This window comes from Oceanicaulis sp. (assembly GCF_965284345.1).
In the GTDB taxonomy this organism is placed as follows: domain Bacteria; phylum Pseudomonadota; class Alphaproteobacteria; order Caulobacterales; family Maricaulaceae; genus Oceanicaulis; species Oceanicaulis alexandrii_A.
Genome location: NZ_OZ260073.1, coordinates 1955879 through 2013549, shown reverse-complemented (window position 1 = coordinate 2013549; position 57671 = coordinate 1955879). Strand labels below are relative to the sequence as shown.

General features: G+C 62.3%; 43 protein-coding genes (2 of these 43 running past the window's edge). 13 read left to right on the top strand and 30 right to left on the bottom strand.

The window, feature by feature from the left end; all coding sequences use genetic code 11:
* A protein-coding gene (locus tag ACQ66J_RS09755) for a type III PLP-dependent enzyme (protein WP_430431475.1) crosses the window boundary here: on the bottom strand, positions 1 to 465 show its 5' end (the start). Its footprint begins 789 nt before the window's first position; 465 of the gene's 1254 nt are visible here — the first part of the coding sequence; it begins with the start codon at positions 463 to 465; the stop codon falls past the left edge of the window.
* A gap of 339 nt (positions 466 to 804) precedes the next feature.
* On the opposite strand from ACQ66J_RS09755, the gene ACQ66J_RS09750 reads away from it, so the two are divergent.
* The 3 genes from ACQ66J_RS09750 to ACQ66J_RS09740 all read left to right on the top strand — a co-directional run bounded on the left by ACQ66J_RS09750 (position 805) and on the right by ACQ66J_RS09740 (position 3062).
* Positions 805 to 2025 (top strand): substrate-binding domain-containing protein, encoded by a 1221-nt coding sequence (locus ACQ66J_RS09750; RefSeq protein ID WP_430431474.1) that lies wholly within the window; start codon positions 805 to 807, stop codon positions 2023 to 2025.
* 132 nt (positions 2026 to 2157) lie between these two features.
* On the top strand, positions 2158 to 2811 hold the full coding sequence (locus tag ACQ66J_RS09745; RefSeq protein WP_430431473.1) for a MarC family protein: 654 nt from the start codon (positions 2158 to 2160) through the stop codon (positions 2809 to 2811).
* 74 nt (positions 2812 to 2885) lie between these two features.
* Positions 2886 to 3062, top strand: a complete 177-nt coding sequence (locus tag ACQ66J_RS09740; protein ID WP_375549955.1) for a hypothetical protein — start codon at positions 2886 to 2888, stop codon at positions 3060 to 3062.
* A 15-nt stretch (positions 3063 to 3077) separates the two neighbouring features.
* Here ACQ66J_RS09740 and ACQ66J_RS09735 read toward each other — a convergent pair whose 3' ends face one another.
* The 6 genes from ACQ66J_RS09735 to ACQ66J_RS09710 all read right to left on the bottom strand — a co-directional run bounded on the left by ACQ66J_RS09735 (position 3078) and on the right by ACQ66J_RS09710 (position 12877).
* Entirely contained in the window at positions 3078 to 4622 is a 1545-nt protein-coding gene (locus ACQ66J_RS09735; RefSeq protein ID WP_375549956.1) for a GNAT family N-acetyltransferase, read from the bottom strand.
* Between the two features lie 145 nt (positions 4623 to 4767).
* Complete coding sequence (gene aguB / locus ACQ66J_RS09730) at positions 4768 to 5601, bottom strand: N-carbamoylputrescine amidase (RefSeq protein ID WP_430431472.1); 834 nt, start codon at positions 5599 to 5601, stop codon at positions 4768 to 4770.
* On the bottom strand, positions 5601 to 6785 hold the full coding sequence (locus ACQ66J_RS09725; RefSeq protein ID WP_430431471.1) for a serine hydrolase domain-containing protein: 1185 nt from the start codon (positions 6783 to 6785) through the stop codon (positions 5601 to 5603). Before ACQ66J_RS09725 ends, aguB begins: the two co-directional genes overlap by 1 nt.
* 4 nt (positions 6786 to 6789) lie before the next feature.
* Positions 6790 to 7806, bottom strand: a complete 1017-nt coding sequence (locus ACQ66J_RS09720) for an agmatine deiminase family protein (RefSeq protein WP_430431470.1) — start codon at positions 7804 to 7806, stop codon at positions 6790 to 6792.
* 53 nt (positions 7807 to 7859) lie between these two features.
* A complete protein-coding gene (locus ACQ66J_RS09715; RefSeq protein ID WP_430431469.1) occupies positions 7860 to 9455 on the bottom strand; it encodes an alkaline phosphatase D family protein in 1596 nt (531 codons plus the stop codon).
* A gap of 164 nt (positions 9456 to 9619) precedes the next feature.
* Entirely contained in the window at positions 9620 to 12877 is a 3258-nt protein-coding gene (locus tag ACQ66J_RS09710; protein WP_430431468.1) for a TonB-dependent receptor, read from the bottom strand.
* A 367-nt stretch (positions 12878 to 13244) separates the two neighbouring features.
* On the opposite strand from ACQ66J_RS09710, the gene ACQ66J_RS09705 reads away from it, so the two are divergent.
* Positions 13245 to 14801: an ArnT family glycosyltransferase gene (locus tag ACQ66J_RS09705; protein ID WP_430431467.1), complete on the top strand. Its 1557-nt coding sequence runs from the start codon at positions 13245 to 13247 to the stop codon at positions 14799 to 14801.
* Between the two features lie 3 nt (positions 14802 to 14804).
* Here the strand turns inward: ACQ66J_RS09705 and msrA are convergent, their stop codons facing one another.
* The 10 genes from msrA to ACQ66J_RS09655 form a co-directional block, all read right to left on the bottom strand.
* Positions 14805 to 15440 (bottom strand): peptide-methionine (S)-S-oxide reductase MsrA, encoded by a 636-nt coding sequence (gene msrA / locus ACQ66J_RS09700; protein WP_430431466.1) that lies wholly within the window; start codon positions 15438 to 15440, stop codon positions 14805 to 14807.
* 69 nt (positions 15441 to 15509) lie between these two features.
* Positions 15510 to 16454 (bottom strand): N-acetyl-gamma-glutamyl-phosphate reductase, encoded by a 945-nt coding sequence (argC, locus tag ACQ66J_RS09695; RefSeq protein ID WP_430431465.1) that lies wholly within the window; start codon positions 16452 to 16454, stop codon positions 15510 to 15512.
* Positions 16451 to 17806, bottom strand: a complete 1356-nt coding sequence (locus ACQ66J_RS09690) for an acetylglutamate kinase (protein ID WP_430431464.1) — start codon at positions 17804 to 17806, stop codon at positions 16451 to 16453. The genes argC and ACQ66J_RS09690 overlap by 4 nt, the downstream gene beginning before the upstream one ends.
* Complete coding sequence (locus tag ACQ66J_RS09685; RefSeq protein ID WP_430431463.1) at positions 17803 to 18810, bottom strand: N-acetylornithine carbamoyltransferase; 1008 nt, start codon at positions 18808 to 18810, stop codon at positions 17803 to 17805. Before ACQ66J_RS09685 ends, ACQ66J_RS09690 begins: the two co-directional genes overlap by 4 nt.
* A gap of 89 nt (positions 18811 to 18899) precedes the next feature.
* Complete coding sequence (locus ACQ66J_RS09680) at positions 18900 to 20450, bottom strand: L,D-transpeptidase family protein (protein WP_430431462.1); 1551 nt, start codon at positions 20448 to 20450, stop codon at positions 18900 to 18902.
* A 138-nt stretch (positions 20451 to 20588) separates the two neighbouring features.
* Positions 20589 to 21713, bottom strand: a complete 1125-nt coding sequence (locus tag ACQ66J_RS09675) for a ferritin-like domain-containing protein (RefSeq protein ID WP_430431461.1) — start codon at positions 21711 to 21713, stop codon at positions 20589 to 20591.
* A 273-nt stretch (positions 21714 to 21986) separates the two neighbouring features.
* Positions 21987 to 22925: a sterol desaturase family protein gene (locus ACQ66J_RS09670; RefSeq protein ID WP_430431460.1), complete on the bottom strand. Its 939-nt coding sequence runs from the start codon at positions 22923 to 22925 to the stop codon at positions 21987 to 21989.
* Positions 22909 to 23382: a hypothetical protein gene (locus ACQ66J_RS09665; RefSeq protein WP_430431459.1), complete on the bottom strand. Its 474-nt coding sequence runs from the start codon at positions 23380 to 23382 to the stop codon at positions 22909 to 22911. The genes ACQ66J_RS09670 and ACQ66J_RS09665 overlap by 17 nt, the downstream gene beginning before the upstream one ends.
* A 109-nt stretch (positions 23383 to 23491) precedes the next feature.
* The gene (locus tag ACQ66J_RS09660; protein WP_430431458.1) at positions 23492 to 26224 is read right to left on the bottom strand and encodes a TonB-dependent receptor; all 2733 of its coding nucleotides are present in this window, start codon (positions 26222 to 26224) and stop codon (positions 23492 to 23494) included.
* Between the two features lie 335 nt (positions 26225 to 26559).
* Entirely contained in the window at positions 26560 to 27018 is a 459-nt protein-coding gene (locus tag ACQ66J_RS09655; RefSeq protein ID WP_375549972.1) for a hypothetical protein, read from the bottom strand.
* Positions 27019 to 27118: 100 nt separating this feature from the next.
* On the opposite strand from ACQ66J_RS09655, the gene ACQ66J_RS09650 reads away from it, so the two are divergent.
* From ACQ66J_RS09650 to ACQ66J_RS09635, 4 genes are all read left to right on the top strand, one after another.
* On the top strand, positions 27119 to 28267 hold the full coding sequence (locus ACQ66J_RS09650) for a PQQ-dependent sugar dehydrogenase (protein WP_430431457.1): 1149 nt from the start codon (positions 27119 to 27121) through the stop codon (positions 28265 to 28267).
* Between the two features lie 136 nt (positions 28268 to 28403).
* Positions 28404 to 29660 (top strand): serine hydrolase domain-containing protein, encoded by a 1257-nt coding sequence (locus ACQ66J_RS09645; protein ID WP_430431456.1) that lies wholly within the window; start codon positions 28404 to 28406, stop codon positions 29658 to 29660.
* Entirely contained in the window at positions 29657 to 31264 is a 1608-nt protein-coding gene (locus ACQ66J_RS09640) for a GMC family oxidoreductase (RefSeq protein ID WP_430431455.1), read from the top strand. The genes ACQ66J_RS09645 and ACQ66J_RS09640 overlap by 4 nt, the downstream gene beginning before the upstream one ends.
* 11 nt (positions 31265 to 31275) lie before the next feature.
* Positions 31276 to 32709 (top strand): coniferyl aldehyde dehydrogenase, encoded by a 1434-nt coding sequence (locus ACQ66J_RS09635; RefSeq protein WP_430431454.1) that lies wholly within the window; start codon positions 31276 to 31278, stop codon positions 32707 to 32709.
* Here the strand turns inward: ACQ66J_RS09635 and ACQ66J_RS09630 are convergent.
* The gene (locus ACQ66J_RS09630) at positions 32706 to 33491 is read right to left on the bottom strand and encodes an EAL domain-containing protein (RefSeq protein WP_430431453.1); all 786 of its coding nucleotides are present in this window, start codon (positions 33489 to 33491) and stop codon (positions 32706 to 32708) included. The genes ACQ66J_RS09635 and ACQ66J_RS09630 overlap by 4 nt on opposite strands.
* Before the next feature lie 124 nt (positions 33492 to 33615).
* On the opposite strand from ACQ66J_RS09630, the gene ACQ66J_RS09625 reads away from it, so the two are divergent.
* Positions 33616 to 35931, top strand: a complete 2316-nt coding sequence (locus tag ACQ66J_RS09625) for a penicillin acylase family protein (protein WP_430431452.1) — start codon at positions 33616 to 33618, stop codon at positions 35929 to 35931.
* Between the two features lie 8 nt (positions 35932 to 35939).
* A complete protein-coding gene (locus tag ACQ66J_RS09620; protein ID WP_430431451.1) occupies positions 35940 to 36698 on the top strand; it encodes an SDR family NAD(P)-dependent oxidoreductase in 759 nt (252 codons plus the stop codon).
* A 254-nt stretch (positions 36699 to 36952) separates the two neighbouring features.
* On the opposite strand, the gene ACQ66J_RS09615 is transcribed toward ACQ66J_RS09620, so the two are convergent.
* Together ACQ66J_RS09615 and ACQ66J_RS09610 are read right to left on the bottom strand one after the other, a co-directional pair.
* Positions 36953 to 38737, bottom strand: coding sequence for an N-acyl-D-amino-acid deacylase family protein (locus ACQ66J_RS09615; RefSeq protein ID WP_430431450.1), 1785 nt, complete (start codon positions 38735 to 38737; stop codon positions 36953 to 36955).
* A 26-nt stretch (positions 38738 to 38763) separates the two neighbouring features.
* Positions 38764 to 39699 (bottom strand): bile acid:sodium symporter family protein, encoded by a 936-nt coding sequence (locus ACQ66J_RS09610; protein ID WP_430431449.1) that lies wholly within the window; start codon positions 39697 to 39699, stop codon positions 38764 to 38766.
* Between the two features lie 192 nt (positions 39700 to 39891).
* On the opposite strand from ACQ66J_RS09610, the gene ACQ66J_RS09605 reads away from it, so the two are divergent.
* Positions 39892 to 41613 carry a M28 family metallopeptidase gene (locus tag ACQ66J_RS09605; RefSeq protein ID WP_430431448.1) on the top strand — a complete coding sequence of 574 codons (1722 nt, stop codon included), beginning with the start codon at positions 39892 to 39894 and terminating at the stop codon, positions 41611 to 41613.
* Positions 41614 to 41682: 69 nt separating this feature from the next.
* Here the strand turns inward: ACQ66J_RS09605 and ACQ66J_RS09600 are convergent, their stop codons facing one another.
* The 4 genes from ACQ66J_RS09600 to ACQ66J_RS09585 form a co-directional block, all read right to left on the bottom strand.
* Entirely contained in the window at positions 41683 to 43341 is a 1659-nt protein-coding gene (locus ACQ66J_RS09600) for an AbgT family transporter (RefSeq protein WP_430431447.1), read from the bottom strand.
* A gap of 104 nt (positions 43342 to 43445) precedes the next feature.
* Positions 43446 to 44795, bottom strand: coding sequence for a pilus assembly protein TadG-related protein (locus tag ACQ66J_RS09595; protein ID WP_430431446.1), 1350 nt, complete (start codon positions 44793 to 44795; stop codon positions 43446 to 43448).
* A 70-nt stretch (positions 44796 to 44865) separates the two neighbouring features.
* Positions 44866 to 46134, bottom strand: coding sequence for a pilus assembly protein TadG-related protein (locus ACQ66J_RS09590; protein ID WP_430431445.1), 1269 nt, complete (start codon positions 46132 to 46134; stop codon positions 44866 to 44868).
* 116 nt (positions 46135 to 46250) lie between these two features.
* A complete protein-coding gene (locus tag ACQ66J_RS09585; RefSeq protein WP_430431444.1) occupies positions 46251 to 47435 on the bottom strand; it encodes an LL-diaminopimelate aminotransferase in 1185 nt (394 codons plus the stop codon).
* Between the two features lie 236 nt (positions 47436 to 47671).
* On the opposite strand from ACQ66J_RS09585, the gene ACQ66J_RS09580 reads away from it, so the two are divergent.
* The gene (locus ACQ66J_RS09580) at positions 47672 to 48709 is read left to right on the top strand and encodes a serine hydrolase domain-containing protein (protein WP_430431443.1); all 1038 of its coding nucleotides are present in this window, start codon (positions 47672 to 47674) and stop codon (positions 48707 to 48709) included.
* Here ACQ66J_RS09580 and ACQ66J_RS09575 read toward each other — a convergent pair.
* The 4 genes from ACQ66J_RS09575 to ACQ66J_RS09560 all read right to left on the bottom strand — a co-directional run bounded on the left by ACQ66J_RS09575 (position 48706) and on the right by ACQ66J_RS09560 (position 51148).
* Positions 48706 to 49446 (bottom strand): M48 family metallopeptidase, encoded by a 741-nt coding sequence (locus ACQ66J_RS09575; RefSeq protein ID WP_430431442.1) that lies wholly within the window; start codon positions 49444 to 49446, stop codon positions 48706 to 48708. The genes ACQ66J_RS09580 and ACQ66J_RS09575 overlap by 4 nt on opposite strands.
* A gap of 12 nt (positions 49447 to 49458) precedes the next feature.
* Positions 49459 to 49824 carry a hypothetical protein gene (locus ACQ66J_RS09570; protein WP_430431441.1) on the bottom strand — a complete coding sequence of 122 codons (366 nt, stop codon included), beginning with the start codon at positions 49822 to 49824 and terminating at the stop codon, positions 49459 to 49461.
* 538 nt (positions 49825 to 50362) lie between these two features.
* A complete protein-coding gene (locus tag ACQ66J_RS09565) occupies positions 50363 to 50716 on the bottom strand; it encodes a hypothetical protein (protein WP_375549989.1) in 354 nt (117 codons plus the stop codon).
* A 9-nt stretch (positions 50717 to 50725) separates the two neighbouring features.
* Positions 50726 to 51148, bottom strand: coding sequence for a DUF4345 domain-containing protein (locus ACQ66J_RS09560; protein WP_430431440.1), 423 nt, complete (start codon positions 51146 to 51148; stop codon positions 50726 to 50728).
* Positions 51149 to 51249: 101 nt separating this feature from the next.
* Here ACQ66J_RS09560 and ACQ66J_RS09555 point away from each other — a divergent pair, with 101 nt between their 5' ends.
* Positions 51250 to 52209 (top strand): AraC family transcriptional regulator, encoded by a 960-nt coding sequence (locus tag ACQ66J_RS09555; RefSeq protein WP_430431439.1) that lies wholly within the window; start codon positions 51250 to 51252, stop codon positions 52207 to 52209.
* Here ACQ66J_RS09555 and gltB read toward each other — a convergent pair.
* Both gltB and ACQ66J_RS09545 read right to left on the bottom strand, forming a co-directional pair.
* On the bottom strand, positions 52206 to 56714 hold the full coding sequence (gene gltB, locus ACQ66J_RS09550; RefSeq protein WP_430431438.1) for a glutamate synthase large subunit: 4509 nt from the start codon (positions 56712 to 56714) through the stop codon (positions 52206 to 52208). The two genes, ACQ66J_RS09555 and gltB, sit on opposite strands and share 4 nt — an antisense overlap.
* Positions 56711 to 57671, bottom strand: partial view of an NAD(P)-dependent oxidoreductase gene (locus ACQ66J_RS09545; RefSeq protein WP_430431437.1) — the 3' portion only. Its footprint extends 545 nt past the window's final position; only the last 961 of its 1506 coding nucleotides appear in the window; the start codon falls outside the window, past its right edge — the gene reads right to left on this strand; its stop codon occupies positions 56711 to 56713. The genes gltB and ACQ66J_RS09545 overlap by 4 nt, the downstream gene beginning before the upstream one ends.

The following is a 57671-nucleotide window of genomic DNA, read 5'->3' as shown; positions in this document are numbered from 1 at the left end:
CGCACCGAATTTGCCCGCCAGCGGCAGAGTCGCGCCGTCATTGGAGACAGCGATGCGCACCACCAGGGTCAGATCCTTAGCGTAGCCGGTTTCGGCGAGAATCTTTTCAAGCTCGGCTTCACAATCGAGCACGAAAATGCGCACGCCATGTTCAAAATAGGCCGAGTTGATGGCTCGACGGCTTTTGACCGGGTGCATAAAGGCCATGGTCGCGTCCGGGCAGCGCGAGGCAATCAGCTCAACCTCGTTGAGCGACGCCACGTCGAACCAGCGCATGCCGGCGGCGTACAGCGTATCGATCACCCACGCGGACGGGTTTGATTTGACCGCGTAGAGCACTTCGCCGGGAAAATTGTTCTGGAACCAGGATGCCGCAATCGTCAGTCGATCGGGCCGCGCGCAGGCGACCGGGCCTTCGACAGGCCGAGAGCGGACCAGGTCCAGGGGCGTATGGTAATGAGACAACTCACGGAACCCCCTGCTTGTTGTTAACCCAATCCGGCATCGAGCGGATCGCCTCCGCCGGGACGGCGCGAATTAAATCCTGTGACCCTGCATGTAAAGTCGAAAATTTGTACGTCTTGATTTTTTTTCGCGGCGGCGAGGGTCGATTCATCCACATGCGTATCCATCAGCGTCACAAAGGGGTCACCTAATCAGACCCTTGGCGTTTTCAAGGATGGCATGCGCGTTCTCTGATACGGTGCAGTGAATATTTGCTTGCGCGCGTGTCATAAAACTGATGCGTCCTTCACGTTAGAAGAACCAACGCTGCATCCGATGATAAGTTCCAGGAGAGACGAGATGCCTCAACTCCGCGCTGATCACCTTCTTGTCGCATGCGCCGCGCTGGCGCTTATGGCCTGCGGCGAGCCGCGAGAAGACATTGTGCTGCTGGACGAGCCGGCCGCGCCGGCCGCGCCGTCTGACGCTGAGACACCTGTCCCAGGCGCTGGCGTCGGCGGACGAGACGGCTTGCGCATGGTGGGGTCCTCCACCGTCTTCCCCTTCGCAACAGCGGTCGCAGAGAGTTTCGGCGCCAAGAGCACGTTTCCGACCCCTGTTGTGGAAGCCACGGGCACGGGCGGCGGCATGAACCTGTTCTGCGCAGGCGTCGGCCTGGGCTATCCGGACCTGACGGGCGCGTCACGCCCCATCAAGGCGACCGAGTATCAGCTATGTCAGGACAATGGCGTCGTCGCCATCACCGAAATACCGATCGGCTATGACGGCATCGTGCTGGGCAACTCGATCAGTGCGGACGCGATGGATATTGAGCGTGTGCAGCTCTACCTGGCGCTGGCGGCGGAAACCCCCATGCCCATCACGGCCGAGGGCGAGTCGCTGTTTGACGAGCAGGGCGCGTTGCAGTCAGGCCGAAATTTTGGCGAGATCGCCGGGTTTTCATGTCACAGCTTCATCGCCAACCCCTTTGAGCGCTGGTCTGACATCTCGTCTGATCTGCCTGCACAGCGCATTGAAGTGTTTGGCCCGCCGCCCACGTCGGGGACGCGCGACGCCTTTGTCGAGCTCGACATGATCATGGGCGCACAGGAGGTGGACTGCCTGGCCGCTCTGTCTGAAAGCGACGAGCACGCCTTTGAACGTCTCGCTTCGCGCATCCGCGAGGACGGCGCTTGGGTGGACGCCGGCGAAAACGACAACACCATCGTCCAGACTCTCGCCAACTCCCCGGCCGCCTTCGGCATCTTTGGCTATTCCTTTCTGGAGCAGAACGGCGACCGCATTCAGGCCGCCAGGGTCGACGGGATCGCGCCGACTTACGAGAACATCTCAAACGGCGTCTATCCCGGATCGCGGTCCTTGTTCGTCTACGTCAAGAACCAACATGTGGGCGTCGCTCCGGGCCTGCTGCCCTTTGTGGAAGAGCTGACCAGCGAAGATGCTTGGGGTCCGTTCGGCTATCTGGCTGAACGCGGCCTGATCGCCCTTCCCGAAGCGCGCCGCCAGGACGCCGCACGCGACGCACGCGCCCTCAGACCCATGCAGACCCCAGCCCAATAATCAGTGTTTGCGATGACGGTTTGAGTACGCTCTGCTTATGACACAGATCGGACCTGCATGGACGCGGTCTCGCCAAGGCTGAGCGGGCGTGTTAGGCCGGATTGCAATGTACGGTTCGAACTGGGGACACCTATGGACGCGATGGATCTGAGTCTTTTGACCGCCTCTCTGGTCACTTTTTTCGTGGTGATCGACCCGATTGGCGTAGCTCCGATTTTCGCGAGCCTGACCGAAGGCTCCACCCCCACCCACCGCCGGGTGATGGCGATCAAATCGGTGCTGATCGCGACTGCGGTTCTGTTCGGCTTCGCCTATATGGGCGAATGGCTCCTGGGCGCTCTGCATGTGAGCCTGGACGCTTTCCGCGCCGCGGGCGGCGTGCTGTTGTTCATGCTGGCGCTCGACATGATTTTCGAGACCCGCTCCAAACGCCGCGAAGAACGCGCTGAAGCGCTCAACGAGGCGGATGAAGAGATCGCCGGCACCAACGAAGACATCTCCGTCTTTCCCATGGCCATTCCCATGCTGGCGGGCCCCGGCGCGATCGCCTCCATCATGCTGTTCATGAATGAAGCCGAAGGTCTGGGCGGCCAGCTCATGGTGTTCGCCGGCATGGGCGCAAACCTGCTGCTGTGTCTGGGTCTGTTCCTGGCGGTGGGCGCGATCATGAAACTGATCGGCGACACCTTGGCGGCGATGATCACCCGAATTCTGGGCGTCATCCTGGCGGCGCTGGCGGCGCAATTCCTGTTTGACGGCATCCGCGGCGCGCTGCTGGCGGGATAGTTTGCGGCCTCTTACCATTTATTAGGCGGCGGTGTGTAAGCTCTCACCCAAGTTGATGTGGGAGCCTGCATTCCGTGTCGTTTCGCCTGATCATCCTCGCCTTCGCGGCGATCACCGCCATTGGCGGCCTGCTGGCGGGCGCGCTGAGCCTGATGGGCGGCGCGCTGGATCAGGCTGTGGCCTTCACCTGGCCCGGACTTGCAGGCGCCGTGGCGCTGGCGCTGATGGCGCCAGGACGTCCCGCGAAATAAACGCGCCGCCTGGCGCTAGCCGCGGTCTTTCCAGACAATCCTGTACAGATCGAACCGGCGGTCGCGCAGATTGCGAACCGTGCCCGAGCGCCGCGCCTGCACCAGATCATCCAGGTGCAGATCGGCCACCGCGATCGTCTCCACGTTTTCACTGGTCTCCGCCGCGACGCCGTCCCGCGCAAATGGAAAATCGCACGGCGTCAGAATGGCGCTCTGGGCGTAGTTGATGTCCATGTTCTCAACGCCGGGCAGATTGCCCACATTGCCCGCCGTGACCACATAGAGCTGGTTCTCGATGGCCCGGGCATGGGCGCAATACCGCACCCGCAAATGGCCGCCCCGGTCATCGGTGGCGTAAGGCGCAAAGATGATCTTTGCGCCTTCATCGGCCAGACGCCGCGCCAGCTCTGGAAACTCGGTGTCATAACAGATCAGCACGCCCACCGGCCCGCAATCGGTGGGGATGGTGGCGACCGCGTCGCCGCCCTTGATGTTCCACCAATAGCGCTCGTTCGGCGTGGGGTGGATCTTCTCCTGCGCATGCACCGAACCGTCGCGCAGGAAGACATAGGCGACGTTCTGGATGTCGCCGTCATCGGTGCGCGTGGGGTGGGAGCCGCCGACAATGTTGATGTTGTAGCGCACCGCCAGCGTGCTCATCAGCTCAACGAAGCCCGGCGTATGGCGCGACAGGGCGGCGATGCTTTCCTCGGGCGTCAGCTTGCGCTTTTCGAGCGCCAGCAGCGCCACGGTGAACATTTCCGGGAAGACACAGAAATCCGCGCGATAGTCGGAACAGACCTCGACGAAATATTCGACGTTGCGTTCAAACTCCTTGAGCGTCTCCATGGAACGCATGGCCATCTGGATCGCCGCCACCCGCACGGTGTTGGGCGTGGGCCGGTTCACCGGACCATTGCTCTCCACATACATGGGATTGCGCCAGACCATGCGCGCCGCGGCGCCGCCAGAGTCCGCATCATCGGGCAGATAGCCTGTCAGGACGCCCGCCGGCTCATACCCCATCCGCATCTGGAAGTTCAGAACCGGGTCGCGCAGCTCATTATTGACCACGGCGTCGAGATAATCCTGCGGGGTCGGGTATTGCTTGCGCTTGCGGCGAAAGCCCGCCATGCGGCCGCCGAACACAACGCCCTTCAGCCCCCATTCCTCGCACAGGGCCTTGCGCGCATCGTAGAGCCGCTGACCAATGCGCAAGCGGCGGCGGCTGGGATCCACCGCCACTTCCATGCCGTACACCCAGTCCCCATCGGGATCATGACGCGCCGCAAACCCGCCCCCGGTGATCGACGCCCAGCTATGACGGGAAAACGCAGCCTCTTCATCAATGATGAAGCTGGCGCACCAGCCCACCAGATCGCCTTCATACTCGACCACGAACTGGCCTTCGGGGAAGTTCGCGATCTGGCCGCGGATCATGGCGGGGGTGTCGGGATCCCATCCCGGATACGCGCGCTCCTGCAGGTCCAGAATGGCGGGCACATCAGACAATGTGGCGGTGCGGACCAGAAGTTTTGCGGAGCGGCGGGTCTGGGTCATTCATATTCCCTTCTGGTCACCATAAACGGCGCCGCGCCATCGTGAAGATCGCACTGCGCCGTTGAAATGTGTCATGCCGGCGAAAGCCAGCGCGTATCAGCCTTAACGTGCCGGACGCGTGAAAGTTTCCGGGCCTGCGCAGCGTCTAGAGATACAGATCCGGCCGCCGGTCGCGGAAGAACCCCCAAGCCGCCCGGAAGGTGTCGAGGTCCTTGCGATTGAACGTGGCGGTCAGAACCCCGGTCTCGGTCCGGCCCAGCTCGGCTTTCACCGCGCCGGTATTATCGGTGATGAAGCTGGTGCCATAAAACACCTGCCCGTCTTCATCGCCGATCCGGTTGGCCGCGCCCACGGGGATGCAATTGGACACCGCATGGCCCTGCATGGCCCGGCGCCAGGCCGCCGCCGTGTCCATCTCGGGCGCCTGAGGCTCCGCGCCGATCGCTGTGGGGTAAAGCAGCATGTCCGCGCCCAGCAGCGTCATGGAGCGGGCGGCTTCAGGGAACCATTGATCCCAGCAAACGCCGACGCCCACCTTGCCGAATTTCGTGTCCCAGACCTTGAAGCCGGTATCGCCGGGTCGGAAGTAATACTTCTCCTGATAGCCCGGCCCGTCCGGGATATGGCTCTTGCGGTACACGCCCAGCGGCTGGCCGCCCGCGTCCACCATCACCATGGAGTTGTAATAGTGCGGCCCCTCACGCTCATAGATCGAGACGGGAATGGCCACATCGAGCTCCTGAGCGAGCTTTTGCATGGCGATGACGCACGGATGCTCCAGCGCCGGATAGGCGGTCGCGAACCAGTCCTCGACCTGGGTTTTGCAAAAATACGGGCCCTGGAACAGTTCGGGCGGCAAGATCACTTGCGCCCCCTGCCCGGCCGCGTCGCGCACCAGTTCTGAAATGGTCTTGATATTCTCGTCCATGCCGGCGTTCAGCGGGGCTTGCAGGACGCCCATTGTGAAGGTGTCGCTCATTATCTCATCCGCGCGATCGCATCGTCTACGAAGGCCCCAGGGCCATCGCCGGTGCGCATATCCATAGCCGTCGGCCAAAGCAGACGCGGCAATCCCACATCCGCATTCCAGAGCGCAACGAACGCAAAACCGGTTTCAGGCTCAAGCACCACCTGCGAGCCATACCCGGCCAGCGCGCCGCCATGCACGATCAGGGTGCGTTCGCCCTGCCAGTCATAAATCCGCCAGCCCAAGCCATATGCGGTGTCCTGGACCCGGCCCAGGCGGCGCAGATTGCGCGTTTGACGCAAAGAGCGGGTTTGCGGCGTGTGGGCGCGTTCAATAGCCTGCGGCGACAAACCATAGCCTTCGGGGTCCATCTGCGCCTGCGCCCAGATGATCAGATCATTGAGGCTCAGCGACACGCTCGCCGCCGCCGGCAGGGTGTCATAATCGGTCGCGGTCCCGCCCAGCCTCTGCCGACGCCCGAAATGCGGCGCGGCGAAGCTGGCGGCCCGCGTGAGGTTTTCCGCGCCGAAGCCGGCGCTCTGCATGCCTAGCGGATCAAACAGATAGGTCTGGACCGCGTCGGGATAGCTTTGCCCGGTGGCGTCCTCGATCAGGTCGCGCACCACGTCAAAGGCGACGTTTTGATACGTGTAGCAACCGCCGGTTTGGCACAGGAGCGGCACCTCGGTCAGTCGCGCCCTCACGGTATGGGCGTCCTGCCCTGCCTCGATCAGATTGTCATAGGCGTTCGGCGGCAAGCCGGTCTGATGGCTGGCGAGCTCACGCCAGGTCGGCTGCCGCGGACCGCTGAGATCGAGCACGCTTTCCGGCACTCGTGCATCCAGGCTGACCAGACCCGCTTCATCCAGAAGGCCCAGCATGGTGCCCGCGAAGGTTTTTGACACCGACGCCAGGCGGAACACCGTGTCCGCCGTCACCGCCTCGCCTGAGCCGCGCACGGTTTCACCAGAGGTATAGATCGCCACCGGCTCGCCGTTTTCCAGAATCGCCGCGGCGAAGCCCACCATGCGGTCATGATGAGCCACATCGGCGACTTCAAGCTGGAAGGCGTCCAGATAATCAAGCGCTTGCTCAACAGCCTGCATGGGCGCTTCCGGCTCCGGCGCGGGCGAACTCGCCGACACATCAGACAGGGCCAGGGTCAAAACGCTGAGCGGTAAAGCAAGTGCAATCAATGGGTCATCCAGCCTGATCGGGTTGGTTACACGTGACGCAATGGAACGCGCCGCCACCTGTCAGGATATGGTTTGCGGGGCTGGCGACAACCTCATGAGCAGGAAAAGCGTGGGAAAGTGCGCGCACCGCCGCTTCGGAATGGCGGTTATAGGCCGGCATCACCACATGGCGCGGCCCGATGATCCAGTTCATGTGAGACGCGGCGGCGGGTCCGCCATCTTCGCCTGCGACAAAGCCCGGCGAGGGAATCTCAATCACTGTCAAAGCCCGGCCTTTGGCGTCCTTCGACGCTTTGAGGGCGCGGATCGTGCGCGCATAGAGCGCGGTATTGGGATCGCCCAGACCTGAAGGACGCTGGGTCACCACGACGCCCGGCGCCGCAAACCGCGCCAGATTGTCGATATGCCCGTCGGTATGATCCCCCGCCAGCCCGTCATCAAGCCAGATCACTGTCTCAATGCCGCAAGCGCGTTTCAGATCGGCTTCAACCTGCGCGGCCTTGAGCTTGGGGTTGCGATTGGGGTTGAGCAGCACGTCACGCGTGGTGAGCACGGTCCCGTCGCCATCAAACTCCAGTGCGCCGCCTTCACAGACCCAATCGAGCGTCTCGATCTTGGCGCCGACCTGTTTGGCGATCACGGCGCCGATGGTCTCGTCGCCGGGATAGTCGTACTTGCCGCCCCAGCCATTAAACTTGAAGCGCACGGCTTTCAGACCCTCGCCGCTGGTCACGAAGACCGGGCCGGTGTCGCGCGTCCACACATCGCCATAGGGTACGCGCACATAGGTCGCGCGGTCGCCCATGGCGCGGCGTGCGCTCGCCTCGGTCTCGGCGTTCGCCACATAAATCGTCAGCGGCTGCGCCTTGCCCTTCGCGCCAGGCGTAGCGGCCAGGGTCAGAAAACGGGCGAATTCCTCGCGCGCGCCTTCCAGCGCATCGCCCCAATCCTCATGATAGGGCCAGGCGGTGTGAATGACGGTTTGAGGGGCGGTTTCGTGGGGTACGGAGCGTGTGGTCATAAAACGCCAATATCACGCGCCGCACCCCGGCAATAGCGGATTTATCGCTACGCTCAGACTTCCACGGCGCCGGGCTGTCCGGCTTCGATCACGTACTGTTTCTGGTTACGTGGCGCATACCCGTCTCGACGCGACACATCACCCACCACGCGCAGATCCACCTCGGCCCGCTCCCGGCTCAGCCGGATCAGGCCATAACCCTGCTCGCGGGAGTCATAGTGTTTGATATGCGGGTTGGAAGGCAAGAAAGGTATGGTTTGCTCATATCTACTGCTATGGCTGGTGACCGCCGTGGTGACAAACTCTGACGCCACGGTCGCCGAGTTCATGTCCGCGTAATCCGCCTTCACATCGGTGACCCAATAGCAATGCGTGTCGCCGCCCAGAATGATCGGATTGGCGTTTTCGCGACGCGCCAGGGCGTCGATCAGACGCTGACGGGCCAGCGGATACCCGCTCCAACCATCGGTCCAGACCATGGCTTCGCCGGTTTCCGGGTTGGAGAAGTTGAACGGCGAGAATAGGGTCGGCTGAACGATGAAGCTCCAGATCGCGCCCGATCCCGCGACGCCGCGCGAGAGCCAGCGTTCCTGCCCCTCGCCCAGATAGGTGCGGGTCGGATCGGTGAGATCCTCACAGCTGGCCGGCACGATATTGCCACCGCGATCGGTTTCGGACGGGCACGCCATCGGGGTCTTGAACTGGCGACCATCGGTCATGTTCACTTCCGCCAGATCGCCAAACACGCTCTGCCCGTAAATGCGCATCCGGCCCGAAGCGCGCTCCAGCATGGAGCGGCGACGCAGCGGCATGTTCTCCCAATAAGCCTGGTAGGCGGCGAGACGACGGGCCCGGAAGTCTCCGGCTGAGACAAAGGGCTGCTCGCTGATATCGCCGGCGTAATCATTGTCCACCTCATGATCGTCCCAGGTCACAAGCCAGGGCGCGATGGCGGCGGCGGCCTGAAGATCGGGGTCGAGACGATACAGCGCATGCACCCGGCGATAGTCTTCCAGCGTATAGGGCTCGGGCGTCACATGGCGGCGCACCTGCGGGCCCCAGCTCGATTCATAGATGTAGTCGCCGGTGTGCACGATCAGGTCGGGACGCTCTTCAGCCATGTTGCGATAGGCGTGGAAATAACCCTGCTCATAATGCGCGCACGAACACCAGGCGATCTTCATCGCATCCACGCCAGACCCATAGGCCGGGGCGGTCAGCGCGCGGCCGGTCGGGCTGGTCACCCCGCCGGCATGGAAGCGGAAGAAATACTCCCGTCCCGCCGGCAAGCCATAAAGCTCGGCATGAACGGAATGCCCCCAATCGGGCAACGCCCGCTCGACGCCAGAGCGCACGATGAGGGTGAAGGCTTCGTCTTCCGCCAACTCCCACGCCACATCGACGGCTTCAGGCGCCATGCCGCCATCGGGATCCAGCGGGTTCGGCGCGAGGCGCGTCCACAGCACGAAACCGTCAGAGGTCGGCTCGCCGGACGCCACGCCCAGGGAAAACGGATCATTGCGAAAGACCGGCGCAGAGCCTTGCGTCACCGGCATGGTGCAGCCCGCCGTCAAAGCGGCGGCGGCGCCGGACGCGGCGGAGGTCAGGACGAAACGACGCGTCCATGCAGAAGCGAAAGTGCGGACCATGATCTTTTCCCATGCCAAGAAGCTGTCAGCGTGGGCTTCCCATACCGCGCCGGGGTCACAGTTTTGCGACGATCCGGGCATCAAGCGAAGCCCTGGCGACAAAAAGAAAGGGCGGCTCGATGAGCCGCCCTTCCCGTAATCCAATCGTATCGGCGTAGGAGTTCTTAGAACTCGTAACGCAGGCCGACGCGGATTTCGTAGACCGAGTCATTGCGGTCCAGCGTGTTGATGTCGCGGCCCGCAGCCCGGAAGTCGTTGTAGCGGTACACACAAGACGCCTGCGTGGTGCAGGTGGTGCGGATGGCGTCGCCGCGCAGCGCAGTCGCTGCATCGACACCGACACTCGCGACATCCGCAGCCGACACGAGGTCTGCGTCAACCGTGGTGAACTGACCATTGCCCGGCGAGTTGGTGTTAGAGCCCCAATCGGAGTTCAGCAGGTTCGGCAGGTTCACAATATCCAGAACGAACTGGAAGTTGTTGTCGCCGACAAAGCGATCGACGCCCGGAATGCCCGGCAGTTCCTGCGTGAAGCGGAAATCCCACTGCTGGTTCCAGGCTGCGGAGGCGCTGTTCACCGGCATGATTTCGCCTTCAGAGGCGCCGACGCGATCCACCAGGTTGTAGAAGCCCTGGGTGTCGAACCCGGTCGCGAACACCACATTGGCGTCACCGCCGCGGTTCGGGACGTAGATCGGGTTGTTGTCGAACGGGCTTTCGCCAGCACCGGCGCGACCGAACAGAGAGTTCGAACCGCTCACGTCATAGCTGAGGAAGTACGGAACGCCCGAACGGATCTGGCCGAACAGGTCCACACGCGAGGTCAGATCAGAGATGATCTCACGCTCATAGGACAGGCCGATCTTGAAGGAGTGCTCGATCTCCCAGAAGGAGGTGCGCACTTCAGGATTGTTGCGGTCGATCGCCGACAGACCACGCCAGTTGGAGATGCCGCGCGAGGAGCCGCCTTCGGAGACCCAGTCCACATCCTGATAGGCATAGCTGGTGTAGAAGCCGAAGCCGTTCTCATAGTCTTTCTGTACAGCGACGGAGAAGACATGGCTTTCCGAACCGTCAGCATTGCTCAGCTCGGTCAGGTTGGCGATGCCCAGATCGTCCAGGTCCGCATAGATGGTGCGACCGTCAGGCGCGACGCCGGTCGGCTGCGCTGCATTCAAAGTCGTCTGAGCGCGGTTGCGCCAGATGAAGGCGTCTTGCGGGGTGGTGTACAGCCAGGACGCGGACAGCAGATAGCCGTCGCCCATGCCGAAGCGCTCAAGGTTCAGATCGTAATCAACGCGCAGCGAGGCTTTCCAATCGGACGGGATTTCGAAGTCAGAACCGATCACGTCGATCACGGAGCCCTGAGAACCGGACACGGTGTCCAGCAGGGTCTGCGGGATGGCGAAGCTGGTGATCGGGGTGCCCGAGGACTGACGCGAGAACGCGGTGGCGCCCTGGAATGCGTTGGAGATCCACACCTTCGGCTCACCGCCGGCGAACAGGCCGAAGCCGCCGGTCAGGGTGGTGCGATCATTCGGCTCCCAGCGGAAGCTGGCGCGCGGCATGATCAGGTCCAGGCCGTCAAGGGTCTGACCAGACGTGCCAGCGCCGTAAAGCGCGTCGACATTGGCGTCCAGCGGCGGGGTGTCGTCCTGCTGGTAGTACTCGTAGCGCAGACCAAAGCCCAGCTCGAGGTCGTCACGCACCTGCCAAGTGTCCTGGATGAAGGCGGTGAACTTCTCAAGGCCCCAAGAGGACGCGGCGTCGTTCGCATCATTGGTATTGGCGTTGATGTAGTCGATCTGCGGGGTGTTGTTCGCAATCTCGTCCAGCGAACGGTAGATGAAACGACCGTTGGAGCTAGGGACGAAGAGGTTGAACAGCGAGTAGTCTTCGTATTCGCCGCCGAAGGTGATCAGGTGATCGCCCAGGATGTAGTTGCCTTCCGCAAACAGCTGAAGGCGCTCGTCATTGAAGACGTTGGCGTGACGGAAACGGTCACAGCCGCCGACGAAGGTTTCTTCACCGCCCTGGGACAGCAGACCGTCAAGCGCGGTGCCGGTCAGATCAGACGGCGTCAGGCGGAATTCCAGATGCGGCGCATCGCTGCCCGCGCGGCAGTTCTGACCACGGGAGAATTCCTTGTACGTAGCGCGCACGGTGGTGGAGAAGTTCGGGGTCCAGTCAGAGAACACCGAACCGGAATAGGAGGTCAGCTCGACGGGAATGTCATACGCCGCGGTGGCGAATTCCTGGCGGTCGATGCTGGCGCCGTTCTCTTCGGTGGACTGGTAGGTGAACGACGCGCGGTGGTCGTCATTGATGTTCCAGTCGAGCTTGCCGATGAAGCGCTCGGAGGTCACCGGGGAAGACACGACGGTCGGACGGCCGCCCATGTCATAGCCGGTATTGTCCAGCACGAACTGGTTCAGGGCGTCGTAGAGGCCCAGCTCAATGCCATCATTGGCGTCACCGACGGAAAAGTCCTGGCCGGAACCGGATTCAAACTCGTCATAGGACACGAAGAAGAACAGGCGATCTTCGATGATCGGGCCGCCCAGGGTGAAGCCGTATTCTTTTTCGTCAAACTCAGCGGTGGTGACGGACTGGCCGTCGATCCGATCGCCGAAAAACTCTTCGTCCTGGTAGTAATAGTAAGCGGTGCCGTCGAACTCGTTGGTGCCCGACTTGGTGGTGATGTTCACCAGACCGCCGGTGAAGCCAGAGGCGGTCACAGAATAGTCAGACGCCACCAGCGACGCAGATTCGACAGCGTCCAGGGAGATCGGCGAACGCTCGGTCGCGTAGGTGTTTGAGCCGAGGCCGAAATCGTCTTGCTGCAGCGAGCCGTCAATGGCCAGGCCGTTGAAGCGCGGGTTCACGCCAGCGACGAAGAGCTGGCCTTCGCCGTTGGAGAACGCCAGCGGGTCGCGCACCAGGGTGCCGATCACGTCGCGGTTGGCGGACGGCTGATTGGCGATGTCTTCGGCGGTGAAGTTGGAGCCGACGCCGTTGTTCAGGTCCATCGTGTTGATGGCCTGGCCGGTCACCACGATCACGTCAGCGGCTTGTGGGTTCAGGGTCAGGGTCAGCGGGGACTGGTTGCCCGGACGCAGGTTGACGCCGTCCAGAGCTTCGCCCTGGAAGCCCGGCGCTGCAACGATGATGCTGTACGGACCGCCAACGCGCAGACCGGACTGGAAGAACTGACCGGTTTCGTTGGTGACAGCGCGCGAGGCGGTGCCAGACGGGCTGTGGATGATGGTGACGGTCGCGCCGGACACCGGAGCGCCGGAGCCGTCAACGATCTCGCCACGCAGGTTTGCAGACGTGGTCTGTGCATGCACGGCGGCAATCGGCGCCAGCGCAGCGAGCGCGGCCACCGAAGCGCCGTAAGCGAACTTTTTGAACATCGCCATTGTGGAGGGTCCCCTAAAAATCGACCTGATAGACAGCACGGGCACTACGCCCATGCTTCGAGGGGGGCCTTAAAATCCAGCGCTAACGGTTCCGTGACGCAGATGTGAAGGTTTTGCGACGATGCTCAAGGCTCAACTCCGTCAACAGAGCGTCCTGTTTGCGCCGTTAACTCAGTATTAGCGAGTGCTCGCAAGGAGATTCAGGCCCCAGCGCCAGCGCCATTAACGCCAGCATCAGAGAAAACCCCTGATTTCCGCATTGTTGCCCTGCACAACCCCATCTGGGAACGTTGCATATAGGCCACTCTTTTTGCCCCATCAGGGAAGGGCTTTGACAGACCGGCGGCGCAGTCGCATGAAGCCTCTCATGGAAAAGATCAGACCCACATCCTCAGATTCGTCGCCAGTGAACTGGTTGCGTTTGACCGCCTTCGTTCTGGGCGGCCTTCTGGTCCTGCGCGTGTTGGTCCTGCTCGCCGACCCCAACAGCCTGTATGCGGACGAGACCCAGTACTGGCTGTGGTCGCGGGAGGTGGATTGGGGGTATTTCTCCAAACCGCCCATGATCGCCTGGATCATCGCGGCCACCACCAGCCTCTTCGGCGACGCCGACTGGGCGGTGCGTCTGGCCGCGCCCTTCCTGCATACCCTGACCGCCGGAATGCTGGGTCTGACCGCAGCGCGCCTGTTTGACGCCAGGGTCGGCGCCTTCACCGCTCTGGGCTGGGCGACGATGCCGGCGGTCTGGCTGTCCTCCACCATCATTTCCACGGACGCCGTGTTGATGGCGGGCTTCAGCACCGCGCTTTACGCGCTGGTACGCCTGCGTGAGGGGCCGGACTGGCGCTTCGCGCTTCTCCTAGGCGCAGCCGCAGGATACGCCTTCCTGTCCAAATACGCCGCGATCTATCTGTTGATCGGCCTCGCGATCAGCGCCGTCATCGACGCCCCGTCCCGGCGCGCGCTGATCTCACTTCAGGGCGCCGTCGCGCTGGCGCTGTTCGCCGCCGTCATTGCGGGCAATGTGATCTGGAACGCCCAGCATGACTTCGCCACGGTCAGCCACACCGCCGCCAACGCGAACTGGAGCGGCACGCTGTTCCATCCCGAAGAGCTGGCGGACTTCCTGTCCGGTCAGCTGGGCGTGTTCGGCCCGGTCTTTTTCATCATTCTGATCGCGGCCGTCATCTCGGCGTTTCGTACAACCACGCTGGAATGGAACAGGGCGCGCCCCCGTCTGATGCTCGCAGCCTACAGTCTGCCCGTGCTGATCATCGTCGCCGCCCAGGCCTTCATCAGCCGGGCGCACGCCAACTGGGCCGCCTCCGCCTATCTGACCGGGTTGATCCTGGTCATCGCGTTTCTCTTGCAAGGTCCTGTCTGGCGGCGTTGGGCGCTTTATGGCTCGTTGGCGCTGCATATGGCCACAGGGTTGGCTTTGATGGCGTTCGCCGCCTCCACCCCGCTGTCAGACGCCGCAGGCCTCGCCAACGCCTTCAAGCGCGTGCGCGGTTGGCCCGAAACGGTGCAGGCGGTCGAGCGCATCGCAGAAGAGCAAAGCGTCGCGACGCTGGTCTATGACAACCGCAACGACTTTCACCAGATGCAACGCTATGGCCTGGGTTTTGACGGCCAGCTGTTCATGTGGGTGCGCGCTGAGCATGCGCAGAATTTCGCTGAACAGACCTGGCCCCTGCCCGACGGCTATGCCGACCCTGTGCTGATCATCTCTGAACGCCCCGAAGAAACGCCGCTGATGGATTGGGATTTCGCGCAGTTTGAACAGGTGGACGAGGTTTCAATTCCCTTGGGCGGAGACCGTTATCGCACCTATCAGGTTTTTCTGGCGCAAGGGCATCAACGGCGCGAACGCGACGCGGCCTACGAAAACCGCGTCGCGGATCTGCGTGCTGAAACGAACTGATCGCTACTCGACGCCGTTCCAGATCTGGCGCAAACGCGCATCGCGGCGGCAGCCGAAGCGATAGCGCTGATAGCGCGCCGGACGCTCCAGATAATAGTCCTGATGCTCAACGCCCGCTGGCCAAAACGTGGTCAGGTTTTCGACCGGCACGATGATCGAGCGCTCAAACAGGCCCTGAACCGATTGGCGGGACGCTTCGGCTGTCGCGCGTTGCTCGGCGTTGGCGACGAAGATCCCCGGCGCATAACCTGAGCCGCGATCACAGAACTGCCCGCCCTCATCAAACGGGTCCACATTGCGCCAGTAATGATCAAGCAGCGCGGCATAGCTGACCACGCTGGGATCATAGATCACGCGCGCTGCTTCATGATGGTCGCTGCGTCCACGGGCCACGTCGTAATAGTCCGGGTTGGGCTCTGTGCCGCCGGCGAAGCCGGACACCACTTCGACGACGCCGTCGAGCTTTTCAAAATCCGCCTCCGTGCACCAGAAACAGCCCGACGCAAACACGGCGTGCGCCAGCCCGTCAGGCAGGTCGGCGCCCGCCGCCTGGGCCGGTCGGACATAGTCATCTGATTGCGCGAGGGCGGCGCCGGACAGGGCGAACGCGGCGCATACAGCGGTGAGGACAGCTTTCATCAGGGCCTCCATAGGGGTTCATGCCTAGAGAGTTGGGGCAAAGCCGCTCACCGCCAAGTCACGAAGGCGTCAGTTTTGCTGCGGCTTGAAACCGGGCAGCGCCAATCCCAGACACAGATTCTGCATCGCCTGGACCGCCGCGCCTTTCAAGAGATTATCGAGCGCGCACACCATGACGCCGCGGCGGCCATCTTCACTCAAGGCGAAACCACCCAGTACGGCGCCCGGATTATGAGCGCCTTCAATGACTTCAGGCGCGTCATCTTGAACCCGGATCAGCGGATGAGCCCCATAGGCGTCGTCATAGGCCTCGCGGAACGCGTCTTCCGTAACGGGTTCTGAGAACTCCATCTGCGCGGTCAGCACAATGCCGCGGAAAAACGCGGCCACATGGGGGCTGAAGCGCACGTCATGGCCCAGATGACGGCTCATTTCGCGCTCATGGATATGCCCCATCAGCGCATAGGGCATCAGATTGTCTTTGAGCGCGGTCACATCATTGCGGCGATTGGGCGTGGTGCCGGCGCCCGAATAACCCGAAACGCCGAACAGGTGCGCCGGCCCCGCCAGAGCCCTGCGCATCGGGGCGACCGCCAATTGTCCGGCGGTGGCGTAACAGCCCGGATTGGAGATTCGTGTCGCGCCCTTGATCGGGTCTTCGCCATAGAGCTCCGGCAGGCCATAGACCCAGGACTCGTCAAAGCGATAATCAGCCGACAGATCGACGATGACCGTCTCCGGCTTAACCGCCTCGATCGCCGCCACATAAGGGGCAGCCTGGCCATTGGGCATGGCGAGGATCACGCCGTCGCACTGGCGCTGCGCCACGTCATCCGGGCTGAGCGCTTCAAACAGAAGGCCCGCAGGCGCTTCCGGGGCGAGATCGGTGACCGGCTGGCCATCCATGGCGCGCGACACAGCGAAGCCGAGCGACAGGTCATCGCGGTCCGCGATCAGCCGGATCAGTTCGCGCCCGGTATGACCGCGCGCGCCGACCAGTCCGAGGGTTTTCATGACCCGCCCTCCTCAAGTGTCGCCGGCAATGCGGCGATCCGCTCGACCCGCGACGGGAGTTTGGACAGATCATCCTCGCCGCGCCAGAAAACGGTCCAGGGTCCCGATTTCACCGCGCCGTCACAGGTCGCGAAATAGAATTCGTTGACCGGATTATGGGTGCGCGAGCGCCAGTAGAGCCGCGGCGCATACTCGATCAGACGCCGCCAGACCGCACCGCCCAGACCCTCGCCGCGCGCTTCATCGAGCACGGCGAACTTGTCGAGATAGATCATGTCATCGAGGCGCGTGGTGATCGCCGCCGCCCGGTAGTTTTCGGTGACGAAGGCATGATCAAAGGCGATGCTGTCAAAATATGAAGCGACCGGCGCGCGCCCGAACGCCTGGCGGATCAATTGCCGCGTGCGCTCCTGATCGAGCTGATCCAGCGTCTCAAGTTCCAGCATGCGCTCGCCGCGACGCACCAGCGTGCCCGAGCCGGCATGAGTGAACAGCTCTTTGGCCAATTGATCAGGCCGGGTGATCGACACCGAGCTTGAAAGCGGCAAGTCATCAAGCAGGCGCTTGATCTCCTGCAGCTTGAGCCGCATGCCGCCCGCCACCCAGTCTGACGCCATCAAATCCTCATAATCGGTGGCGAGGTTGATGGCCGAGATTGGCTGCTTGCCCGCATCCAGCAGCGCGCCCGTGCCGGTCAGGAAGACGACCTTATAGGGCTGCAGTTTGTGAACCAGCGCCCGCACGGCGCTGTCTGCATTGATATTGACCAGGCGTCCGTCTGCGGTATCCCCGAGACAGGTCAGGATCGGCGCCTGGCCGGCCTTCGCCGCCGCCGCGACCAGATCCAGCCGCACGCCGGTGGGCTCGCCCACGCGGCCCAGCCCGTCCTCGTCGATCAGTTCGGCCTCGAACACGCCTGACGGCACCGCCGCCGCCCGGCCGCCGCAATCGCGCACCGCCTGCACCAGTTTCACATTCACCGCCGTCAGCGTATCGCGCACTGTGCCGATCGCCTCAGGCGGGGTGATGCGCAGCCCGTCCTTGCGCTCTTCAGGAAAGCCCGCCGCCTCAAGCGAAGCATTCAGTTGCGGTCCGCCGCCATGCACCACAATGGGCGCGAGCCCCACCGATTGCAGGAAGGCGAGCGCAGCGGCGAGCGCATCCAGGTCGTCCTCGATGATCGCGCCGCCGACTTTCACGACCGCAAAGCGCTCCTGATCGAGCTCGGAGAACCGGTTGAGATATTCGCGGATCTCCTTGCCGTCGCGCATATTGGACAAAAGCTGCACGATGGCGGACCGGACCGGCGCGTTGGCGCCGCCCCGTTCGGGGAAGGATTTCACGTCCGTCATCCGTCAGAATCCTGAACCAGGCGCTCCATCATCGCCTTTTGAACATGCAAGCGGTTCTCCGCTTCCTCGATGCCGAGGAAGGCCGGGCTGTCGACCACGGAATCGGCGATCTTCACATTGCGGCGCATGGGCAGGCAGTGGCTGACGGTCGCATTGTCGGTCAGCGCCATCTTGGCGTCGTCGATCATGAAGCCCGCCCCTTTGGCGCGGTAGGGAGCTTCCCCCTCCCAGGCGCCATAGAACGGCAGCGCGCCCCAGCTTTTGGCGTAGACAGCATGCGCGCCGGCATACGCCTCTTCCACGTTTGTGGTGACGGAGAAGCGGGCATTGTTCTCGCCACAGAAACGCTCAGCCGCGTCCATATAGCGCTCATCAAGCTGATAGACGTCATCAGGGATCAGCATGCGCACATTCATGCCCATCTTGGACGCCATCAGCACCGCTGAATTGGCGACCGCGGTATTGAGCGGCTTGGGGTGCGGCACCCAGGTCAGAAGAAAATCCTTACCCGACACATCGCCATGACGATCCTGCAGCGCCAGCATCATCGCCAGCTCCTGACATGGGTGGACAATGGTCTCCATATTGATCACCGGCACGGTGGCGTGCTTGGCGTAGGCGGTGATCAGCGGATCTTCGCGCTCAGCCTCCCAGTCCTGGAACTTCGGGAAGCAGCGAATGGCGATCAGGTCCGCATAGCGTGACAAAACACGCGCGGCTTCCTTGATATGCTCTTCAGGGCCGCTATCCATGACAGCGCCCTCTTCAAATTCCACCGGCCAGGTCTGGCCCTGCGCATCGAGAATGATGGCGTGACCGCCCAGCTGATGCACGCCGATGTCAAAGCTCGAGCGGGTGCGCAGCGACGGGTTGAAGAACATCAGGGCGACCGACTTGCCCTTCAGCGCATCGCCCATCGGGCTGGATCGGAGCGCTCGCGCACGATCAAGGATCGATTGCAATTCATTCCGGGACCAGTCTTCCGTCGACAGGAAATGGCGCATGGCTGCGGACCTTTGTCTGAACAAACAAAGTCTGCGGTGTAGTCAGAGACGATGAACTTGGCAAATACCGTGTGTAGACAGGCTGCCTGTCAAAGCGAGGGGGCGGTTGCAGTCTCTGGCTCGCCCGCCGCGTCATCCTCGCCCTCATCCTCAGCATCATCGGCTGCGGAAGATCGCTGCTCGGGCGGAATATAAAGCGGCGGGTCTGACAAGGCTGCAACCAGGTCCGCATCACGGCCATAGACGTCATGAATGAAACGGATCCGCCCCAGCTCATCAGACACAGCCGTAAAATACAGGATATGAACCGGAACAACATGGCGAAGCCGGATCCGCCGGGTCTGGCCGGAGTCAAAGGCCTGGACGACCTCTTGCGCGCTCCAACCCTCATCCGAGAGGATCCAGATCGCCAGGTCTTCAGGGTTCTGAACCCGCACGCAGCCTGAGGAATCATCACGTTGGGCGTTGGCGAACAAGTCACGGTGTGGCGTGTCGTGAATGTAGACATTATGCACATTGGGGAACAGGAACTTGACCCGACCCATGGCGTTGTTCGGTCCAGGCACCTGGATCACCCGGTAGCGCCGGTTCGCCCAGTCCGCCTCATAGGGGTTTGTCCGCGCGCCGGTATCGAGATCCACCAGGCGATACCCCGATGACAGGGCATAGGCGGGGTTGGTGCGGAACCTGCGCAGCCAGCTTGCGCCCAGGCTGGTTGGCGTCAGCCAATAGGGGTTGATCTCGATGATGGACATGTCTTCAGAGAAGATCGGCGTGCGTGAATAGCGCCGCCCGATCATCACCTCATGGGTGCGCACAACCGCCCCATCTTCCCAGGCCTCAAGACCATAATCGGCGATATTCACCCGGATATGGCGCGCGCCCAGCTCTGACGGCAACCAGCGCCAGCGCTCCAGATTGACCCGGATCTGGCTGATGCGGCGGGCGTCTCCGGCGTTGAGCTCCAAAAGGGTGGACGCGCCCGCCTCGCCATCGGCCGCCAGATTATGCCGGGTCTGAAACCGGATCACCGCGCTTTCAAGACGCGCGTCAAACGGCGCGCCCGGCCCGGTCTCGCCCGACACCAAACCCAGCTGCCGCAAGCGGGCGCGCAGGGCGTCAACCCGCGGTCCAGTATCGCCCAGGCTGAGCGCTCCCTCGCCTGGGGGCACCAGTATCGGCGCGTCTTGCAAGGCCGCCCGGCGCACGAGTTCGGCCCGCAGAGCCTGATAATCGGGATGAGACGGCGCCAGCGCTTCAAGGCTTTCATAAATCCCCGCCCCCTCGCGCGCCTCCGCATAAACCGTCAACAGGTCCACATCACGGATGGGGGCGGTCCAGTCGGGATCAAGCGCGCGTGGATCAACCACGCCAAAGGCGAGATCTTCAGCGAGAGCGAACCAGACAGCGCGCGCGCGTTCGTCCCGCTCTGCGCCATAGGGCAAAGCGCGCAAAGCGTCAGGATGCGGATAGGCGGACGGGTCAAGACCATGCGTCCAGGCTTCAGACAACGCATAGCCCAGCGCATCCACTTCCGCATCGGTCCAGCGCGCCGTCCAGTTACGGCCCGTCGCCTGCGCCTGGCTGGCGCACAGACACGCCAGAAGCGCCAGACCTGCTATCCAATTTCGCCAGACCATGATGAGTGCGCCCCCTCAGACGGGTCAGTCTTAACAGGCGTTAAGGTCTCACTCCAGAAGGCTTCCGTCAAAAAAATCGCCGCCCCAGCGCAAATGCCAGGGCGACGAGTGAGGCAAGCTCTAAAAGGCTCTCTGGCGCTATTCCGCAGCCCCGGCCGCGCCTTCGGCCGCAACCGCATGGATATAGTCGCGACGCGCCTTGGCGGCGTCCACCTGCCCGGTGCGATCTCCGTCGATCTCGCGGGCGATGCGCTCGTCCTCATCCTGCAAGGCTTGCGGATCCAGCTCGGCGAAATGCAGGACGCCCATATCCTCGTAGGCGCGCTGGATCTTCGGCCCCCACAGGCCGATATCCTTCACGATCGGAACGATGCGCTGGAACAACATGGTGCGGTAGAGTTTGACGATGTCGGAATTCTCGGTGAATTCTTGGCACTCTTTTTCGGGCAAGCCCAGAACCTCATAGATTTCCTTGGACTGGGTCATCCGATCGCGCATCAGATAACAGGCTTCGACCAGAAACTCCTCGCGCTCATCGCGTTCCTTCTGGGTCAGCTGAGGATAGTAATCGCGCAGTGACAAACGGCCGAAGGCCACATGCCGCGCTTCATCCTCCATCACATAAGCGTTCACCATCCGCGCCAGCGGGTTCTGCGCCAGATCACGGATCGTGCCGAAGGCGGCCAGCGCCAGCCCTTCAATCACCACCTGCATGGCGAGATAGGTCACGTCCCAGCGCGAGTCTGACAGCGCGTCATTCACCAGCCTCTGCAAGGGATCGGTCATGGGATAGGCGACGCCGAACTTGCCCAGCAGTTTGCGATACGCCTCCACATGGCGCGCCTCGTCCATCACCTGGGTGGCGGCGTAGAATTTGGCGTCGAGATCGGGCACCGCCTGCACGATCTTGGAGGCGGCGAGAAGCGCCGCCTGCTCCCCCTGGAGAAACTGCGAGATATTCCAAGCCTGGGTGTGACGGCGCAGCTCGATGCGCTCAGCCTTGTTCATCTTGTTCCAGATGTCAGAGCCGTAGATCGAGACCGCCTCGTCGGGCATCTCCATCGGGTTCTCAGGGTCCAGATCCAGCTCCCAGTCGATGCGGTCCACCGCATCCCACTGCATGTCCTTACCCTTCTGGTACAGGTGCATGAGCGTGGTGCGGCCTTCGTCGAAGCGCCAGTCGAACACGGAATCAAATTCGTTCGGCACATGCCAGTGCGGGTCGATACCGGGCATGGGGTAAAGGTCACGCAAAGCCGTCATCAGGTCCTCCTGCCTGCTGCGAGAGGAGCCTGCGCGCCCGCGGATCAGCGATGAGCCGGACGCGCCAGCTCCACGCCGCCTGCTTGTCTTCGGCAAGCAATGAACGGCGTTCACTTCTCAACTTTGGATCAACTGACCCATCCCTGTCCAGCGCAAGACAAGGTATTTTCAATGAAACAGGGAATTATTTTCGCTGCATGACAGCATAGATTGGCGACGCAATTCGCGCTGTGCGTTGATCAATATAACTATTCTTGCATGCTGCATCGCACGCTATTCGGCGGCGATGGGCGGATGCTTGTCAGACCGCGAGGCCGCGTCGCCCCCTTGCTCTTCCAGCCAACGGGCCTTCAGCATGGCGGATGTGTCCCGGCTGCCGTCCGGCGACCAGCCCGGCGGGCCGAGCCAATAGCCCAGCACCTCCCGCGGTGAGCGGGCTGAGCGGATATCCTTTAAAATCCCCCACCATTCATGCAGGCAGATCGTCAGCGGGTTGTGGGTGCCCAGATTTCGCACGATGCCATAGCGGATCTCTTCTTCGTCTGTTTCGGGCTCAAACGTACCGAACATCCGATCCCAGACGATGAAGACGCCAGCATAATTACGATCCAGATAGCGCGGATTGGTGGCGTGATGGACCCGGTGATGGCTGGGCGTATTCATCACCGCCTCAATCGGGGCCCACATCTTGCCCACGGCCTCGGTGTGGATCCAGAACTGGTAAATCAGGTTCAGCGCGCCGACGAAGGCGATCATGGCCGGCGGAAAGCCGACCAGAACCAGCCAGCTGCCCAGAAAGATGAACTTCAGAGTCAACGGGTTCAGCCAGGGCTGGCGCAAAGCTGTCGACAGATTGTAGTGCTGGCTGGAATGGTGAACCACATGGTCCGCCCACCACCAGCGCACTGTATGCGCCCAGCGATGGCTCCAGTAATAGACGAAATCATCGAGCACGAAAGCCAGCACGAACCAGTACCAGGCCCACCCGATATCAAAGAGCGCGAATTGTTCGACGAACAGCAGCCAGGCCAGCACAATTCCGCCCAGCAGCACGCCCGACACCGTATTGCCCAACCCCATCACCAGGCTCGCGGCTGTGTCACGCGGCTCGAACCGGGTGTTGCCGGTCATCCGCCCATAGATCATTTCGGCGATGACCAGCAGGATGAAGGCGGGTATGGCCCACAGGATCGGGTCAGGCAGATTTGGCATAAGGCGCCTCATTTCCGGCTGCGCCGCCTGGCGCACGCACAAAGTCTTGCAGTCGATCCGCCCAGTCTGTCGCCTGACCGTCCCGGCCCAACTCCAGCACCGCACGCGGCAAGGTGTAATCAAAAAGCGCCAGCGTCAGGGTCGTCCCGCTGACCTGAGCCGAGCGCACATCCCCGGGGCGCAGCGCGCGCACGACCGCATTGTCACCACGCGCCAGCACCAGGCCGATGCGCGCGCCGTTCGCTTCAAGGCACAGATAGGCGCACCGGTCCGGGGTCAGAACGTACTCGGAGCCGACCTGAAAGCCCATGACGTCGCGCTTGAGAAACCTCTGCGCCTCATCTTCGGTGTTCAGACGTAGACGCGTCCAGCCCATGGCCATGTTCAGCAGGACGATCAATCCAATACCGAACGCAGAGCCGATCAGCGCCAGCGCATATGTGAGGCTGTCATTCATATCAAAACTGAACGCCGTTCACCGCGAAAAAGCAAGAGGAGATACGACAAAGACAAACGGCGCCGGAAGGCTCCGGCGCCGTTGATCCAGTTTTCTATGTACGAAACCCCTAGAAGCGGGCGCGCAGGGTCACGCCATAGGTGCGCGGATCGCCAGGATAGTTATTGAAGCTGGCGCCCAGATAACCCACCGACGGGAAACCACCCTTGGCGTAGTCTTCCTCGGTGAGGTTGCGGCCCCAGAACTGCAACGCCCAGCTCTCATCCGCAGCCGACAGCGTCACAGACGCGTTGTAAAGGGTGAAGGCGTCCTGATTGGCGATCGGCCGCGGGTCCAGGCTCGCCACCAGATTGAACTCCGAGGTGTGCTGGGCCTCACCGCGCAGAATCAGATCAAGCCGATCATTGACCGGATGAGTGTAGGTGCCCGTAAAGGCCGCCACCAGCTCAGGATTGCCTCGGTCGACGCCAGACAGGTTATTGAACGTACCGGTCTCGCCGCGATCATTCGTCCGCGGTGCATTACAATTGGAGAAGGTCGGGTCGGCCGGATCCCAGACCGGGCCAAAGAGCGGTGAGCTGTCCGGGCACGGCGCGAACTCATAATCGCCGAACTTGTCATCGATCAGATAGGTGCCGCCCAGGGTGAAGAACAGGCGATCCGTCGGTGCGTAGCTGAAATCGAACTCGATGCCGCTGACTTCGATGGAGCCGGCATTGTCGAGCGCAAAGCCTGTGCCCACGAAGGCCTCGGACTGGAAGTCCTCGATCTCCTGGTTGAAATAGGTCACCGCATAGACGAGCGCGCCGTCCAGCAGCGAGCCTTTCGCGCCGAGCTCCCAGGATGAAGCGCTCTCATCCTCGAACTCGAAGATGCCGGTCTCCGCCGCTTCATAAGACAGGTTGAACCCGCCCGGTTTGAAGCCGGTGGAATAGCTCGCATAGATGTTGAACGTATCGGTCACATCATAGCTGAGGATGGCGTTGTAAGAGAAATTGTCGTCTGACCGCGAGCTCGGATACTGGCTGGCGTCCACCGGGCCGAAATTCTGGAACGCGCTGAAATCGGTCAGCAGATTGAACGGAGTGTTCGCCAGGAAGGCCGCAACGGTCGGATCATAGACCACGAACGGATTGGCGAGCGTTGCGCCAGGAATGCCGGACGCCTGAAGTGCGCCTTCCAATTGCGCCGCCAAGGTTGGATCAGCAGCCGCCTGCTGAGCCAGAACCGTGGTCAGAAGGTACGGGCACGAATTGCCGTTCGGGAAGGACGGGCAGAGCGACGCTTCAGGCAGGCGCAGCGTTCCACCCAGCTCAGTGAAGCTCAGAGCCGAGAGCGGATCATTGATATTGATCCGGGTCTCCATCTCCTTGTCTTCTTCAGTATAACGCCCGCCAATCGTCAGGGTCAGACGATCGGTGAAGTTGATGTCAAACTGACCGAAGGCTGACCAGGATTCTGTATCGTACTGGTAGTTCTCTTGCTCGACGCCCGTGCCAGCCTGCAGATAGCCGCCTGCCGGCAATTGCGGAACGCCGGTGACGCCCAATTGATTGTTCGCACCGATCAGGAATTCCGTCAGCGTAATGCCGCCCGTACCCGCCGGCAGGCCGAACGCCGAGACCAGGTCGGCGACTTGTCCTGCAGACGCCAGGTCGAAGAACGCCTTGCTGTCCTCGCCGTAAGTCAGGCGCTGATTGAACTCGAGTTCGTTCTTGTAATAGAAGCCGCCGAACATCCAGTCGACGAACTCTCCGCCATTGGAAGTGAAGCGGAATTCCTGGGTGAAGCTATTGTATTCGTTGTCAATATTACGCGCGCCCAGCAGGTCGATATCGGAGAAGTCCGCATCGATATTCTGGGATTCGTCATAGGTGCGATACGCGGTGATCGAGGTGAAGGTGAAGCCGTCAAACTCATGATCGATCTGGGCGGACAGGCCCGCCGTATCAAGCTGGGTGTTCACATTGCCGTCGACCGCCATCTGGCCGTCAAACGGGTCGGCGGGCAGGGCCGTACCGCCCAGCGCAATGATCGCGCCCTGGTCAATCGGGTCATAATAGCCAAAGGGCGCCGCGCAGCAGTTCTCATCAATCACGCCCAGATCGGCGATGATGCGCACTTCGGTCGCGTCCGTCGGGTACCACATCAGCTGACCGCGATAGGACTGGCGGTCACGATTGTTAAGCTCCTGGCGCTGAGCCACTGGGGACACATTGTCCAGATAGCCGGTGTTGGTGTGCGTGGTCGCGTCGACGCGGAACGCCAGCACATCCTCGATGATCGGACCGGTGACGGTGGCCTTGGCGACGAACTGGCCGAAATCGCCAAACGTCACTTCTGCATCGCCGCCCAGCTCAAATTCGGGCTCTTTGGTGATGAAGCTCACCACGCCGGCCGGCGTGTTGCGGCCGAACAGGGTGGATTGCGGACCGCGGATCACTTCGACGCGCTCGATCGACAGAAGATCGTTGATGGCCGCGCCCGCCCGCGGACGGTAAACGCCATCCACAAAGACGCCCACAGACGGCTCAAGCCCGGGGTTGAAGCTCGAGGTGCCAATGCCGCGCAGGCTGAACTCGGTGTTGGTGGACGAGGCGAACTCGGCGACACGCAGAGACGGGACAAGGGTCTGCAGGTCCGCCGCATCGCGAATTTGCGATTGCTGGATCGCGGTGTCGGTGACCACGGCCACCGAAACCGGCGTTTCCTGCAAGGTCTGTTCGCGCTTTTGCGCGGTGACAGTGATCACATCCGGTTGCTGAGCGAACGCAGGCGCAGCGACAACGCCTGCTGCGAGCGCCGTCGCCCCGAGAACGGCGGCTTTGGTCAAACGGTTCATGAAGGTCTCCTCCCCTGATTGGTGTTGCGTCGCGATATTTTGTTCAGGATCGCTGTCCGCACTTGACCTAAGCTTATGCAGGCTTTGACCGTTTTGTCATGCAGACTTCTTCGTTCAGTGACCCAGCCGTTGCGCAAACGCCACAATTCCAACCTGCACGTGCAGCGCAGCAATTTAATCAAAGCATTGATATATTTATGCATAAACTGGTTGGTTATGTTTTATGCTGCGCACAAAAATATTTACTGGCGCATGAGTGGTATTCACCAAAGACTGGGCGCAACCCCGCGCCTCGACTCTCCGCATGGTTAGGCGGGCGTTCGAGATTCGCGCTTTTAAGTGCGTGACTTAGAAAGATCGCCCTGCGGCGTCAGCAGGACAAAAACTACGCCTGCGATCCCACCTGCGACAGCTTGCACCACCAACCCCGTCATGCTGCGCGCGCCCGCAATAATCTGAACCCCGAAAAAGACTTCTTTCATCAAGGTCAGCATCACCAGCATGCACACCACGCCGGCCGCGCTGAACACCCATCCGCGCGGCACGGGCAGCAAACGGCTCACAAGCGCCGCCGCCAGCAAGGCGACCGCCAATCCCAAGGCGATAAATATTCCATAGAGCGGGCCCAGCCCGATCAGATCGTCACCTAGCATTGCAAGCGCATCTCCAGCGCCGATCTCGGCGCCGACAGCGGTCAATGCAGACAACACAAAAAGGCTCTGCGTGATGACGGCTAACACAATCAGAACCAGCACCGCCGCCAGATAAGCGCCAAAAACTCGAAGTATCGTCATGGCCCATTCCCCCTTTGCACGCACCGAGCATAGCGCTCATAGTGCCTGGCGCTCGCAATAAATGCGAGACTGCCGCAAACACACGCGCGAGGGAACCATCATGATCCGGCTGATCCAATCCGTCATCGCACCGAGCGGTCTCGCGCTTGTGATGGGCGCTGTCAGCGCCTGCTCCCAGGCGCCACAAGCAGCGCCGCCCGCCACAGATCTGGATCCCGCCCGCTATCAGGTCGAACTGATCGCAGAAGGTCTGCTCACACCTTGGGACATGGCATTTCTGCCTGATGGGTCCGCGCTGATCAGCGAACGCAATGGCGGCGTCAAACATCTCCGTGATGGCGTACTCATTGATGTGCAAGGCGGCCCGGATGACGTCTTCGCGGAGGGGCAGGCCGGACTGTTCGATTTGGCGCTGAGCCCGGACTTTGAAACCACGGGCGTCGTCTATCTCAGCTACGCTTCAGGCACGGCGGACGCCAATACGCCAGCGCTTTATCGTGCCCGCCTCGAAGCGGGACAGCTGATGGACGGCGAAACGGTTTTCCGCGCTGAGCCCATGCGCAGCACCAACGCCCATTACGGTGCGCGCCTGGCCTTTTTGCCGGACGGCACGTTGCTGATGACCGCCGGGGAAGGCTTCGCCTATCGCGAAGAGGCCCAGGTGCGCAGCAATCATCTCGGCGCCGTATTGCGGCTGAACCCGGACGGCTCCGGGCCCATCGACAACCCCTTCGCCGAAGAGGGTGGGGCGGCCGCTTATGTCTACAGCTATGGCCATCGGAACATGCAGGGCATCGCGCTGGACGCCGAGACGGGGACGATCTGGACCCATGAGCACGGCCCGCGCGGCGGCGACGAGCTGAACGCACTGAACGCCGGCGCGAACGCCGGTTGGCCCATCGCCACCCTGGGGCTCGATTATAACGGCGCGCGAATCTCGCCCTTCTTTGATCATGACGGCTTTGACGCCCCTGAATGGGTGTGGACGCCCTCGATCGCCCCCAGCGGTCTGGCGCTTTATGACGGCGATCTGTTCGCAGACTGGCGCGGCGACCTTCTGGTCTCGGCGCTGGCGGGACAAGCGCTTCACCGGCTGGACCTGGAAGACGGCGTCGTGGTGGGCGAGGAGCGTCTGTTGTCAGAACGCGGACAACGCATCCGGCAAGTCCTCAACGGTCCAGACGGCGCAATCTGGCTGCTGGCGGAATCCCCGGAGGGACAGGTCTTGCGGCTGACCCCCGCAGAGTGAACACGCCCCGGCGCCGACATGGACAGCCGGTTTTGACTGGCGCTCACTCTCTGAAAGGTGTTCACTTAAGGCTAACTGATTTGCCCGCCCCGCAGATTGCGGCGAGATCGGGCGAACATGTTCGGGGAGAGATTGAATGAAGCGTATCCTGACAGCCGTATTGGGCGCGTTGGTTTTGCTCGGGCTCGTGGGCGCAGGCTGGTATTATAGGCCCTGGTCTGATTTCGCGCCGGCCAAGATCCGGTCGCTGGACGACCCGGAGCACTATCCGACGACCTATCAGCGCATGGACGAAATCCTGCCAAGCACCGGGATCGACGCTGACGCACCCGCCCCTTTCCCGCGCGACGTTCAATCGCTCGACATCACTTATGAGTGGCAGGGGGAAACCAAAACGATTGGCGAATACCTCGCCGAAGCCAAGGTCACAGGACTGACCGTTCTGTCTCGCGGCGAGGTCATCGCCCAAACCTATGGCTATGAGGCGGACGCCCAGTCTCGCTTCACCTCATGGTCCGTCGGAAAGTCATTCGTTGCGACCCTCATCGGGAAGGCGCTGAATGAGGGCCTGATCGACAGCCTGGATGACCGAGTGGACCAGTATGCGCCGCAATACGCCGGGACCGATTATGGCGCGACCAGCTTGCGCCATCTGCTGATGATGTCCTCGGGCATGGCGTTTAACGAAGAATACAGCGCCGACGCGCCCTCTGACGTGCGCCCGCTCTTTTTCAACGCCTTCATCATGCGCCGCAATCCTGACGACATGATCGCGCGGATTGAGCGTGATCGCGAGCCGGGCGAAGATTTTCATTATATCAGCCCCAACTCCCATGTGCTCTCCGCGGTCGTGCGCGGCGTCTATGAAGGCCGCCTCGCCGAGATCATCCAGCGTGAGCTGTGGGAACCCCTGGGCATGCGCGACCGCGCGACCTGGCTGCAGCACAAGCCCGGCCCTGAAGGCGTCGCGATCGGCTATTGCTGCTTGCAGGCCAGCAGCGAGGATTATGCGCGTCTGGGCCAGCTCTACCTGCAGGACGGCGTCTGGAACGGCGAGCGTCTTCTGCCTGAGGGCTGGGTGGATCTGGTGTCCACCCCGCCCACGCCGTCGCATGAACCGGGCGCAAGCCGGTATGCTCATCGCGGCTATGGTCTGCACTTCTGGATTCCGGAAAACTATGATCGCGAATTCTACGCCGCCGGCGTGTTCGGTCAGTATATCTGGATAGACCGGACCCGGAATCTGGTCATCGCCCAAAACGCCGGCGACGCAGACTGGGGCGAGCGCAGCGTGGAGATGACCGCCGTCTTCCGCGCCATCGCCGAGACGGTCGCGCCGAGAGGCGCTTTCCAGGACGTGCAAAGACTGCCGCGTGACGGGGGCGGCCAATGAGCCGCGTGGAAGACATGGAGTTTGATTATGTGATCGTCGGGGCCGGTTCGGCGGGATGCGTGCTCGCCGATCGGCTCAGCCAGGATCGGGATGTGACGGTCTGCGTCCTGGAGGCCGGCGGATCCGACAACAAGGCCGTCATCAAAACGCCCATGCTGCTTCAGTTCGCCATCACCAATCCGGCGATCAACTGGGATTACTGGACAGAGCCGCAGCACAATCTCGACGACCGCAAGCTCTACTGGCCGCGCGGCAAGACGCTGGGCGGCTCCTCCTCGATCAACGCCATGCATTACATGCGCGGCGCGCTTGAGAATTACGACGATTGGGAAAGCACATACGGCGCTGAAGGCTGGAATGGCGATGCGGCGCTGGAGGCTTTCAAATCTGTCGAGCACAATGAAAACCATGGCGCACCTTTCCACGGTCAGGGCGGCCCGCTGAACGTGAAGACGATCGGCCCGCTCAATCCGTTGACCGAGCGTTATTTCGAGGCCTGCCGCCAGCGCCAGATCCCAGAAAACCATGATCATAACGGCGCTCGGCAGGAAGGCTTCGGCCCCTATCAGGTCACCCAGAAAGGCGGCAAGCGCTGGTCAGCGGCGGATGCGTTTCTCAAACCGGCCCTGAACCGTCCCAACCTCACCGTCGTCACCGGCGCTCTGGCCCATCGCATCGTGATCGAGAACGGTGAAGCGCAGGGCGTGCTGATTGAGGTCGACGGAGAGATGAAGTCCGTCACCGCCAAGCGCGAGGTGATCTTGTCGGGCGGGGCGATCAACTCGCCGCATCTGTTGATGCTGTCAGGCATCGGCCCGGCCGACCATCTGCGGGAACACGGGATCAGTGTCGAACACGACCTGCCCGGCGTCGGTGAGAACCTACAGGACCATCTCGACATTCTGGCGCGCGCGCGCACGAAATCGGCGACTTCCATCGGCTATTCGGCGCGCAAATTTCCCGCCACGGCCCGCGACGTGTTGCAATGGGCGCTGACGGGCACCGGCAAATTCACCGTCAACCCGGTCCAGGGCTGCGGCTTTGTGCGGTCCAGCCGGGCGCGGGACCTGCCCGACATCCAGCTGGTGTTCATCCCGGCGCTGGCCAGCCCGCATGGCCGCGACACGCTGACCGGACACGGGATCAGCCTGCACGCCTGTCACCTCTATCCCCAAAGCACGGGCCGGTTGAAACTGGACAGCGCCGATCCGCGCGCGCCGATCCGCATCGATCCCAACTATCTCGATCATGAGGAAGATGTGGAGGTGATGACCGATTGCCTGGAGATCGCCCGCGATCTTCTGCTCAGCAGCGCGTTTGATGGCGAGTTTGATCAGCTGGACCTGCCCGCCGATCCAGCGGCCAGCCGGGCGACCCTGACCGAGGAAGTGCGACAGCGCGCTGAAACGCTCTACCACCCAACCTCCACCTGCGCGATGGGGAGCGGCGCGCTCTCGGTCACAGACCCGCAATGCCGTGTGCGCGGCGTAAAAAATCTGCGCGTAGTGGATGCGTCCGTCATGCCGCGTATAGTCGGCGGCAACACCAATGCGCCCACCATCATGATCGCCACACGCGCCGCCGATATGATCCGTGCGAGCTAGGAGACAGACTCATGCCTGATACCCATATGCAGACCGCCACGGACACTATCGACGCCATGCAGGCGGTTTTCGACCGGCAAAAAGCCGCGTTTGAGTCCGAGCGCCATCGCCCGCTGTCTGACCGCAAGGCGGATCTGGAGAAGATCGAAGCGCTGGTCAAAACCCGAGGGGACGAGTTCGCCGCCGCCATCGACGCCGATTTCGGCCGACGCTCCAAATCTGAAACCGCGCTGGCGGAGCTGGGCTTCACCATCGCCACGGCCAAGCACAGCCGCCAGCACCTCAACAAATGGGCGAGCTCAAAGCCCGTCTCGGTGCCGATGACGCTGGCGCCGGGCAAGGCCTATGTGCGGCGCGAGCCCAAGGGCGTGGTCGGCATCGTCTCGCCCTGGAACTATTCCATGCAGTTGGCCTTTGCGCCGCTGGTCGCCGCGCTGGCGGCAGGCTGCCGGGTGATGATCAAGCCCAGCGAATTCACCCCGCGCACCGCCGCCTTGATCAAATCCACTTTGGCTGAGCTGTTCAGCGAAGACCATGTTGCGGTCATTGAGGGCGGCGTGGACGAGGCGAGCGCCTTCACCGCCTTGCCGTTTGATCATTTGTTTTACACCGGCTCCACCCAGGTGGGGCGCATCGTCGCCAAGGCGGCGGCGGACAACCTGACCCCGGTGACCCTGGAGCTGGGCGGCAAATCGCCCGCCGTGATTGCGCCGGATTTTGACGGCGCGGAAGCCGCCAAGACCCTGGCCTGGGGCAAATTCCTGAACGCCGGCCAGACTTGCGTGGCGCCTGATTACGCCCTGGTCCCGCGCGGTTCTGAGCAAGACTTCGCCAAGTCCATGATGCATGAAACCGGCGAGATGTGGCCCGATGTCGCCACCAATGGCGATTACACAGCGATCATCTCGGAACGCCATCACGCCCGTTTGAGCGAGATGGTCGAAGAGGTGCGCCAGGCGGGCGCTGAAGTTCACCAGCTGGCGTTTGACAAGGCCGCCGCGGGCAATACGCGAATTTTCCCGCCCACGGTGGTGGTCAATCCGCCGCTCGACTCCAAACTAATGCAGGAAGAGATTTTCGGCCCGATCCTGCCCGTGCTGGGCCATGACGGGCTGGAAGACGCCGCACGCTTCATCAATGAACGCGACCGGCCGCTGGCGCTCTATGTCTACGCCAAGTCCAAACAGACCGCGCGCGACTTTCTGAGCCGGACGATTTCAGGCGGCGCGGCCGTGAATATCCCGCTTCTGCATCTGTCGGTGGAAGACCTGCCGTTTGGCGGCGTCGGCGCCTCGGGCTATGGCAGCTATCACGGGGAGAGCGGGTTTTTGACCTTCACCCATGAGCGCGGCGTGTTTGAAGCCCCGGTCTGGCACCCCAGCCGGCTGATCCGCCCGCCCTATGGCAAGATGTTTGAATTCTTCAAGAAGCTGCAAGCTGGCTAGCTTGCGATCGACCAATTGATGTCAGAAATCGCCGGGGCGTCGTCCAGTTGCGGTTTGGAGAAATAATAGCCTTGAAACAGGTGAATCCCCAGATCGAGCAAGGCGCGCGCCTCGGCTTTGACCTCAATGCCCTCGGCGATGATCTTGATGTCAAAGCGCTCACAGATGTCCACCATGGCCGACAGGATGGTGCGTTTGACCGGGCTGATATGAACATTGCGGACCAGCGCCATATCCAGCTTGATAATGTCGGGCATGACTGCAGCCAGAAGCGTCAGCCCCGCCCCGCCGGAACCGAAATCGTCCAGCGCCGTAAGGAAACCCATATCCTTGTAGGAGCGCACGATCATGGCGAAATGGTCGGGGTCGGTGACCGCTTCATGCTCGGTCATCTCGAACATGATGCGATTGATCGGAAAGCCGTTCGCCGACGCCGCCGCCAATGTTGTGCGCAGGCAGGTCGCCGGGTCATAGACCGCATTGGGCATGGTGTTCAGAGACAACAGCTCAGGCCGATCCGACAGAGCCGCGCTCGCCGATTTGAGCGCCTGAATGCGGCAGTGACGGTCAAAGGCGTGAATATTGTCGGCGGTCACCTTGGACAGGACCGATCCTGCGGACTGCCCTTCCGCGCCACGCACCAGCGCTTCTTGCGCAAAGATGGACCGCGACTTGAAATCGATGATCGGCTGAAACGCAAACCGCAGGCGCTCGGGAATCGGCTCAGCGCAGCGGCAGACGGCGTCTTCACAATCAGCGTCAGCGAGCTTGGAAACAGTCATGAAACACCCTTGGGTTTTTTATGACTGTAACTCACACAACTTAATGAAGAGTATGGCGCTTCGAGAACGGTGCGCCTGATTTAAAGCATCACGACTTCCGATTTTGGCCATGGGGAGGCCCCACATGAACACCTGGATCATTCGCATTCTACTGGCGGCGCTGGCGCTGAGTCTCATCTGCGTTCTGGGCGTCAGCGCCTGGATGGTGGAACGGTTCCACGCGTCCAAGCCGCGCCAGTCCGGCGAGGTCACCCTGTCGGTGCTGGACCAACCCGCCCATGTGGTGCGCGACGTGAACGGCATCGCCCATATCTTTGGCGACAACGACGCCGATGTGATGGCGGCGCTGGGCTATGTGCATGCTAGCGAACGCTTTTTCCAGATGGACATGGCCCGGCGCTATATGCGTGGCGAGCTCTCCGCCTTGTTTGGCGAGGATTATCTGCGCGCTGACGCCCAGACCCGGACCTATGGCTTCCGTCGTCTGACCGAGGAGATCGTCGCCAACACATCCGCTGACACCCGCGCGATGATGCAAGCCTATATCGACGGCGTGAACGCGCGCTTGGCCGAAGGCTCTGTCGCGCCTGAATACGCCGTATTGCGCACGGCGCCTGAAGCATGGAGCCTGGAAGACAGCGCCGCGATTGTGGTGCTGCTGGCCCATGATCTCGCTGCCGGGGCGAGCGCTGACATGGATCGCGCCTTGCTCGACGATATTCTGTCCGCTGAGCAGCTCGCCCAGTTCACCATGAATTTCCCCGACTGGGCGCCGACCATGCTGAAGGCCGAGGATATGCGCGCCCGTTTCGGCGATGTGCAGACCTTGCCCTTGAGCGAGCCCGCGCAGCCGGGCGCGCAATCAGACAACCAGCCCGGTTCCAACGCCTGGGTGGTCTCTGGCGAGCGCTCTGAAACCGGACGACCGCTGCTGGCCAATGACCCCCATCTGGGCCTCAGCACGCCGGCGATTTGGTATTATGTGCGCCTGAACCTGTCCTATGGCCCGGTCATCGGCGGCACTGTGCCCGGCTCACCCTTCGTCATTCTGGGGCGCAACGCCCATGCCGCCTGGGGGTTCACCAATACCGGCTTTGACGTGATCGACATTCTCGAACGCGATCGCGACGCTGAAGAGATCACCACCCGCACCGAAACCATCGCGATCAAGGGGCGCTCCGAAGCGTATGAGCTGACGATCGAGGAAACCGGCGACGGCCCCGTCTTGGACCCGCAATGGTTTGACCTGCGCGGCTTTGACGAGGACGCCATCGTGGTGCGCCGCTCCACCGTGACCGCGCCGGGCAACCGGGTCGCCGACGCCACCCTGGCGATCATGCAGGCGCAGACTTTTGATGAATTCGTCGAGGCGGGCCGCGGCTGGACCGCCCCCATGCAGAACATGCATTTCGCCAGCGTGGACGGCACCATAGGATATACGACAGCGGGTTTGTTGCCGATCCGCGATGAGCGCGGCGAGTGGACGGGCTTTATCCCGTTTGATGAGCTGCCGCGCGTACGCAACCCCGAAGGCGGGTTCATCGCGTCGGGCAATAATCTGGTGGCGGGACCGGACTATCCCTATCCGCTTCCGGGCTCATACGCGACCTATCGCGCGCCCCGTATCGAGCGTGAGCTCAACGCACGTGACCGCCATACGCTGGAAAGCTTCGCCAACCTGCAAATGGATGTGACCAGCGAGCAGGCGCTGCGCCTGTTGCCGGTGCTCTTGGGCTCCGAACCTGAGAGCCAGCTGGGGGCGGAAGCTCTGGCGCGGCTGGAAGCCTGGGATGGCGCGCTGGATATGGATGCGCCAGAGGCGTTGATCTATTCCGCCTGGCTGCGGGTGCTCTCGGGCGCGATCTGGAACGATGAGCTTGATACGCTCGCCTCGGCTTTCAATCAGCCTCGCCGCGCCTTCCTCGAAGAGGTTCTGGCGGGCGAAGCCTCGGCCTGGTGCGATGACGTGCGCACGGACGCGGTGGAAAGCTGCGCCATCACCGCCGGACTGGCGCTGGACGCCGCCATGGCGGAAACCGCAGACGCGTTTGGTCGCGACATGAACGCCTGGCGTTGGGGCGACATGCATGTGGCTGATTTCGACCACCCGTTTGATAATCTGCCGCTGATCGGGTCCATGTTCGGCAATCGCGTGCCCGTACCCGGCGACGGCGCGACCATCAATGTGGCGCATTTCAGCTATGCCTCTGGCAGCTATGACGTGTTCCATGCGGCGTCGCTGCGGTCGATCTATGATCTGTCAGACCTCAACAACTCGCTTTACATGTTTGCGCCCGGTCAGTCGGGTCACCCGCTTTCGCCCCATCATGGCGATCTCGCGCCCCGTTGGGCGGCGGGCGAGTATTTCGAGATCCGCGATGACTGGAGTGTTGAAACCGCGCCCGAAGGCAGCCAGGTGCTGACCCTGACGCCGCAATAGGACCCGCCATGATCAGCCTTGAAAACCAGACCCTTTTCGTCACCGGCGCCTCACGCGGCGCTGGCGCCGGCATCGCCCGCCAGATCGTTCAGGCTGGCGGCAAGGTCATCCTGGGCTATGCCCGCAATGACACGGCCGCCAAGGCCATGGCGAGCGAGCTGGGCGATAACGCCATCGGACTGGTGAAAGCGGATTTCTCTGATCCCGACGCTGCGGAGCCCGCCTGGGATCAGGCGAAAACTATCGCCGACGGCCCGATCCACGGCCTGGTGCTCAATCACGGCGTTTTTGAAGCGTCCAACGTTCACGACCCGGCGGATATCTGGCGGCAGAACTGGGCGCGCACGCTTCAGATCAACCTGCAAAGCTGCGCCGATCTCGCGCGTCTGGCCGCGCAGGACTGGGTGGATGGCGCGCAGGGCGGATCGCTGGTGGCGATCAGCTCTCGTGCGGCGCACCGCGGCGATGATGCGGACCACCCCGCCTACGCCGCCTCCAAAGCCGGGCTCATCGCAATGATCAAGACGCTGGCGCGCGCCTATTCGGGCCGCGGGCTGCTCGCTTACGCGATCTCGCCGGGCTGGATCGACACGGAAATGGCGCCGCAAGACCCTGACGACCGCAAGGCCGCCCTCGCTGAAGTGCCTTATGGCGATATGGCGAGCCCGGACGAGCTGGGCCGCCTCTGCGCCTTCCTGCTGTCCGGCGCCTGCAAAAGCGCCACCGGCGCCACCTTCGACGTCAATGGCGCGAGCTATGTGCGGTAGGGGCTTAGGGCCTTCCACACCCTTCCCATAATCCCTCTTTCCCGGCGAAAGCCGGGACCCAGAGATCTTCAAACGCTGCGAAACCGGCTCTGGGTCCCCGCCTGCGCGGGGAAAGAGAAGGATCATCAACAGCCGTCATCCCGGACTTGATCCGGGATCTGCTGACAGCGTCTTTGTGATCAGATCAAAGCGGCTCCGGTAGATCCCGGATCGCTTCGCGTCCGGGATGACGGTGGAGTTCAAGAAACACCATTCTACTCCGCCGCCATAGCCTCTTGCCGACCCGCACGCAGAAGCCGGCCAGGACGCGCCTCCGTCACTTCGTCATTGCGCACCACGACTTCGCCAGACACGATCGTCGCGCGATAACCTTCCGAGTCCTGCAGCAAACGCTGGCCGCCCGCGGGCAGGTCTTTGACGAGGCGCGGCGGGTGCAGACGCAGTTTCTGATAGTCGATGACGTTGAGGTCGGCCTTCATGCCTGGCTTGATGCGTCCGCGGTCTGACAGACCCAGATAATCGGCGATGTCGCCGGTCAGCATCTGCACCGCGCGTTCAGGCGCAATGCGCGGCCCGCGGGTGCGGTCGCGGGTCCAATAGCTCAAGAGATAGCTGGGGAAGCTGGCGTCACACACCGTGCCCACATGGGCGCCGCCATCTGACAGACCCGGAATGGCGAGCGGGTGCTGCATCATGGTCAGCACATTGTCATAGCTCAGCTCGGTATAATTATAGATCGGCAGATAGATCAGCTCAGCGCCCTCGCGCGCGATCACCGTGTCAAACAGCTCTTCCCACACAGACACGCCGCGGGCTTCAGCCTTCGCGCCGATGGCGTTTTCAGGCGGCTGCTCGTAATCGGGGTTTTCCGACAGGGTGAAGAGCTTGCCCGCCACCATCTCCATGTTTTCGATCAGAAGATCGGCGATGGGCGGGATCGAGCTGCCGGGCCCGGCCAGCTTGTCGGATGTCTGGCTGAGAATCTTCTTGCGGAAGGCGTCGGTTTTCATCACCGCCACGCGCTCATCAAGCGGCAGATGGGCGATCTCCTTATAGGCGGGAAAGCCCATGAAGGGGTGGAAAGTGCATTGCAGCCCCAGGAACACGCCGATGGCGCGCGGGGCGACCTGGGCGCGCACGGTGAAACCTTCTGCGTCGAGCTTTTCGAGGCCTGTCAGGATCTTGCGCCATTGATCGGGCGCGAAATCGCGCTGCATCAGGGACATGGAGAAAGGCCGACCGCCGGCGGCGCGGACATACTCCTCGACCACTTTCCATTCTTCCTCGAACCGCGACTGATCGCGCTCGAGATCAAAATCGGAGACGGCCTGGATGACGCCATGGTCGCGACCCTTGAAGGCGCTGGCGATGCCGGTGAGTTCCTTGGTGGTGGCTTCACTGGCCGGGGTCCACTCCCCGTCCGCGGTGCGGTGCAGATCCGACCGCCCGGTGGCGAAGCCGATGGCGCCGGCGTCCAGCGCTTCAGAGACGAGGTCGCGCATTTTGGCGATTTCCTCATCATTGGCCTGCTGATCAAAGCTGGCGCGCTGATCCATGACATAAACCCTGAGCGGATCATGGCCGACCATGGCCGCCACATCGAGGGTGCGCGGGGTTTTCTCAAGCGCGTCGAGATAATCGGGGAAGCTCTCCCAGTCCCAGCTCAGTCCTTCCGCCAGCGCGGTGCCGGGAATATCCTCCACCCCCTCCATCAGCTTGATCAGGCGCTCATGATCGCTCTCGCGCACGGGCGCGAACCCGACGCCGCAATTGCCCATAACGGCGGTGGTCACGCCATGCTTGATCGAGGGCTCCATCCGGTCGTCCCAAGTGGCCTGACCATCATAATGGGTATGCACGTCGATAAAGCCCGGCGTGATGATACAGCCCTTGGCGTCGATCACTTCATCAGCGTCGCCCGGCGCATCGCCGACCGCCATGATACGGCCCGCCTTGATCCCGACATCGCCGATATAGGGCGAGCCGCCCTCGCCCTCATGAATCATGCCGCCGGTGATTTTCAGATCGTAAGTCGCCATGGAAGCCTCCCGAATGATGTGTTGTTTCAAGGCGCCGTTCGGGCGCTCTTTTGTATGCGGACCCAGTCGAGCCCGCGATAGAACCCGACAAGCAGACCGCCGCTGAACAGATGCCAGACCGCCCAGAGCGCGGTGATGGCCGCCGCTCCGCCCACGCCCTCGAACTGGCCGAGCAAGATCACAAGACCGAGCCCGGTGTTCTGGATGCCCACTTCGAAGGTCACGGAACGCCGTCCGGCAGTCTCAAAGCCCAGAGCCCGCGCCGATGCAGCCCCGAAGACAAAGGCGACGGCGTTGTGAATCATGGCGATAACCAGCACGCTGCCTGCGGTGGCGGTGAACAGCGCCCAGTTGGACGAGACGCCGCCCACAACCATGGCCGCTAGCCCGAACAATCCCGCCGCCAGAAAGACAGGTCTCAGGCGGTGGGCGATGCGCGGATAGCGGTGCGCGATGCCCATTCCGACAGCCAAGGGCACGGCCAGCAACACAGTCATCTGCAGCACGAAGGGAATCGGGGAGACCTCGATCGCGTCCACCAGCGCGTCAGCAGGCGCATAGAGCGAGGTCCAGAACAGAATCGAGATCGGCGTCAGAAGCGCCGCGGCGAGGCTGGAGGTCGCCGTCAGCGAGACGGACAACGCCGTGTCGCCTCGCGACAAATGGGTGAAGAAATTGGAGACATTGCCGCCCGGGCAACACGCCACCACGATCATCCCAAGCGCAATGGAGGGCGGCGGGTTCAACACATAGAGAAGCCCCAAAGTCACCAAGGGCAGGCCCAGGATCTGCGCCGCCGCGGCGCCCAGAAACCTGCCAGGCCGCTGTTTGACCAAGGCGAAATCCGCCACATGCACGTTCAAAGCAACCGCGAACATCAAAACGGCGAGCAGCATCGGCAAGATCACTTGCGATCCGGGCGCCAGATCAATCTGCACGGCGTCTAACGCAGCTATGTCCATAGCGCGCGATCTCCTCCCCTGAAACCCGGCCATAGCCCGGTCCGCCCTCGCCTCTGGAACGGGCAAGTGAACGGCGTTTACTGAACCCTCGCATCCTTTGACGCGCCCTGTCGAGACCTCCTCGTGGCGGGCTTGCATGCGTATAGGATCAATGCACGATGCGTCGCAGAGAATTTCTTGTGGGGAGTCAAAATGTTACGTTATTTAATAACGTCTAGCCTGGCCGCGCTGGCGCTGTCCGCCTGCAGCCAGCCCGCCAATACGCCAGCGACGGATGAGCGGTCGGAAGCCGCGCCCGCTGAAACGCAAGCCAGCAGCGCCTATCCGGCGCACCAGCCAAGCGATGCGGCGATCACCGAAGCGGATTTCGCGTATCGCATCGCTGCGCTCGCCGATGACCGGTTTGAAGGCCGCGGCCCGGCCTCTGAACATGGCGAGCAGGCGGCGACCTGGATCGCCGAGGAAATGGACGCCGTGGGTCTTGAGCCCGCCGGCGAAGAGGGCTGGTTCCAGCCGGTGCCTTTAATTGAATCCACCCTCGATGAAAGCGCATCAAGTCTCGACATCACGGTCGATGGCGAGGCCATGGGCCTTCAGACCAATGTGGATGTGGTGTTCTGGTCCCAAAACCCAGAAGAACAGGTCAGCCTGGACGCCTCCGAGCTTGTCTTCGTGGGCTATGGCGTGGTCGCGCCCGAATATGGCTGGAACGATTATGAAAGCGTCGACGTCACCGGCAAGACGGTGGTGATCCTGATCAATGATCCAGGCTTCGCCGATCCGGACGCGGGCTGGTTCAATGGCTCGGCCATGACCTATTACGGCCGCTGGACCTATAAATACGAGGAAGCCGCCCGCCAGGGCGCGGAAGGCGCGATCATCGTCCACCAGACCGCCCCGGCGGCCTACCCTTGGGGCACGGTGCAATCAAGCTGGACCGGGCCGCAATTCACCCTCGCCTCCTCCGCCGGCCAGGAGCGCGCCGACGTTCAGGCCTGGATCACCGAGAACAAGGCCGTTGAGCTGTTTGATGCGCTGGAGCTCGATTTCGTAGAACTGAGCCAAGCCGCCGTCAGCCCTGATTTCACACCGGTGGATATGGGCCGCGCGACGATGAGCGCTTCGCTCACCAATTCGCTGCGCACTCTGACGTCGAGCAATGTGGCCGGTCAGGTCACGGGCTCTGAGCGTCCGGACGAATACGTGCTGTTCATGGCCCATTGGGACCATATCGGCGTGCGTCTGAACTTCTCGGGCGACGACCAGATCTATAATGGCGCCATCGACAACGCCACTGGCGTCACCGCCATGCTGGAATTGGCGGAAGCTTACGCCAAATCCGACACCCCGCCTGAACGGTCGGTGATCTTCGTCGCGGTCACCGCCGAGGAGCAGGGCCTTCTGGGATCGGAATACTACGCCCAGAACCCATTGATCGCGCTGGACCAGACCGTGGGCGGCTTCAATTTCGACGGCATCCTGCCCATCGGCCGCACCGAAGACATCGTGGTGATCGGCTATGGCGCGTCCGAGCTGGAAGACCTGTTGCGCGCGGAAGCGGAAGCGGACGGCATGTATCTCAGCCCCGATCCGAACCCGGAAGCGGGCTATTTCTACCGTTCCGACCACGTCACCCTGGCCCGCCGCGGCGTGCCGATGCTGTATGCCGATTCCGGCTCCGTCGCTGAAGAAGGCGGCGCCGAGTATGGCGCGCAGATCGAGGCCGCCTATCGCCTGCAGGCCTATCACAAGCCCGCCGACGAGTTTGATCCGAACTGGGATATGGGCGGCTTCGTGCAGTCCACCGAGCTGGTCTATCACGTTTCGCGCCGTCTGACGGATTCTGAGGACTGGCCGAACTGGTATGAGGATAATGAGTTCCGCGCCATCCGCGATGCGATGATGGATGAATAGGCGATCCTAGACGCCGTTCAGAAAAAGCCGGGCGGTCTTCCGCCCGGCTTTTTTGTGTCTTCCAGCGTCTTATTGCGCCGGATAGAAGGTCGGCGCCCCCGGGCCCACTGGCAAGTCCAGAACGAAGGCCCAGGTGAAGAAGAAGCCCGACCAGGTCAGCATGAAGAAAATCGAATAGGGCAGCATCATCGCAATCAACGTGCCCACGCCGAGATTTTTGTCATAGCGCGTGGCCCAGGCCAAGATCAGCCCGAAATAGCTCATCATGGGGGTGATGATGTTCGTTGAGCTGTCCCCGATCCGATAGGCGGCCTGGATCACCTCCGGCGAATATCCGATCAGCATCAGCATGGGCACGAAAATGGGCGCGGTCACCGCCCATTGGGCCGAGGCAGAGCCCAGCGACAGGTTGATGACCGCACACATCAGAATGAAGAAGAAGAACAGGGCCGGCCCGGTCATGCCGGTTTCTTGCAAGAAGCTTGCGCCCGTCACGGCGGTGATGGCGCCCAGATTGGTCCAACCGAAAAACGCCACGAACTGGGCCGCAAAGAACACCAGCACGATGTAGAGCCCAAGAGACGCCAACGCCGCGGCCATGGCGTCGATGATGTCGCGATCGGTCTTCATGGTGCCCGCGACACGGCCATAGGCGTAGCCCACGGCGATGAAGAAGATCAGGATCCAGACGACGAAGCCGGAAAAGAACGGCGACCGCATGACGCTGCCGGTGTTAGGATCGCGCAGCACGCCCCAACCGGGCAGAACCTCTGGAACCGAAGCGCCAGAAAGCAGCGGCGTCCAGGCTGGAAAGCGGATATCGGGCAACAGCGTATAGGCCATGACCGCCAGAACAGCCAGAAAGGCGAGCCCGGCTGCAGCGAGCCCTTTCTTCTCCGGCTCGGCCAGGGCCTCCATCATGGACTTGTTCAGGATCGTCGGGTCAGCACGCTCGGGATTATAGACGCCGAGCTTGGGCTCGACGACGAAGATCGACACCAGCGACCCCACGATCGTGATCAGGAAGGTGGACGCGATCATGAAGAACCAGTTTGCGGTCGCGTTGACCGTGTAAGCCGGGTCCACCAGCTGAGCAGCTTCTTCGGTGATCCCCGCCAGCAGCGGATCGACCGTCCCGATCAAGAGATTCGCGCTATAGCCGCCTGACACCCCGGCGAAGGCCGCCGCCATGCCCGCGAGCGGATGACGCCCCAGCGCATAAAAGATCGCGCCAGCCAGCGGGATCAGCACCACATAGCCCACTTCAGAGGCGGTGTTTGACACGATGCCGGCGAATACGACCGCCACCGTCACCACATGGCGTGGCGCGCCCAGCACCATGGCGCGAACCGCGGCGGACAGAAGGCCGGACTTCTCTGCAACCCCGACGCCCAGCATCGCCACGAGCACCACGCCAAGCGGGGCGAAGCTGGTGAAGTTCTCGGTCAGGCTGGTGAATATACGCCGGACGCCATCGCCATTCATCAGGCTGACCGCCCGGATCATGCCGTCTTCCGCCACGCCTCTGGACCCGGCAGGGCGCGGGTCTTCAACCGCGACACCCAGCCAGCCGAAGACGCCTGAGAGCAGGACGATGCCTGCCGCCAGCAAGGCGAACAGCGTCACCGGATGCGGCAACAGATTGCCCAGCCATTCCACACCATCGAGAAAGCGTGTGAACGCGTTGCGCTTTGGCGCTTCAGGGGTTTGAGGCTGCGAATCCGCCATCTCTGACTCCGTTGTGAATTTCAGGACACAATGAAGTCTGAGACGCCATGTTTTTCAACCGCAAGGAAACAAGGGATATTCAAATCCCCTCCCGAACTTGCTGCTTAACGGGTCAGTCGCAGGCGGTTGATGTCGGCGGCGATGGAGGAAAACGCCTCGGCGATGTCGAGATTTTCCACCTGATAATAGTTCTGGGGCTTGTTGGCGCAGTTGCGCATCAGATCGCGATTGGTGTCGCCGCTGAGCTGGAAGGCGATGGTGTAGATTTGTACGCCATTGTCTTCGGCCTCGTCACAGGCGTCCGCCATGTTTTCGCGCGCCTGACGGGCGGAATAGAGCTCGTAGCTGCGCGTACCGGTCCGGCGACGACCCCACCAGTCATAATAGGTGTACTCTTCCGTGCGCATTTGCGCCGTAGCCTGACCATCCGTCATCACCACCAGAATCTTGATGGTGTCGCGATCCTCATAGGAGGCCGGGCGGTCCGAAAAACTGCCGCCCAGCTGCCCGCGCCAGGCCGGGTCCAGCGCGCGCGCCCCCCACATGGTCGCCACGTCCAGGCCTGTATTGCCTCCGTCACGCAATGAATTGATGAGGCCGCGCAAACGTCCCTCATTCTGGGAGAGGAATTCAGATTCCATATTCGAGCGCGGGCAGAAGGAGGAGCTGTTATTACCCGATTGCTCGTCACCGTTATATTCGGTGAACGCCATCTGCCGATATGGCAGCTCCATATCGATCGGATAATCGGTTCCCATATCGACACACCCTGACCGGCGTCGCTCATTATTGCTTCCGTCGATAAGGTCGTCATTCACGTCACTTGGCGTGCGCACGCCGCCATTATAGGGAATGACGGAAATGCTGGTGCGTTCAGCGGCATCCGCCGCCAGAACGATTTCGACAAACTCCTCCGCCGCATCGCGCAGTGCATTGATCTTGGAGCCGCGCATGGAGCCCGACACGTCCAGCACCAGCGAGATCTCCACATCGCGCACCTGTTCGATGGCTTCAGAGAAATGTTCCAAAGTGAGAGAATTGATGCCCACAAGGCCCAGAATGGTGGTGGGCATGGCGACGCTGGCAGTGGCGGTCACCACACGCGAATTGAGCGAAATGTCCGCGTTCACATCCAGCTGAAGGCTGGCCAGCAATTGCGGGTGATCTTCCAGCGCCGCTTCCACATAGGCGCGCACTACATCAGCCGGAGCGCGATCCTGGGTCAGGGACGCCGCCGCCAGGGCGCCGGAATCCAAAGCGCTTTGCAGTTCAGAGCTGACCGTGGCGCTGCGTGAATAATCGAGCGCGCCGCCCACCGCCGTCACCAGAACGCCTGAACACAGCGCCATGACGATGGCCACATTGCCGCGGCGATCTGTAGACCACCGAGAAAGAAAACCTAAGAGCGCTTGCATCTGAACGCCTTCGCCAAAATCCGTTCCAAGCCGGAACATGCGAAGAATGATCTTGCAACAAACAGACCAAAAACCAGTTAAAACAATAGTTTATAAAAAGTTAACACACCTAGCGCGCCAGGCGCAGGCTGTTGAGGTCCGCCGCAATGGCGTTGAATGCGGAGGAGATATCGAGGCTCTCGACCTGGTAATAGTTCTCGGTCTTGCTGGCGCATTCACGCATCAAGGTGCGGTTGGTGGAGCCTGAAACCTGAAAAGCGATCGTGTAGATATGCACGCCCGCCGCTTCCGCGTCGTCACACGCCGCCTCCATATTGGCGCGCGCGGTGGCGGCGCTGTACAGCTCGTAAGTGTACCAGTCGCCGCGCCAGTTTTGCGCCCGCCGATACTGGGCGGTGGCCGCGCCGTCCGTCATCACCACCAGCACTTTCATCGTGGAGGTGTCGTCATAGGCGGCCGGGCGATCGGTGAAATCCCCGCCCAGACGCCCGCGCCAGACCGGATCCAGCGCCCGCGCCCCCCAGGCCGTCGCCAGATCCAGCCCGGTATTGCCGCCCGCGCTGAGCCCTTCGATCACATCAAGCAAGACCGAACGGGTCTGCTCCAAAAACACTGTGGCTTCAGATTGATCGGGACAGAATGAAGACGACCGCCAACCGCGCTGGTCCCGGTCTTGCCAATCCAGCCAGTCATACCCGTCAGACGCCAGCTCCATCTCGACAGGGTCAGTGACCCCCAGCTCGATACAGCCGCTATCATTGGGCGTGCCGGGCAAGAGATCATTTATCACCGTCGCCGGCAGGCGCACCCCGCCATTATAGGGAATGACGGACAGGCTGGTCAGACCGTCCAGATCAGGGTCCATCATCAAAAGGACGAACTCTTCAGCCGCGTCGCGCAAAGCCGAAATCTTGGAGCCGCTCATGGAGCCCGAAATATCAAGCACCAGTGAAATTTCCAGATTGCGCACCCGTTCATTGGCTTCCGAGGTGCGGTTGAGCGTCAGCGCGTCATACCCGATCAAACCCAGCATCAAGGTGGGCACGCTGATCACCGCGTCCGCAGTCACCTCGCGTGAATTGATCGCGGTGTCCGAGCTGACCTGAACGTTCAGCCGCTCCAGCACGCCATTATGTTCTGACAAGGCGGCGGTGATGTAATTGCGCACGACCGTTTCAGGGTCTTCGCCTTGAGTCAGCGACGCCGCCGCCAGGGTGCCGGCGTCCATCGCCGACTGGATTTCAGAGCCGATGGTGAAGGTGCGCGAATAATCCAGCGCCCCGCCGACGCTGACCACCATAGGGGCCAGCAGCATGGCGAACATCATCGCCACATTGCCGCGGGTATCGCCCCAGAATTTCGCCAGTCGACAGCGCATCACCAGACCCTTCGCTGCGCCCTTGCGCAAAACGGGTCCAGACTTCGCTCATCCCTGTTAAAACATTGAAAAGAAACAGGGTGAACACGGCATTCACCCTGTTTCAAATCAAGGCGTTAGCCCTTGGCGAAGAAGCCTTTGAGCGCACGCGCCGCCTGACGGATCCGCTGTTCGTTCTCCACCACGGCCAGGCGCACATGCCCATCACCGCGCTCGCCAAAGCCCAAGCCCGGCGCCACCGCCACATCGGTTTCTTCCAGGAGCTTCTTGGCGAACTCCACCGAGCCCAGATGCGCGAAGGCTTCAGGGATCGGCGCCCAGGCGAACATGGTGGCGGGAGGGCTGGGGATTTCAAAGCCCGCGCGGCCAAAGCTCTCCACCAGCACGTCGCGGCGTTTTTTATAGGTCTCGCGCGCCTCGGCCACATGGTCCTGCGGCCCATCAAGCGCGGCCACCGCCGCGATCTGGATCGGGGTGAAGGCGCCGTAATCGAGATAGGATTTCACCCGTTTGAGCGCGTCCACCAGACGCGCCGAGCCCGCCGCGAACCCCATCCGCCAGCCCGGCATGGAATAGGTTTTGGACATGGAGGTGAACTCCACCGCCACATCCTTAGCGCCCTCGACCTCAAGAATGGAGGGTGGCGGAGTACCGTCAAAATAGATCTCGGAATAGGCAAGGTCGGAAATCAGAACGAGATCGTTCTCTTTCGCGATCCGCACCGCCTCCTTGTAAAAATCAAGGTCCACCACTTGCGCGGTGGGGTTGGACGGAAAGTTCAACACCAGCGCCGACGGCGCCGGAATCGAGCGGCGACAGGCATGAACCGCCTCGCGCAGGAAATCCTCAGGATCGCTAAAGCCTACAGGCCGCACGGCGGCGCCCGCGATCAGAAAGCCGAACATATGGATGGGGTAGGACGGGTCAGGCACCAGGATCACATCGCCCGGCGCCGTGATCGCCTGAGCGAGGTTCGCCAGCCCTTCTTTAGACCCCAAAGTCACGCATACTTCGGTATCGGGGTTCAGCCCCACATCGAACCGGCGCTCATAATAGCGCGCCAGCGCCTTGCGAAGCGACGGCACGCCCTGGCTGGCGGAATAGCGGTGCGCGCGCGGATCGGCGGCGACTTCGGCGAGCTTGGCGATGATGTGCGGGGCGGGGGCGAGATCAGGGTTGCCCATGCCAAAATCAATGACGTCGCGGCCTTCGGCGCGATAGGCCTGCTTCATCCGGTTCACTTCCGCGAACACATAAGGCGGCAAGCGCCGCTCGCGGTAAAATTCTTCGTCGTGGGACATCTGTCAAATCGCCCTGCTGTACTGCAACATGCAGCCTACTCCGCCCGCCCCAGAGGGCGTCAATGGGGCGTAGCTGTGGCGAGGTGCAGAAATGCACGGACAAAATCACGCCAATCCGGATTTGGCGACTAAACACGCCAAGCGCCTGGATCGCGCTGGATTCAAGGTCAGGACCATGTCATCGATTTCAACCTGGCCACACCTTGCCTGTTCAGAACGATTGGAGACGAACCGCCATGTTCACCAGCCTGCTGGGCGCCTTGGCGCTTGTGACATCCTCTGACAAGCCATCTGAACCTGATCAGGCGATTGCTCAAACCCTTGATCAAGCCGTTTTCTCCGGAATCGTTCTGGTCACTCAGGGGGAAACGGTATTGAGCCAAATAGTCCAAGGCGAAGCCGGTCCGGATTTATCCATGGCGCCTCAGCTTGACTGGATGTGGGCATCGCTGACCAAACAGGTGATGGCGGTGGCCGCTATGCGCCTGATTGAAGAGAACCGTCTGGCCCTTGATGCGCCGCTATCTGACTACGCACCTGACTTGCCGCTGACGTCTTCAGACCAGATAACGGTTCGAGACCTTTTGCGGCACACCACCGGCTTACCTGATTATGACGACCTTCCGCCAGAGCGGTTCAGGACCGGCTTTGATCCTGACATCTACTGCTTCGGCCCTCTCAAAAGCGCGCCCGGTGGCACGTTTGACTATAATAACTGCGACACTTGGGTGCTCGGACGCGTGCTCGAAGGGATCTATGGCGCAGACATCGAAACAGTCCTGACAGAGCTGGTCTTCCTGCCTGCCGGCATGACTGAAACCCGGCTAGGCGATGCGCAGGACTTTGGCGATGTGGCCGGGCGCGCCGTTGAAGGCGGCTGGATCCGCCCGATAGATTTGGGACTTTTTGGTCCTGCGGCCGGCCTTGTTGGTCCAGTGCATGACCTGGTCCGCTTTAATGCCGCCTTGATGGATGGGCGCCTGCTTTCAGAGGCCAGCCGAGCCGAGTTGTGGCGTGGCGAGCCAGAACGCGGCTATGTGGCGCTCGGCGCATGGAGTTTTCCCGCGCCACTAAACGGCTGCGATGGCGCGTTGAACCTGATTGAACGCCGCGGTTCACTGTCAGGGGTTGAAATACGCAGTCTGATGGCGCCCGCGCTGAACCGCTCGCTTATCATGTACTCCAATCAAGGCGATCCAGGATATGGCGAAATATGGATGGGCGAGGGCCTGAGCTATGAGCTGGCCAGCCTCGCTTTTTGTCCAGAGCGCTAGAACGCCCCGCCGGCAGGCCGCGTATCGCGCAAGGCGCGCTGACGACGCCGCTGATCCGGCATCAGCTCATCGAGCAATCGATGAAAGCGCGGCGAGTGATCCATCACCAGAAGATGGCAGGCCTCATGCGCGCAAACATAATCAACCAACGCCTCGGGATAGGCGATCAGGCGCGCATTCATCCGGATCGACCCATCTGAGGAACATGACCCCCAGCGCGCCTTTTGCTCACGCACGCTGACCTTGGGCCGTTTCGCGCCCAGCGCCTCGGCATAGCGCTCAAGCTTGGGCGTCATCAGATCAAGCGCCTCGCCCTTGCGCCAGCGTTTGAGCGCCGCCAGCACCACCTTGCGGCTGTCCAGAGGCGTCAACTGGCGGTCTATGCTGACGACCACTTGGTCCGCCTCGCGCATCACCGTGCTGCGCGCCTTGTCATGGGGGCGGACGGTCAAGCGCAATTCCTCGCCCAGCCAGCCGATCACTTCGCCATCCACGCCCTTGAGCGCTGGCGGCGTGCGCGCTTGCCGACGCTCAAGCCGGTCGATCACCCAGGACGCTTTTTCGCGCACCACGGCGTCCGCCTCCCGCACATGGACGCGCACGGGCAGGGTGACGGTCAGGCCGTCTTCGCTGACTTTGAGGCCGATGGTCTTGCGCCGGGCCGAGCGTTTGAGCGTGTACATCAGCGCCCGGTCGGCCAGCTCGATCTGGCGCACCTGGTCTTCAGATCCAGCCATTCGAGCGCGCGCCTAAGCCGTGCGCGGCGCGGTCAGCGCCACATAATGCAGCCCCAATAGCATCACCGCCCCGCCCACATAAAGCCCGGCGAAGGGCGCAAACAGAATCTGCCCGACCACAAGCGCCATCACGGCCATGACCAGCCCGTACACCGCCAGCGCCAGAACCACGATCCGGCCCAGCGCGCGATCCTCCGCGCCTTGCCAGCGCGCCCGCGAGGTCCAGGTCAGAAAAGGCAATAAAACCAGAGCGGCGCCCAGCGCCAGATAGGCCGGCAAGCCCGCGCCCGCGAGTGCGCCCTGGGCCACAAGCCCGCCCGCACCCGCCAGCATCATCAGAACGCCCCAGACCAGAGGATGATTGATACGTTTCAACATGGAAGTGAGCTTAGACCGCGTCGGCAAAGCGCGCCAGATCAGGCTTTGGTGGGAGGGGGTGATGGGTGTGGAGAAGAGGGGAGCCTCTCTAGAGGCATCTTTAAAACACCAGAACGTTCATCTCGGCCCCACAGCCCGCCGCAGCCGCAATAAACATAGATAAGAATTCAATTTTTCTTTCGAATGTTATCTAAATTGCGGCGGGTGATGCCTAATGAGCATTTATGCAAACTTACTAGCCCCACAACGCCCAATGCCAAAGTGGCCCAAGTAAATATGTCCAATATTGAAAAATAGTATTTTAAATAATTTATAATGAAAAACAGGTATGAAAAAGTAAAAATAAAAGACACAAGACTAGGAATTGCGCCTATTATCAACATTCGTCCGATTTTATTGGTGCCCATAAAAAACTCCCGGAATTCGCCCTAGATCGTTCAACAATCAGGAAGCCCTGAAACCACCCAATACACCCCTCCTGAGGTGCTGACATCTGGAGAGCCATCCCCGACGTCCCCACAAGAATTTTGGATATAGCTTAATACCTTTTCTGAGCCGCGATCATCATCAGCCCTGCAAAGCCGACCAGACCGCCCAGTTGCAGGCCGATGCCGATCACGGCGGGGCCAGAGAGCGAGGCGGCGATGATAACGCTGACCAGCGCCGTCGCGAGCGCGGCAAGGCTGGCACGGGTGCGCCACAGCGTCGGCGCCGCGCGCCAGCGCTCACGATTGATGAAACCGACCCCCAAAAGCGCCGCCGTCCCGACATAGGGCCCGAGCAGAGCGCTCCAGTGCGTGGTCACCAGAAGGCCTGCCGAGGCGGTCCAGGTGAGACCGACGACGAGCAAAGCCGCCGCCAGCCAGTAAGGGGTCTGCAAAAGGCGTGTCATGCTCGGAGTCTAGGCGGGTTCAAGTCCCGCTTCCAGTGCAGAGGACTCAGATAGCGCCCTCATCGCCCAGACGCTGGCGAAGCCCAGGACCAGTTCGATCCCGAAAGCGATGAGCAAGCCGGCGTCGGGCATGCCGTCCAAGGGGATAGAGACCAAACGCCCGATCGCCCAGCCGAGCAGCAGCAGCGCGCTCACTCCGCTCGCCGCTCTCATCCAGAGCCCCAAGGCGGCTGAGGCCAGCACAAAACCGCCGCCCAGGGCCAGCGCGCCGCCGGGCGCGCGCAATTCGCTGAGCAGATTGGGATCAGGGCTGAGCGACACCCCGTTCAGCGCAAACATGGCGTGCGGGTCGGAGATCAGCATCACCCCGATCCCTGTGAGCACGACACCGTTGATCCCGAGCAGCGCGCGAATAATCCCGTGTGTAGTCATGGCGGTTCTCCTGTCCAAAAGCCGGGTGGAGATTGCGTTTCCCGCTGCGAACAGGCCATGCTCGCCCGTCCGAGAAAATTGACCCTCCGTCCGGGGCTTTCATGAGCACGCCCAACACCGACCCTCGCCCCCGGCCCGATCCGCTGACGGCTCTGCTCGATCAGCTGAGACTGACGGGGACCTTGTATTGCCAGACCGACATGGCGGCGCCTTGGGGCATCGCCCTGCCCGCGTTTGAGGGGTTGACCCTGATCGCCATCGTCCTCGACGGCGCTTGTCAGCTGCAGCTGGAAGGCGAATCGTCTGTTCTGCTGAAAGCAGGCGATCTGGCGCTCATCCCCAATGGGGCGCGTCATGACCTGTTCAGCGATCCTGAGGCTGACAGGGTCCCGCTGGACAAGCTGGACGTGACGCCGCTGAGCCAGAGATACGAAACCCTGACGCTGGACGGCCCCGGCCCGCGAGCGCGGATCACTTATGGCGTGGTGCGCTTTGATCAGGTGCTGGGCGCGCAATTGATGGCGCATTTGCCCAAGCTGATCGTCTCAAGAAGCGCGCAAGACGAAGACAGCTGGATCACCTCCACGCTGGCGATCATCGCGCGGGAATCCGAACAGCTCTCACCGGGCGGCGAAGCGGTGATCACGCGATTGACCGATGTGCTTGTCATCCAGCTGGTCCGCAGCTGGCTCGCGACCGAAACCCGCGCGCAGACCGGCTGGCTGGCCGCCCTGCGCGATCCGCATCTGGGCCGCGCCCTCACCGCACTTCATGACCAGCCGCAACGCGACTGGACATTAGAGGCGCTCGCGCGCGAAGCCGGTCTGTCGCGCTCGGTCTTCGCCGCGCGGTTCACCGAACAGCTTGGCCAATCCGCCATCAGCTATCTGACCCAATGGCGTTTGCATCTCGCCCATCGCGTCCTGTCAGACACACGAGCCCCGATGATCGAGATCGCCGAAACCGCAGGCTATGGCTCCGAAGCCGCGTTCAGCCGCGCCTTCAAACGCCAGTTCGGACACGCCCCCGGCGCCGTGCGGCGGGACGCTGACCCTGCCTAAGCGCGTTTCTCCTGCGCTTCCATGCCCGTGGCGGGCGGAAAGGGGACGATGTGGCGGATGGCGGTTTTGCGGGTCTCCCAGTCATTGAGGATCGCGGCGGCGTGCAGGCTGCCGGTGGCGGCGTAATGATCCTCGATCAGGGCGCGGCAGCGGGCCTCGGCCTCGCCCGCCAGTACATGAACCCCGACATTTTCAGGATTGAGGCGCGGCTCCAAACGGTTCGCTTCATCGAGCACAAAGGCTTCGCCCCCGGTCATGCCGGCAGCAAAGTTGTCGCCGACCTTACCGAGGATCACCGCCACGCCGCCGGTCATGTATTCACAGCCATTGGCGCCGCAGCCCTCGACCACCACGGTCGCGCCGGAATTTCTGACCGCAAAGCGCTGGCCCGCCCCGCCCGCAGCGAAGACGCGGCCGGACGTGGCGCCATAGAGGACCGTGTTGCCGATGATGGCGTCGCCGGGGCGATGCTCTTTACAGCCGCCAAAGGGACGAATGGCGATCGTGGCGCCGGACAGACCCTTGCCCACATAATCATTGGCGTCGCCCTCAAGCTCGATCCGCAAACCCGTGGCCGAGAACGCGCCGAGGCTTTGCCCCGCCGAGCCGCGCAGACGCAGGGTGAGCTGGCCGTCTTCGAGCCCGTCCGGGCCGAAGGTGCGCACGATTTCAGAGGACACCCGCGCGCCCACGGCGCGGTCGGTGTTCTTCACGTCATAGACAAGCTGCATCTTTTCGCGGCGCGAGAAGACCGGCTCGGCGTCTTTGAGGATCTGCTCATCAAGCGCCGGGGCCACCGGATTGCGCTGGGTGCGGGTCGAGCGCGGCGGCCGCGCCTGCGGGTCCACGCGCACCAGAAGCGGATTGAGATCAAGATCATCAAGATGATCCGCCCCGCGGCTGACCTGATCGAGGAGGTCCGCGCGACCAATCACGTCTTCCAGACGCTCCGCGCCGAGGCCTGCGAGAATCTCGCGGGTGTCGCGGGCGATGAAGGTCATCAGATTGACCACATGGTCGGCAAGCCCGGTGAAGCGCTTTCTGAGTTCTTCATCCTGGGTGCACACGCCCACCGGGCAGGTGTTGGAATGGCACTGGCGCACCATAAGACAGCCCAGAGCCACCAGAGATGTCGTGCCGACGCCAAATTCTTCCGCGCCCAGCATGGCGGCGATCACCACATCGCGCCCGGTTCGGATGCCGCCATCGGCGCGCAGGGTGACCCGTTCGCGCAGACCGTTGAGCGACAAGACCTGATGGGCTTCAGACAGGCCGAGCTCCAGCGGCGCGCCGGCGAACTTGATCGAGGTTTGCGGGCTGGCGCCCGTACCCCCGACGCTGCCGGAAATCAAAATAATGTCCGCATGAGCTTTCGCCACGCCCGCCGCCACCGCGCCCACGCCCGCCGCGGAGACGAGCTTCACGCAGACGCGCGCGTAGGGGTTGATCTGCTTGAGGTCGTAGATGAGCTGCGCCAGATCTTCGATGGAATAGATGTCATGGTGCGGCGGCGGGCTGATCAGAGTCGCGCCCGGCGTGGCGTGACGCATTTTCGCGATGAAGCCTGTGACCTTGAAGCCGGGGAGCTGGCCGCCCTCGCCGGGCTTGGCGCCCTGGGCGACCTTGATCTCGATCTCGCGGCACTGGTTGAGATATTCGGCTGTCACGCCGAACCGACCCGAGGCGACCTGTTTGACCGCCGAATTCATATTGTCGCCATTAGGCATCGGGTGATAGCGCGCAGGGTCTTCCCCGCCCTCACCCGAGACGGACTTGGCGCCAATGCGGTTCATGGCGACATTCAGCGCGCCATGGGCTTCCTGACTGAGCGCGCCGAGGCTCATCCCCGGCGTGACGAAACGCTGGCGGATCTCGTTCACGCTCTCACAACGCGACAGATCCACCGGACCGCTCAGAGGCCGCGGCTCCAGAAGATCGCGCAGCTGGATCGGCTGGTCCTCATGATTGAGCTTTGAGACATAGGCGCGATAGGCGTCGTAATCTTCATTGCGGACGGCCTTTTGCAGCAGGCTGATCGAGCTTGCTTCCAGCGCATGAGCCTCGCCCGAGCTGCGCTGACGGTAAAAGCCGCCGACGGGCAGGCGCACGGCGTCGTCATGGCGCCAGGCCCAGCGATGAAGTTCCGCGAGCTTTGACTCAAGCCCCGCAAGGCCAATGCCGGAAATTCGGCTGGTGACCCCGCCCAGATACTCACTCGCCACGGCGCGGCTGAGACCCAGCACTTCAAAATTACAGCCGCCGCGATAGGAGCTGACCACCGAAATGCCCATTTTGGACATGATCTTGAGAAGACCCGCATCAAAGGCGGTCTTCATGTTCTTCGCCTTCTGCTCAGGGCTCATGCCTGACAGATTGCGCTCGGTGCGTGCGGCCACGGTTTCAAACGCCAGATACGGGTTCACGGTGGTGGCCCCAAGGCCGACCAGAACCGCCAGCGCATGTGGATCCGTGACTTCAGACGTGCGCGCATTCAGCGAACAATAGGTACGAAGGCCTTTTCTCGTGAGGTGCGTGTGCACCGCCCCCACCGCCAGCGCCATGGGCACAGGCGCAAAGCGTTCGCTCTGGCGTTCGTCAGTCAGGATCAGGTGCTGGGCGCCGCCTTCGCTGATCGCCGCCTCGGCTTCGGCGCGAATGCGATCAAGCGCCGCCTTGAGCCCCGCGCCTGAGCCGGTGGCGTCGGCCGCAGGCAGGGTGATGTCGATCAGCGCGACCCCTTCGCCCAAAACGCCGCGCAGGCGATCATACATGCCGTTTGTCAGCACCGGAGAGTTCAGCACGAAGACGTCGGTTTGCGCCGCGTCCTCTTCGAGCACATTTCCCAGATTCTTGAACCGGGTTTTCAGGCTCATCACCCGGCCTTCGCGCAGCGGGTCGATGGGCGGGTTGGTGACCTGAGAGAAGTTCTGCCGGAAATAATGGCTGATCGGACGATAGCGATTGGACAGCACCGCCAGCGGGCTGTCATCGCCCATCGAGCCGATGGCTTCCTTGGCGTCCTCGGCCATGGGCGAGAGGATGATCTCGATCTCTTCCATCGTCATGCCGGCGGCGGCCTGACGGCGGGCGCGCTCGGCGTCGTCAAACAGAAGCGGCTCAGGGCCGGGGCCGACTTCGGACTCGATCTCGCGGACGTTCTTCAGCCAGTCTTCGTACGGATGCTTGGCGGCGAGCTGATCAAGCATTTCGCTCTCGCGCAGGAAGCCGCCCTCGGCGAGGTCCACCGCGATCAGGCGCCCCGGGGCCACCGCGCCGCGTTCGATGACGCGCGCAGGTTCGAGCTCGGCCATGCCGGTTTCAGAGCCCACGGTCAGAAGCCCGTCTTCCGACAGGCTCCAGCGCAGCGGGCGCAGACCGTTGCGATCGAGCCCCGCAATCGCCCAGCGGCCATCGCAGGCAATTACGGCGGCCGGCCCGTCCCAGGGCTCCATCACCGAATTGCAATACTCGTACAGACCGCGCCAAGACCCCGGCATGATCTCGCCGCGCTTGGACCAGGCTTCAGGGATCAGCAGCGTTTTCGCCATGGGCGCCGAACGGCCCGCACGCACGAGGATTTCAAACACCTCGTCCAGCGCCGCGGAATCCGACGCGCCGGGGCTGATCACCGGGCGCACCACATCCTCGGCGTCCTTGAACGCGGAATGCGCCATGAGGATCTCATGGCTTTGCATCCAGTTGCGATTGCCCTTCAGCGTGTTGATCTCGCCATTATGGGCGAGCATGCGGAAGGGCTGGGCCAGCTTCCATTCGGGGAAGGTGTTCGTCGAATAGCGCTGGTGGAAGATCGCAAAGGGCGACACGAATCGCGCATCGCGCAGATCGGGGTAGAACTGGTCGATGGCCTCGGCCAGGAACATGCCCTTATAGACCACGTCGCGTGCGGACAGCGAGCAGACGTAAAGCTCGGGCACAACTTCGGCGCGGGCGCGCTGCTCGATGCGGCGGCGCACCAGATAGAGCGTGCGCTCAAGCTCGTCCGCATTGCGATCCGTCGCGTCTTCAAACAGGATCTGTTCGATCGCCGGACGAGTGGCGGCGGCTTTCGCGCCCAGACAGGACGGATCCACCGGCACCTGACGCCAACCAAACAGGCGCAAGCCCGCGCGCAGCACCTCGGTCTCGACGATGGTGCGGCCCTTTTCCTGGGCGCCAAAATCCGTCCGCGGCAGGAAGACCATTCCCACGCCGATGGCGTGATCGCTCGGCGCGTGACCCGTGCGGGCCACCGCCGCCTTGAAGAAATCCTGCGCGATTCCCAAACGCAAACCGGCGCCGTCGCCGGTCTTGCCGTCCGCATCCACAGCGCCACGGTGCCAGACCGCTTTCAGCGCTTTCAGGCCCAGCTCCACGGTTTCACGGCGCGGCTCACCCTTGATATCGGCGATCAAGCCGACGCCGCAGGCGGAGCGCTCGCTCTCAAGCTCATACGCGCCCGCATCGATCAAGCGCTGACGTTCGGTCAGATAATCAAACTGGCTCATTCGGCAGGCTCCGCAATCGGCTGCGCCTGCGCTTTGCGCGCGCCCGCCATCAGATCGGCATGGATGGTGTCAGCGGCGTCCAGACCGTCTTTCACGGCCCAGACCACCAAGGAGGCCCCGCGCACGGCGTCACCGCCGGCATACACTCCAGGCAGAGAGGTGCGGCTGCGGTCGGTCACACGGATCGCGCCGCGCGGATTGAGCTCAAGCCCCTCCGCGCCCAGAGTCTGGGGGAAGTGCTCCGGCTCGAACCCCAAAGCCGCGATCACCATGTCGGCGGCGCGATCTTCTTCCTGACCCGCCATCGCCACCGGACGGCGACGCCCCGAGGCGTCAGGCGCGCCGAGGGTCATTTTCTGGATGCGCACACCGGAGGCGGTCTCTGCATCGCCCAGAATGGCGGCGGGGGCGCTGAGCCAGTCAAACATGGCGCCTTCTTCTTCGGCATGGACCACTTCGCGGGCCGAGCCGGGCATGTTGACGCGGTCGCGGCGATACAGGCACGCCACGCTGTCAGCGCCCTGACGGATGGCGGTGCGCACACAATCCATGGCGGTGTCCCCGCCGCCGATCACCAGAACGCGCTTGCCGCTCGCGTTCAGACGGCCGCCCTGTCCGCTCTCATCGCCGAAGCCCGCCTTGTTGGAGGCCGTGAGGTAATCGAGCGCTGGAACCAGGCCGCGCCCGCCGCCGCCGGGACAGGTCAGCGCGCGGGCGGCATAGGCGCCCGCGGCCACATAGACCGCGTCATGGCGGGATCGAAGCTCGGTCAGGCTCGCATCCTTGCCCACTTCGAAATTGAGCTTGAAGACGACCCCGCCCTCTTCGAGGCGTTTTGTGCGGCGCTCGACCACGGATTTGTCGAGCTTGAAATTGGGGATGCCGTAAATCAGCAAGCCGCCCGCGCGGTCCTGCCGCTCATAGATCGTCACCTCATGGCCATGCTGGGCCAGCCGC

Bases quoted from the DNA above. Each gene is read 5' to 3' on its own strand.
- argC (WP_430431465.1), bottom strand. From the start codon at position 16,454: ATGAAAACCCTCGGACTGGTCGGCGCGCGCGGTCATACCGGGCGCGAA.
- ACQ66J_RS09680 (WP_430431462.1), bottom strand. From the start codon at position 20,450: ATGGTCTGGCGAAATTGGATAGCAGGTCTGGCGCTTCTGGCGTGTCTG.
- ACQ66J_RS09605 (WP_430431448.1), top strand. From the start codon at position 39,892: ATGTTACGTTATTTAATAACGTCTAGCCTGGCCGCGCTGGCGCTGTCC.
- ACQ66J_RS09645 (WP_430431456.1), top strand. From the start codon at position 28,404: ATGAAGCGTATCCTGACAGCCGTATTGGGCGCGTTGGTTTTGCTCGGG.
- ACQ66J_RS09585 (WP_430431444.1), bottom strand. From the start codon at position 47,435: ATGTCCCACGACGAAGAATTTTACCGCGAGCGGCGCTTGCCGCCTTAT.
- ACQ66J_RS09600 (WP_430431447.1), bottom strand. From the start codon at position 43,341: ATGGCGGATTCGCAGCCTCAAACCCCTGAAGCGCCAAAGCGCAACGCG.
- ACQ66J_RS09710 (WP_430431468.1), bottom strand. From the start codon at position 12,877: ATGGCGATGTTCAAAAAGTTCGCTTACGGCGCTTCGGTGGCCGCGCTC.
- ACQ66J_RS09640 (WP_430431455.1), top strand. From the start codon at position 29,657: ATGAGCCGCGTGGAAGACATGGAGTTTGATTATGTGATCGTCGGGGCC.
- ACQ66J_RS09615 (WP_430431450.1), bottom strand. From the start codon at position 38,737: ATGGCGACTTACGATCTGAAAATCACCGGCGGCATGATTCATGAGGGC.
- ACQ66J_RS09745 (WP_430431473.1), top strand. From the start codon at position 2,158: ATGGACGCGATGGATCTGAGTCTTTTGACCGCCTCTCTGGTCACTTTT.
- ACQ66J_RS09580 (WP_430431443.1), top strand. From the start codon at position 47,672: ATGTTCACCAGCCTGCTGGGCGCCTTGGCGCTTGTGACATCCTCTGAC.
- ACQ66J_RS09715 (WP_430431469.1), bottom strand. From the start codon at position 9,455: ATGGTCCGCACTTTCGCTTCTGCATGGACGCGTCGTTTCGTCCTGACC.
- ACQ66J_RS09685 (WP_430431463.1), bottom strand. From the start codon at position 18,810: ATGCGCCATTTCCTGTCGACGGAAGACTGGTCCCGGAATGAATTGCAA.
- ACQ66J_RS09735 (WP_375549956.1), bottom strand. From the start codon at position 4,622: ATGACCCAGACCCGCCGCTCCGCAAAACTTCTGGTCCGCACCGCCACA.
- ACQ66J_RS09595 (WP_430431446.1), bottom strand. From the start codon at position 44,795: ATGTTCCGGCTTGGAACGGATTTTGGCGAAGGCGTTCAGATGCAAGCG.
- ACQ66J_RS09675 (WP_430431461.1), bottom strand. From the start codon at position 21,713: ATGACGGCTTTGCGTGACCTTTACCCCATGCCCGGTATCGACCCGCAC.
- ACQ66J_RS09620 (WP_430431451.1), top strand. From the start codon at position 35,940: ATGATCAGCCTTGAAAACCAGACCCTTTTCGTCACCGGCGCCTCACGC.
- ACQ66J_RS09590 (WP_430431445.1), bottom strand. From the start codon at position 46,134: ATGCGCTGTCGACTGGCGAAATTCTGGGGCGATACCCGCGGCAATGTG.
- msrA (WP_430431466.1), bottom strand. From the start codon at position 15,440: ATGAAAGCTGTCCTCACCGCTGTATGCGCCGCGTTCGCCCTGTCCGGC.
- ACQ66J_RS09555 (WP_430431439.1), top strand. From the start codon at position 51,250: ATGAGCACGCCCAACACCGACCCTCGCCCCCGGCCCGATCCGCTGACG.
- ACQ66J_RS09575 (WP_430431442.1), bottom strand. From the start codon at position 49,446: ATGGCTGGATCTGAAGACCAGGTGCGCCAGATCGAGCTGGCCGACCGG.
- ACQ66J_RS09570 (WP_430431441.1), bottom strand. From the start codon at position 49,824: ATGTTGAAACGTATCAATCATCCTCTGGTCTGGGGCGTTCTGATGATG.
- ACQ66J_RS09705 (WP_430431467.1), top strand. From the start codon at position 13,245: ATGGAAAAGATCAGACCCACATCCTCAGATTCGTCGCCAGTGAACTGG.
- ACQ66J_RS09565 (WP_375549989.1), bottom strand. From the start codon at position 50,716: ATGACACGCCTTTTGCAGACCCCTTACTGGCTGGCGGCGGCTTTGCTC.
- ACQ66J_RS09660 (WP_430431458.1), bottom strand. From the start codon at position 26,224: ATGAACCGTTTGACCAAAGCCGCCGTTCTCGGGGCGACGGCGCTCGCA.
- ACQ66J_RS09560 (WP_430431440.1), bottom strand. From the start codon at position 51,148: ATGACTACACACGGGATTATTCGCGCGCTGCTCGGGATCAACGGTGTC.
- gltB (WP_430431438.1), bottom strand. From the start codon at position 56,714: ATGAGCCAGTTTGATTATCTGACCGAACGTCAGCGCTTGATCGATGCG.
- ACQ66J_RS09720 (WP_430431470.1), bottom strand. From the start codon at position 7,806: ATGACCACACGCTCCGTACCCCACGAAACCGCCCCTCAAACCGTCATT.
- ACQ66J_RS09635 (WP_430431454.1), top strand. From the start codon at position 31,276: ATGCCTGATACCCATATGCAGACCGCCACGGACACTATCGACGCCATG.
- aguB (WP_430431472.1), bottom strand. From the start codon at position 5,601: ATGAGCGACACCTTCACAATGGGCGTCCTGCAAGCCCCGCTGAACGCC.
- ACQ66J_RS09625 (WP_430431452.1), top strand. From the start codon at position 33,616: ATGAACACCTGGATCATTCGCATTCTACTGGCGGCGCTGGCGCTGAGT.
- ACQ66J_RS09655 (WP_375549972.1), bottom strand. From the start codon at position 27,018: ATGACGATACTTCGAGTTTTTGGCGCTTATCTGGCGGCGGTGCTGGTT.
- ACQ66J_RS09650 (WP_430431457.1), top strand. From the start codon at position 27,119: ATGATCCGGCTGATCCAATCCGTCATCGCACCGAGCGGTCTCGCGCTT.
- ACQ66J_RS09690 (WP_430431464.1), bottom strand. From the start codon at position 17,806: ATGACGGACGTGAAATCCTTCCCCGAACGGGGCGGCGCCAACGCGCCG.
- ACQ66J_RS09610 (WP_430431449.1), bottom strand. From the start codon at position 39,699: ATGGACATAGCTGCGTTAGACGCCGTGCAGATTGATCTGGCGCCCGGA.
- ACQ66J_RS09750 (WP_430431474.1), top strand. From the start codon at position 805: ATGCCTCAACTCCGCGCTGATCACCTTCTTGTCGCATGCGCCGCGCTG.
- ACQ66J_RS09665 (WP_430431459.1), bottom strand. From the start codon at position 23,382: ATGAATGACAGCCTCACATATGCGCTGGCGCTGATCGGCTCTGCGTTC.
- ACQ66J_RS09670 (WP_430431460.1), bottom strand. From the start codon at position 22,925: ATGCCAAATCTGCCTGACCCGATCCTGTGGGCCATACCCGCCTTCATC.
- ACQ66J_RS09630 (WP_430431453.1), bottom strand. From the start codon at position 33,491: ATGACTGTTTCCAAGCTCGCTGACGCTGATTGTGAAGACGCCGTCTGC.